Source organism: Arthrobacter sp. NPDC056886 (assembly GCF_042788715.1).
In the GTDB taxonomy this organism is placed as follows: domain Bacteria; phylum Actinomycetota; class Actinomycetes; order Actinomycetales; family Micrococcaceae; genus Arthrobacter.
In genome coordinates, this window is record NZ_JBHUBT010000003.1 from 111781 (window position 1) to 167511 (window position 55731).

The following is a 55731-nucleotide window of genomic DNA, read 5'->3' on the forward strand; positions in this document are numbered from 1 at the left end:
TGTCATCGTCCGTACCAAGAAGGAACGCCGCCGTGCGGATGGTTCCTACATCAAGTTTGACGAGAACGCAGCCGTCATCCTGAAGAACGACGGTGACCCCCGCGGTACCCGTATCTTCGGACCGGTTGGTCGTGAACTTCGTGACAAGAAGTTCATGAAGATCGTTTCTCTGGCTCCGGAGGTGCTCTAGTCCATGGCTAAGATCAAAAAGGGTGACCTCGTTCAGGTCATCACTGGCGCCAAGGCTGAGCGCGGCGGCGACAAAGGCAAGCAGGGCAAGGTTCTGCGCGTATTCCCGGAGACCAACCGCGTGTTGGTTGAAGGCATTAACCGCGTAACCAAGCACACCAAGGTCGGTCAGTCGCAGCGCGGCACCAAGACCGGTGGCATTGAGGTCGTCGAGGCTTCGATCCACATCTCCAACGTGGCTCTGGTTGACCCGTCCACCAAGAAGCCCACCCGCGTCGGTTTCCGCACCGAGACCGTTGAGCGCGATGGCGTGAAGCGTGAAGTGCGCGTCCGCGTGGCCAAGAGCTCAGGGAAGGACATCTAATGACTGAGACTCTCGAGACTCCGGCAAGCAAGATCGTTCCTCGTCTGAAGACCAAGTACGCCGATTCCATCAAGAACTCGCTGACTGAGGAATTCAAGTACCAGAACGTCAACCAGGTTCCCCGCCTGGTCAAGGTCGTTGTGAACATGGGTGTTGGAGATGCCGCCAAGGACTCCAAGCTGATCGACGGCGCTGTCCGCGATCTGACCCTGATCACCGGCCAGAAGCCGCAGGTAACCAAGGCCCGCAAGTCGATCGCACAGTTCAAGCTGCGCGAAGGCATGCCGATCGGTGCACACGCAACTCTGCGTGGGGACCGCATGTGGGAATTCCTGGACCGTCTGGTCACGCTGGCTCTGCCGCGTATCCGTGACTTCCGTGGCCTCAGCGGCAAGCAGTTCGATGGCAACGGCAACTACACCTTCGGTCTGACCGAGCAGGTTATGTTCCACGAGATCGACCAGGATTCCATCGACCGCGTTCGCGGCATGGACATCACCGTCGTGACCACTGCCAAGACCGACGACGAAGGCCGCGCGCTGCTCAAGGCGCTTGGCTTCCCGTTCAAGACCGAAGACTAATCTAGCTACGTAAAAGGTCCGACCGCGCCGGTTCCGAACTCTGTTCGGGACAAACGGCACGGCGGAAACCGTTATGAGGAAGGGCAAGAGCCCACATGACAATGACAGATCCCGTCGCAGACATGCTTACGCGTCTGCGCAACGCTAACTCGGCATACCACGATTCCGTGTCCATGCCGTACAGCAAGCTCAAGGCACGCGTTGCCGACATCCTGAAGGCTGAAGGTTACATCGCCTCCTGGAAAGAAGAAGACGCTGAGGTTGGCAAGAAGCTGACCCTCGAGCTCAAGTTCGGTCCGAACCGCGAGCGTTCAATCGCTGGCGTTCGTCGTATTTCCAAGCCGGGACTGCGCGTTTACGCAAAGTCCACCAACCTGCCGCACGTGCTCGGTGGCCTGGGTGTCGCAATCCTGTCCACCTCTTCCGGCCTCTTGACTGACAAGCAGGCCGGCAAGAAGGGCGTGGGCGGCGAAGTCCTCGCTTACGTCTGGTAACGGGAAAGGAAGAGAATAATGTCACGTATTGGACGTCTCCCCATCACCGTTCCTGCCGGCGTTGAGGTCAAGGTTGACGGCTCTGTCGTCAGCGTCAAGGGTTCCAAAGGCGAGCTGAGCCACACTGTGGCCAGCCCGATCGAGGTTTCCCTGGAAGATGGCACCCTGACTGTCGCCCGCCCGAACGACGAGCGCGCCTCACGTTCGCTGCACGGCCTGACCCGCACCCTGATCGCCAACATGATCCAGGGTGTCACCGCAGGCTACGAGAAGAAGCTTGAGATTGTCGGTACCGGTTACCGCGTCCAGGCCAAGGGTTCTGACCTGGAGTTCGCTCTGGGCTACAGCCACCCGGTTAACGTCTCGGCACCGAACGGCATCACCTTTGCAGTTGAGACCCCGACCAAGCTCTCTGTTTCAGGTATCTCCAAGCAGCAGGTCGGCGAGGTTGCTGCCAACATTCGCAAGCTGCGGAAGCCGGACCCCTACAAGGGCAAGGGCATCCGTTACGCAGGCGAAGTCATCCGCCGCAAGGTCGGAAAGGCTGGTAAGTAACCATGGCGATCGCAATTAACAAGAAGCGTACGAACAAGAGCAAGTCTGCCCAGCGCAGCCGCCGCCAGCTTCGTATCCGCAAGCGCATCTCCGGTACGGCTGTACGCCCGCGTCTGGTCGTCAACCGTTCCGCACGTCACGTATTCGTCCAGGTTGTCGATGACACCAAGGGCCTGACCGTGGCAAGCGCCTCCACACTGGAAGCCGACCTTCGTGCATTCGACGGTGACAAGACCGCCAAGGCCAAGCGCGTTGGCGAACTGGTCGCCGAGCGTGCCAAGGCTGCCGGTATCGAAGCAGTTGTCTTCGACCGCGGTGGTAACAAGTACCACGGCCGGATCGCCGCCGTCGCTGACGGCGCACGTGAAGGTGGGCTGGCACTGTGACCGAAAATAACGAAAAGGACATTCAGGTGACTGAAGCTGTAGCTGCTCCGGCAACTGAGACCGCTGCGCCTGCTACCACTGACGACCGCCGTGGTGGCGCCCGTCGTGGCGAGCGTGGCGACCGCGGCCAGGGCCGTGGCGACCGTGGCGGCCGTGGTGGCCGTGACGGCGGCCGCGAGGCCGAGAAGAGCCAGTTCGTAGAGCGCGTTGTAACCATCAACCGCGTTTCCAAGGTCGTCAAGGGTGGTCGTCGCTTCAGCTTCACCGCCCTCGTCGTCGTCGGTGACGGCAACGGTATGGTCGGCGTCGGCTACGGCAAGGCCAAGGAAGTTCCCGCCGCCATCGCGAAGGGCGTTGAAGAGGCCAAGAAGTCCTTCTTCCGCGTTCCCCGCATCGGCAACACCATCCCGCACCGCGTTCAGGGTGAGGCCGCCGCAGGCGTCGTCATGCTGCGTCCGGCTTCCGCCGGTACCGGTGTTATCGCCGGTGGCCCGGTCCGTGCAGTACTGGAGTGCGTGGGCATCCACGACATCCTCTCCAAGTCGCTCGGTTCCTCCAACGCCATCAACATCGTTCATGCGACCGTTGATGCCCTGAAGCGCCTCGAAGAGCCGGCAGCAGTGGCAGCACGCCGCGGCCTCCCGCTCGACGAGATCGCTCCGCCGGCAATGGTGAAGGCTCTCCTGAACCAGAAGGCAGGTGTCTGAGTCATGGCTAAGAACGTGCTCGTCTCCGATGCAAAGTTGGAGATCACTCAGATCAAGTCCGCCATTGGCGGCAAGCAGAACCAGCGCGACACCCTGCGGTCCCTCGGCCTGAAGCGGATCGGACACACCGTTGTCCGCACCGCTGACGCCGTGACCGTCGGGATGCTCAACACGGTTCCGCACCTGGTAAAGGTAGAGGAGGCGAAGTAAATGGCAGAGAAGAACACCGCCGAAAAGGCACAGGGCGCCGCTGAGAAGCAGAACGCACTGAAGGTTCACCACCTGCGTCCCGCCCCGGGTGCCAAGACCGCCAAGACCCGTGTTGGTCGTGGTGAAGGTTCCAAGGGTAAGACCGCCGGTCGCGGTACCAAGGGTACGAAGGCCCGCTACCAGATCAAGGCTGGCTTTGCCGGCGGCCAGCTGCCGCTGCACATGCGCCTGCCGAAGCTGCGCGGCTTCAAGAACCCGTTCCGGGTTGAGTACCAGGTTGTAAACCTGGACAAGCTCAACGAGCTGTTCCCGGAAGGTGGCGCAGTCACCGTGGAGAACCTGGTCGAAAAGGGTGCCGTTCGCAAGAACCAGCCCGTCAAGGTGCTGGGCACCGGCGACATCACCGTCAAGGTTGACGTCACCGTCCACGCATTCTCGGCCAGCGCCGCTGACAAGATTGCCGCAGCAGGCGGAAGCACCACCGCCCTCTAACGAGGCGGCGGGGCAGTTGCCCGTTGTTGAAAACTCCCGGTACCAGGGGCTCAGGCCCCCGGTGCCGGGAGTTTTTTTCAATTTCCGGGCCCCGCCGATTGTTCGCCGGACGCCTCCACCCGTTAGACTCGGTTGTTGGGTTTATTTGACCTGTCTCACACGACTTTACTTATTACTCAGGAGGACGCTTGCTTAGCGCATTCGGCCGGGCCTTTCGCACGCCTGATCTGCGACGCAAGTTGTTGTTCACGCTGGGAATCATCACAATCTTCCGCTTGGGTGCCTTCATCCCCTCGCCTGGTGTGAGCTACCAGAATGTCCAGCAATGCTTGCAGAACGGTCAGACCACGGGCGGGATCTACCAGCTCGTCAACCTGTTCAGCGGCGGTGCATTGCTGCAGGTGTCCATTTTTGCCCTGGGCATCATGCCCTACATCACCGCCAGCATCATCGTCCAGCTGCTCCGGGTGGTCATTCCCCGGTTCCAGCAGCTGTATGAGGAGGGCGCATCGGGGCAGTCAAAGCTGACCCAGTACACCCGGTACCTCACCATCGCGCTCGGCCTGCTCAACGCCACGACACTGGTGTCGCTGGCGCGGTCCGGCCAGCTGCTGCCGAACTGCCAGCTGCCCATCATCCCGGACAGCTCCATCGTCACCACGGTCCTGATCATCATCACGCTCACGGCCGGCACCGGCCTGATCATGTGGATGGGCGAGCTCGTGACGGAGAAGGGCGTCGGCAACGGCATGTCCCTGCTCATCTTCACGTCCATCGCGGCAGGCTTCCCGGGCTCGCTCGGTGCGATCTGGAAGGCACAGGGCCCCGGCACCTTCTTCCTGGTCCTGGTTATCGGCCTGCTCACCGTGGCCCTCGTGGTCTTCGTGGAACAGTCCCAGCGCCGGATCCCGGTGCAGTACGCCAAGCGCATGATCGGCCGCCGCACCGTCGGCGGTACCAGCACCTACATCCCCATCAAGGTGAACATGGCCGGCGTCGTGCCCGTCATCTTTGCCTCGTCCATGCTGTACCTGCCGGGGCTGATCTCGCAGTTCAACCAGCCCAAGGCCGGCGAGCCGATGCAGCCCTGGGTTGAGTGGATCAACAACAACCTGACCAAGGGCGATCACCCGATCTACATGGCACTGTATTTCGCCATGATTGTGTTTTTCACCTACTTCTATGTTGCGATTACTTTCAACCCTGAAGAGGTCTCGGACAACATGAAGAAGTACGGCGGCTTCATTCCGGGCATCCGCGCCGGCAAGCCGACCGCGGATTATCTTCAGTACGTCCTATCCCGGATCACCCTGGCCGGAGCCATTTACCTCGGCTTCGTGGCACTGATCCCGCTGGTTGCACTTGTCCTGATCAACGCGAACCAGAACTTCCCGTTCGGCGGCACCTCGATCCTGATCATGGTGGGCGTCGGTCTGGAGACCGTGAAGCAGATTGATGCGCAACTACAGCAACGTCACTACGAAGGGCTTTTGCGATGACGAGAATGTTGATTATCGGACCTCCCGGCTCCGGCAAGGGAACGCAGGCGGAACGCATTTCGGAACGCCTCGGCGTCGTTGCGATCTCCACCGGAGACATCTTCCGCGCCAACGTCAAGGGTGAGACTCCGCTCGGCGTCGAAGCCAAGAAGTACATGGACGCCGGCGACTTCGTCCCGGACAGCGTCACCAACAAGATGGTGCGCGACCGTCTCAGCGAGGACGACGTCGAGGCAGGCTTCCTGCTGGACGGCTACCCCCGCACCACCGCACAGGTGGACTACCTCGATGAGATCCTGGCCGGCGCCGACCAGAAGCTCGACGTCGTGCTCCAGCTCACCGCGGACGACGAGGAACTGGTTACCCGCCTCTTGGGCCGTGCCAAGGAAACTGGCCGCAGCGACGACAACGAAGGCGTTATCCGTCACCGGCTGGACCTCTACCACGAGCAGACCGAACCTGTCGTGGCCAAGTATGCCGAGCGCGGCATCCTGACCCAGGTGGACGGCATCGGCCGCATCGACGAAGTTACCGAGCGCGTCATGGAAGCGATCAAGTCGGCCCAGGCCGCCTGATCCGCATCCGCTGACGCAGCACAGAAGGGCGCGTTCCGTACCATCGTGTACAGGACGCGTCCTTCGCTGTTGGACGGGCCGCAGGCAGTCCGTTCCGGGCTGCTGTGCCGGTGCGGGAGAATAGAGCTTGAAGACTTGGGTTGATGACCCATGGTGGAGCCCCGAGTGAAGCGCCACCGGACCGCGAGAGAAAACACTGAGGTACAGATGGCATTCGGCCAGGCACGCATTGAATACAAGACCAACGCCCAGATGCGCACGATGCATGAGGCCGGGCTTGTCCTGAGCCGGGCCCTGGATGCGGCGGTGGCCGCCGCGGCCCCGGGTGTCACCACGGCCCGGCTGGACGAGGTCTTCGCCGCCGTGCTCCAGGACGCCGGCGCCAAATCCAACTTCCTCGGCTACCACGGGTTCCCGGCCACGATCTGCACCTCGGTGAATGAGGAAGTGGTTCACGGCATCCCCGGCAGCCGCGTGCTGCAGGACGGCGACATCATCTCGATCGACGGCGGCGCGATCGTGGACGGATGGCACTCCGATTCGGCGCGGACCGTGATTGTCGGCACCGCCGATCCCGAGGACGTGCGCCTGTCCGAGGTCACCGAGGGAGCCATGTGGCGGGGCATCGCGGCCCTGGCCACCGGAAAATTCGTGGGCGATATCGGCAACGCGGTGGACGACTACGTTTCCTCTGTGCCCGGCAAGCCGCTGGGCATCCTGGAGGACTACGTGGGCCACGGCATCGGCTCCGAGATGCACATGGCGCCGGACGTGCTGAACTACCGAACCGGCCACCGCGGGCCGAAGATCCGCCCGGGGCTGTGCCTTGCCATCGAGCCCATGCTGGTCCGCGGCAGCATCGACACCGCCGTCCTCGACGACGACTGGACCGTCGTCACCACGGACGGCAAGCGCTCCTGCCAGTGGGAGCACTCTGTCGCCGTGCACGAGAAGGGGATCTGGGTCCTCTCGGCACCGGACGGGGGAGCGGCGAAACTGGCGCCGCTCGGCGTCGTGCCCGTCCCGATCCCCTGACGCGCAAGTTTTCCGGCGACACGCAAAATCCCTGGCGACACCCGAATACGGGTAGCGCCAGGGATTTTGCGCGTCGCAGGGCAGTTGGCGCCGCTGCAGGCGGGGGTTTACGCCGGGGCGCACAATAGAGCCATGGGAGCAACGGGAGCGATCACCGACGTCGCCGGGATCCGGATAGGCCATGTCCAGAAGTCCGACGGCGGCTGGCTGAGCGGGGTCACAGTGATTCTGCCGCCGCCGGGAACAGCGGGCTCGGTGGACGTCCGCGGCGGCGGGCCCGCGACGCACGAGACGGACTCGCTGGATCCCACCACGCTGTCCCAGACCGTGGACGCCGTGGTCCTCACTGGGGGCAGCGCGTTCGGCCTCGCAGCCGCGGGCGGAGCCATGCGCTGGTGCGAGGAGAACGGCCGCGGCTTCCCCGTCCCCGGCGGGCTTGTTCCGATCGTGCCTGCGGCCGCGATCTTCGACCTGGGCCGCGGCGGCGATTTCTCCGCCCGCCCGGGCGAGGCGATGGGCTACGCGGCTACGGCCGCCGCGGCAGAGCAGCCCGAAGGGCACGACGTCGAACGCGGCAACGTGGGCGCCGGCACGGGAGCGGCAATCGGTCGGGGCGCCTACAAGGGGGGAGTGGGCACCGCCTCCATCACCCTGGAGAACGGGGTGACCGTCGGCGCCATTGCAGTCGTCAACGCGCTGGGGCTGCCTTTTGACACGTCGCGGCAGAGGGTTTCGGCTGTTGGGGCGGAACCTGCGCCGGAAGGTCCACGCGTGCCGGTGGCCGCGCCGACGGACCCGCCGCCGCTGAACACCACACTCGTCGTCGTCGCCACCGATGCGGTCCTGGACACGGCAGACTGCAAGCGGACGGCCTCGGCCGCCCACGCCGGGCTGGCCCGGGCACTGGCGCCCAGCCACACGCTCGCTGACGGGGACACCGTGTTCGCCCTGGCGACGGGCGCCGTCGCACTTGACCGCAGCACCCCGGCGGCCCGGCAGGTAAGCCTCATTACATTGCAGAGCGCGGCCGCCGACGTCGTCCGGCTTGCCATCCTTGACGGGATCTCGCGGGCGGAGGCAGTGACGACGGCGGCCGGGACGTTAGGTGCGTACGGACGCTGAGTGCGCTACGATGGCTGGATTTAACTCCGGATTTAACAATCGGACCGCAATGGCGTAGTGTTGTCTGTTGGTTGTCTGCCCCGTTGTGCCCTTTTGTGGTCGGGTGGCGTCAACCAACCAATCAAAAACGTCCGCGGTCATGACCGGTGCAAACCGGGAGGCTGCGGCAACAACAGTTAGCGGAGGGTATGGCCAAGAAGGACGGGGTCATTGAGATCGAGGGCGTTGTGACCGAGGCGCTGCCCAACGCGATGTTTCGCGTTGAGCTCACCAACAAGCACATCGTTCTGGCACACATCTCTGGAAAGATGCGCCAGCACTACATCAGGATCCTCCCCGAGGACCGCGTAGTGGTGGAGCTGAGCCCTTACGACCTGACACGTGGTCGTATCGTCTACCGCTACAAGTAAACACTGGGCGGCCAGGGCAACAGCCGAGGGCCGGTCCAGCTGACACACGCAAAGGAACGCCATGAAGGTCAAGCCGAGCGTCAAGCAGATCTGCGAAAAGTGCAAAGTGATCCGCCGTAATGGCCGGGTCATGGTGATCTGCGAGAACCCGCGCCACAAGCAGCGCCAGGGCTAATTTCCCTCACGGGAAATCCTGGGTTGCTAACCCACGCAAGTAAATAAAGGCAGCACAAGCTGAACTGGGACGTATTGGGCCCGGACAGCTAACCCCCGGTCGGAGGCTGGGGCCGCACTGAAAGTGCGGGTGTACTGCCTACGACCTCCGGTTTATACAAGGAGTACTGCCAATATGGCTCGTCTCGCTGGCGTAGACATTCCCCGCGAAAAGCGGTTGGAAATTGCGCTTACTTACATCTACGGCGTGGGCAAGACCCGTGCACACGAAACCCTGGCTGCTACCGGCATCAGCGCTGACGTTCGGGTCAAGGACCTGACCGACGCGCAGCTGGTTGAGCTGCGTGACTACATCGAAGGCAACTACAAGGTTGAGGGTGACCTTCGCCGCGAAGTGGCCGCTGATATCCGCCGCAAGGTTGAAATCGGCAGCTACGAAGGTATTCGCCACCGCAAGGGCCTGCCAGTGCGCGGTCAGCGTACGAAGACGAACGCCCGTACCCGCAAGGGTCCGAAGCGCACCGTCGCAGGCAAGAAGAAGGCCCGTTAAACCCCATTTGCCCCCTAAAATCGCTGGCGCGATTTCAAGGAACCCGGCAAATGTGGGCACAAGCGTAGGCTTTCCCCCAATAACTTTCTGTAGGAGAAAAAATGCCCCCGAAGACTCGTGGCGCGGTTCGCAAGCCGCGTAAGAAGGACAAGAAGAATATCGCGCTGGGCCAGGCGCACATCAAGAGCACCTTTAACAACACCATCGTGTCCATCACGGACCCGAACGGTGCTGTCATCTCCTGGGCTTCGTCCGGTGAGGTTGGCTTCAAGGGCTCGCGTAAGTCCACCCCGTTCGCTGCCCAGATGGCCGCCGAAGCCGCCGCAAAGCGTGCACAGGAGCACGGCATGCGCAAGGTTGACGTGTTCGTCAAGGGACCGGGTTCCGGACGCGAAACCGCCATCCGCTCGCTGCAGGCCGCTGGCCTCGAGGTTGGCTCCATCCAGGACGTTACCCCCAGCGCCCACAACGGCTGCCGTCCGCCGAAGCGCCGCCGCGTCTAAGGCTTTCCAGCGCCCAGGAGCTTGCCCGGACCCTCACCGGTCCGGGCAGGCCCGGCCGCGTTAAGTCTCCAGACCGATCTTTCCACCACCTGTGTTGCGTCATATAGCGGATGCTCGCCGAAAGGAAACCTAAGTGCTCATTGCACAGCGCCCCACCCTCTCCGAAGAGGTCGTCTCCGAAAACCGCTCACGGTTCATCATCGAACCGCTGGAGCCGGGCTTCGGTTACACTCTCGGAAACTCCCTCCGCCGTACCCTGCTCTCCTCCATCCCCGGTGCCTCTGTAACGAGCATCCGGATCGATGGCGTGCTGCACGAGTTCACCACGGTTCCGGGTGTCAAGGAAGATGTCACCGAGATCATCCTGAACATCAAGAACCTGTCGGTTTCCTCCGAGCACGACGAGCCGGTTGTTGCTTACCTGCGCAAGCAGGGCCCGGGAGTCGTCACCGCCGCGGACATCGCTCCGCCGGCCGGCGTCGAATTCCACAACCCGGATCTGCACATCGCCACGCTGAACTCGAAGGGCAAGTTCGAACTCGAACTGACCATCGAGCGCGGTCGCGGCTACGTTTCGGCAGCTCAGAACAAGTCCGGCGACTCCGAGATCGGCCGCATCCCGGTCGACTCGATCTACTCGCCGGTCCTGAAGGTTACTTTCCGCGTGGAAGCTACCCGTGTTGAGCAGCGCACTGACTTCGACAAGCTCATTGTCGACGTCGAGACCAAGCAGGCAATCGCCCCGCGCGACGCCGTCGCTTCGGCAGGTACCACCCTGGTGGAACTGTTCGGTCTGGCCCGCGAGCTGAACACCGCAGCTGAAGGTATCGAGATCGGCCCTTCGCCGACGGACGCTGCCCTGGCAGCCGACATGGCTCTGCCGATCGAGGATCTGGACCTGACGGTCCGTTCCTACAACTGCCTCAAGCGTGAGGGCATCCACACCGTGGGTGAACTCGTTGCCCGCTCCGAGGCTGACCTCATGGACATCCGCAACTTCGGCGCGAAGTCCATCGATGAGGTCAAGGCCAAGCTGGTCGAACTGGGCCTGTCCCTCAAGGACTCCCCTCCCGGTTTCGATCTCGCAGCACGTGCCGCAGCCATCGAAGAGGACGACGCCGCGTTCAGCGACGACGAGCTCTAACCAACAGATCTTGGCCGGCCGGCTGGATGCACCCTGGTGTGCGCAGCCCAACGGCTTCCAATGAGGAGAAACTATTATGCCTACCCCCGCTAAGGGTCCGCGCCTCGGAGGCGGAGCGGCTCACGAGCGTCTTATGCTCGCGAACCTGTCCGCCGCACTTTTCGAGCACAAGCGGATCACCACCACGGTGACTAAGGCCAAGCGCCTGAAGCCGTACGCCGAGCGCCTGGTGACTTTCGCCAAGCGTGGCGACCTCGCTTCCCGCCGTCGTGTACTCGGCCTGATCAGCAACAAGGGCATCGTCCACGAGCTGTTCACCGACATTGCACAGGCAGTGGAGAACCGCGATGGCGGCTACACCCGCATCACCAAGATCGGCAACCGCAAGGGCGACAACGCTCCCATGGCTGTCATCGAACTGGTTCTCGAGCCGGTTTCCGCGAAGCAGGCCGTGGTAGCCGAGGCTACCTCCGCCGCCAAGCGCGATGCAGACAAGAAGGACGCCGAGAAGGCCGAGGCAGCTCCGGTTGCCGAGACCGAAGAAGCTCCCGAGGCTGAGGTCGCTGAGACTGAAGCTGCAGCAACCGAAGAGGCTCCGGCCGCTGAGGAAGCAGCCGTTGAGTCCGAGAAGGACGCGAAGTAATTCGCTAAATCTTTCTTATAGACTTAAGTCTATGAACGAGCTCAAACCCGCTGCCCCCGTCTTGGGGGGCGGCGGGTTTTTGCGTATCCGGATGGATGTGGCGTACGACGGCGGCCCGTTCAGCGGGTGGGCGGTGCAGCCGGGCCTGCGCACGGTGCAGGGCGTCCTGGAAGAGGCCCTCGCGCTGCTGATCCGCCGCCCCATCCGCGTCACTGTGGCCGGCCGCACCGACGCCGGCGTGCACGCCCGCGGCCAGGTGGTCCACCTGGACCTCAGCGAGGCGGAGTGGCTGGGCCTGAACCGGGGTGCTGAATTGGATCCCGCCGTTGCCCTGCTCCGCCGTATCCGCGGCGCCTTGAGCCGGGGCCTGGGCGAGCTCAGCGGGGCGATCGAGGTGCACAGGGTGAGCATTGCCCCCGTGGGCTTCGACGCCCGGTTCTCCGCCCTCTGGCGCCGCTACTCCTACAGGATCGCCGACGGCCCCGCGCTGTGGGACCCGCTGGGACGTGCCTCCACCCTGTGGCACAAGGACCCGCTTGATGTCGGGCTCCTCAACGAGGGCGCCGCACCGCTGCTCGGGCTGCAGGATTTCCGCTCGTACTGCAAGCCCCGCGAAGGCGCCACGACCATCCGCGAACTGCAGCGCTTCGAATTCGCCCGCGGCGCCGACGGCGTCATTGTCGCCACCGTGCAGGCCGACGCGTTCTGCCACAACATGGTCCGCTCCCTGGTGGGCTCGGCGCTGTACGTGGGGGAGGGCATCGAGGCGCCGGGCTGGCTCTACGAGCGGCTCCTCGCCCGGCAGCGGGATGCCAAGTCCGTGCTGGCTGCCCCGCATCCGCTGGTGCTCGAGGAAGTGGCCTACCCGACGGACAGCGGCATGCAGGCCCGCGCCGAACTGACCAGGGCCCTGCGCGCGTAGAATGTGCGGCGAGATCGCCGGACAGCGGCCAGTTCGCCGGAAATTTCCGGCGATCTGGCCGCTTTCCGGCGACCTCGGGCCGTCCCCTAGAACGCGGCCGGGGGACCGTCGGCGGGAAACTCGAGAGTAAACGTGCTTCCGTGCCCCGGACGGGTGCGGCAGGAGATGGAGCCGCCGTGCCGTTCCACGATGGCTTTGGTGATGGACAGGCCCAGTCCGGCCCCCGGAATGGAACCGTCTCGGACGGCCGGGCTGCGGAAGAAGCGGGTGAAGACCCGTCCGGCGTCGGCAGCGGTCATGCCCATGCCGGTGTCAGCGACTTGGAGACGCACCAGGCCGTCGACAGTGCTGGCAGAGATCCGCACCGACCCGCCGTCGGGTGAGTACTTGATCGCGTTGGAGACGAGGTTGTCCAGGGCCTGGCTGATCCGGAGCGGATCCACGTTGGCCCAGAGCGGGGCCGGGACGTCCATCGCCAAACAGACGCGGTGTGCCTGTGCCTGGGCCTGGGCGGAGCCGAGGCTGGCCTCCACGAGACCGGCGAGGTCGGTGCGGCGGGGATGGACGTGGACCGCGGCGCTGGCGGACATCAGGAGGTCCGACACCAGGGCCAGGAGCCGCTCCGCGTTGCGTTGCGCCACTTCGACACGGCGTGTCACCGGACTGTCCAGGCCCTCCGTGTCGGCGAGCACCAGGTCCAGGTTGCCGATGATGGATGTCAGCGGCGTGCGGAATTCGTGGGAGACGGTGGAGACCACCTCGTCCTTCGCGGCGAGGGCATCCACCAGGCCGGTGACCTCGTTGAAGACCACCACCGCCCCGCGGAAGTCACCGGCGTCGTCCTTCAGGGGCCGGGCTCCCGTCGAGAGGACGCGGCTGGCCGACCCGTCGCCGAAGCAGACAAGGTAGTCGGCAAAGGACTCGCCGGCCAGCGCGCGGCGGATGGGACGGCGCTCCAGGGGCAGCGGCGTGTTTCTGTCCTGGCCGGTCAGCAGCAGCAGGCCTTCTTCCACCGGCAGCTCCGCCGACTCTGGCGACTCCGCCGACTCCGCAGAGCGGTGGGAGGTGGCCGCGGATGCCTCCAGATGGCTCTGCCAGCTGTTGGTCAGCAGCCGTCGGCCGGCGGCGTCGACTGCCACGATCCCGACGTCGACGGTGTCAAGAATGGTATTCAGGAGCTGTTCGCGTTCCCTGCTGGCCGCGAGCAGGACTTCAAGCTCGGCTTCCTTGGACTGGATCCGCCACTGCTCGTGCCGCAAGCGAGCCCGCGCGAAACGCATGGCCAGGGAGACTGCCAGCATCATCAGCGGCACCAGCACGGCTTCGACCGTGCTCGCTGCCAGCGGTGCAGCTCGGTCCGCGAAGAGCCAGGGCAGGGCGGCCAGTAGTGGTACCGAGAAGCTCAGGGAAACGCTCGCGGCGGCGGACAGCCGGGACGCCGAAATCCACACCACCGGAAGGACCGAGAGCACACCGGGATCCGGCAGGCCGGCGGATGTGCCGTCCCGGAGCAGACCGATCGCGACCAGGTCCAGGACGGGGATGGCGAGTGGCGCCAACGGACCAAAGCGTTGCCAGGGGATCAGGACGCAGGCCGCAAGGAGCGCGGCCTGCAGGGCAAGTGCGTACCGGCACCAGGTGCTGTCCGGAAGGCTGGGCCACGCTGCAGGCGCAGCGAGTACCACTCCAGCCATCACCACGGCCAGCGGCAACTGGCACACGAGGACCCGCGCGCGCGGCCCCAGAGCCTTGCCGTATCGATCCGCACCGCGGATCAGCCGCTGTTTAAGCAAAGACGCCCCGTCCCCTTCCCGATGCTCCAGTTTTACACCTTGTGTCACGTAAATTTGACACAAAACGAAGTTTTGCTATTTGTATTACCGAACAGCCGGTAATTTGCCGCGTAGGGTGGGTATTCTGGCAATGCCGGTGGGGGCCGGCCAGAAGGTTGCTGCCGGCGCATCCGCGAACGGCGGCGCAGCGTGACACATGAGGGGGGCCATGACCGACCTGGGAGTCGCCGTCGTAGTAGAAGACGACGAAGATGTCCGGAACCTTGTCGAAGCCGTTTTGAGCCAGGCAGGCTTCGAAGTTCATTCGGCGGCCGGTGGGCGTGAAGGGGTCGACGTCGTCAGGGCGCGGGAGGCGAGCGTGGTCACCTTGGATGTCGGACTGCCCGACATCGACGGTTTCGAGGTGCTGCGCCGGATCCGGCAGTTCAGTGACGCCTACGTGGTCATGCTGACGGCGCGGACCGACGAACTTGACACGCTGACCGCGTTTCACACCGGGGCCGATGACTTCCTGGCGAAGCCTTTCCGGCCCCGCGAGTTGCGCGCCCGCGTCGGTGCCATGATGCGACGGCCCCGGCAGGACGTCCGGACCGCACAGGAATCCGGTGCTGAGGCCGCCGCCGCGCCGGCACCCTCGCAGAGTCCGGTGCTGCACCACAACGGCCTGGACCTGAACCCCGAGACCCGTTCCGTGAGCGTCGACGGGGTCGCGATCAGCCTGACCCGCAGCGAGTTCGACCTGCTGCAAGCCCTCCTCAAGGGCGCCGGCGCCGTGCGGTCCAAGACCGAACTGGTGCGGGTGGTCCGGGGTGATTACTACCGGGCGGACGCCTACATCAGCGAATCCGACGAACGCGCCGTCGAGGTCCATATCGGCAACCTGCGCAGGAAACTCGGCGAGGACCCGGTGCAACCGCGCTGGCTGCAGACCGTCCGCGGCGTGGGCTACCGGCTTTCCCCGGCGCGGTAGCCTCCTGGGCCGGTCAGCATCCGGCGTCCGGTAGCCGGCGCCCGGATCGTGCGTTGGGGGCAGCGGTACCGGCGGCCCTAGCTGTCCCACAGCACGTAGCTGAACTGGAGCTCGTCAACAGTTTCCCCGCCGCGCTCGGCAACAACGCGCAGGAGCGCCAGGGCGTGGCCTATATCGCCGGCCCTGAGGGCGCTCTCCAGCTCGCCCGCGAGCTGGGCCAGGCGCAGGCCGCCGACCATGGCCGAGGACGTCTTCAGGCTCAGCACTGCGTCCATCGAGCCGGCGAGATCCCCGCGCTCGAGGGCTGATGCCAGGGTTCGGTAGCGCTGGTCCCACATCTTGGTGTAATCCCTCGCAAATCCCTTCGCCACGGCCGGGCTGTCGAGCTGGTCACCAAGATCCTGGAGCGCGGCCGGATCCACCAGCGGGGGTGCCGCCGGGACGGTTGCCGGCGCACTGGACGCCGTGAAGGCAGGCACCGGCAGTCCGGGAGAGTTTGTGGGAGCGAGGGCAATGCTCGCGTCTCCGTCGTCGGGGCAAGCGCTTGGAAGGGACATGTGAACACGCTACTTGCTGAGAGGGGCGATGCCTTGCAGCCCGGTCTATCCTGCGGAAACCCTGAGGCTTTCCGAGGGGGAACCAGTCACGGGCGCTATTGCGGGCTACGGACCCGGCCGGGACAGCGGCTGCTACTGGCCGCTGAATGTATCAATCGCGTTGATGACGGCCGGCCCCAGGATGGCGATGAACAGCACAGGGAAGATGAAGAACAGCAAGGGGAACAAGATGGTGACGGGCAGCTTCATGGCCTTCTCCTCAGCCCGTTGCCGGCGCTTGACCCGCATGACCTTCGCCTGGATTCGGAGCACGCGGCTAATGGCGATGCCATAGGTGTCCGCCTGGACCACCGCCTGGACGAAGCTGCGCAGCTCGGGGATGTTCGTCCGTTCCGCCAGCGCCACGTAGGACTCGCGCCGGCTGCGCCCGACCTGCATATCCTGCAGGGTCCGGATCAGTTCCTCCGCCAGCGGGCCCTTGCCGTTCTCGCCCGCCCGGGCCATGGCGCCTTCGAAGCCCAGGCCCGCTTCCACCGAGATGAGCATCTGGTCCAGCGTATTGGCCAGTTCCAGCTGCATGATCTTCTGGCGCTCCTGCCCTTTGCTGTAGAGCAGGAGGTCGGGGATGAAGTAGCCCAGCAGGAGCACGAAGATTCCCACGAGCTTGAGAATCGGCGTCGAACTGTTGGCGCTGATCCAGAAGCCTAGGAGGGCACCGAGGAGACCAAGGAGCGGCTTGGCCGCGAGCACACGCCCCAGCGGCAGGGACGCGGGACGCCCGGCGAGGGACAGCAGCCTGTCCAGCTTGCGGACGTAGGCCGCGGGCGTCAGCCGGTAGCCGACCCGGTCCAGCAGGCCACTGCGCTCGCGCCGGGTGAGTTCCGCAGGGTCCGCGCCCAGGGCGAGGATCTCCCGGACGGCGCGCTGTGATCCGCGGTCCACCGAGAGCAGGGACCACGCGAGATAGCCGAGCGGCAGAGCCACCAGCAACATGGCAATAAGTACGGGAGGTGCCATGGCCGCCTCAGAACTTCAGATCGATGATCTTGCGCATCCACAGACCGCCAATGGTCATGAGGATGACGGAAGCGGCGATCATGCCCCAGCCCAGCGGATGTGTGAACATGGCGTTCATGTAGCCGGGATTGACCAGCATCAGCATGAGCACAATCCCGATCGGCATGGCCATGAGGACGTAGGCGGAGAACTTGCCCTCGGCAGCAAGGGACTTGATATGCCCCTTGATCTCGCTGCGCTCGCGGATGGTCTCGTTGACCTGGTCCAGGACTTCGGCCAGGTTCCCGCCTACCTCGCGGTTGATCTGGATGGCCTGGGCCACCCAGACGAAGTCCTCGTTCCTCATCCGGTCCGCGGTGTCGGTAAGTGAGGCCAGGAGGTCCCGGCCAAGGCTGGTCTCGGTGACCACACGGCGCATCTCCTCCGACGTCGGGCTTTGCGATTCGGACGCGGCGGCGTCAATGGTGCGCAGGATGCTGTGCCCCGCCCGGAGGCCGCCCGAGAGCAGCTGCAGGGTGTCGCCGAGCTGCTGGTCGAACTTGTTGCGGCGCTTGCCGGCCAGGAAGCCGATCACGAGATGTCCCACGACCGGTGCCAGGAGCACCAGCAGGACCGCCAGCAACGGCCCCGCGACGACGAATCCGGCCACCCCTGCCGCAACAGCGCCGGCCAGCAGCAGAACGAAGAAGTCGGCCTGGCCCAGGCGCAGGCCGGCCTGCTCAAGCGACTCACGGTTGAAGAGCCGGACTTTGCGGCCGGAGAAGAATCCATCCACCAGGTGGACGGCCGAGCCGGCGAATCGCGTCAGCTGCGAGTCTGGCTGGCCCTGGACAGGCCTGCGCCGGTCCAGCGGGACACTCGCCCCGCCCGGGGCGAGCAGCACGAACCCCAGGACCACCACTGCGCTGAACAGCAGGCCGACGCCGATGGGAAGGAGAGTCATTGGCAGATCACGCCCTTCCGGCCGGCGTCAGCGGCGCGGCAAACACACCGGGGGAGACATAGATGCCCAGGTCCTCGAAACGGTCGATAAAGCGCGGTCGGATGCCGGTGGGGACCGGTCTGCCGAGGAAGCGGCCGTGGGTGTCGACGCCGGCGGAGTAGTCGAACACGAAGGCGTCCTGGAGTGTGACGATGTCTCCCTCCATGCCTTGGACCTCGGTCACGTGGGTGATCCGCCGGGTGCCGTCCCGCAGGCGGGAGATCTGGATAATCAAGTTGACGGCCGAGGCGATCTGTTCCCGGATGGCGCGCAACGGGAGGTCCATGCCGGCCATGAGCACCAGCGTCTCCAGGCGGGCCACGGCATCCCGGGGCGAGTTGGAGTGGACGGTGGAGAGCGAACCGTCGTGGCCGGTGTTCATGGCCTGGAGCATGTCCAGGGATTCTCCGCCGCGGACCTCGCCCACCACAATCCGGTCCGGCCGCATGCGCAGGGAGTTCCGCAGCAGTTCACGGATGGTGACTTCGCCCTTGCCCTCGGTATTGGAGGGCCGGCTTTCCAGCCGCACCACGTGTTCCTGCTGGATCTGGAGCTCGACGGCGTCCTCGATCGTCACGATCCGTTCGTCGTTGGGCAGGAAGGAGGAAAGGACGTTGAGCAGCGTCGTTTTGCCCGTGCCGGTGCCGCCGGAGACGATGATGTTGAGCTTGGCCTTGACGCAGGCGTTCAGCAGTTCCGCCATTTCCGGCGTCAGCGTGCCGAACTCGATGAGGTTCCGGACGGTCAGCGGCACCTTGCTGAATTTTCGGATGGTCAGCGAGGAACCGCCGACGGCGAGGGGCGGGATGACGGCGTTGACGCGGGAACCGTCCTCGAGCCGCGCATCCACCAGGGGTGAGGATTCGTCGATGCGCCGGCCCACTTTGGAAACGATGCGCTCAATCACCTTGCGGAGGTGGTCCTCGGAACTGAAGCGCGACTCCGTCAGGGTCAGTTTGCCGTTGCGTTCCACGTAGATCTGGTCCATCCGGTTGACCATGATTTCCGTGACGGCGGGATCGTCGAGGAGGCGCTGCAATGGACCGTAGCCCAGGACGTCGTCGGCCACATCGCGGACCAGCCGCGAGCGTTCTTCGGCGGACAGGGGGACCTGTTCGGCGTCGATGATGCGGGTCAGCTCCTCCCGCGCCGAGGTGCGGAGGTCCTCTTCCTTGGTTGCCGAATCGTTGAAGCGGGTTCCCATTCGTTCGAACAAGGCCGTGGCGGCCCGCTGCTTGAGGGCCGCGAAGGCATCGACGGGCTGCTGGCCCCGGGCGCGGGATTCCTTGTGCTCAGGGAAGCCCGGCACCGGTGGGTGGCTGCTTTTCTGGAGCACGACGGCGGCCGGCGGTGCCGACGTCGCGTCGCTTCCTCGCAGCGGGGACGCGGTCGGCGGGGACGTGGTTGGCGGGGCAGCGGCCGGCGGGGTCGCGGCCGGTGCGACGGCGGGTGCGCCGGCGGGAGCTCCCTCGGCGGAGCGGAGCCGCTCGGAAAGCTTCACTTAGACCACCACCCGGCGGTGGAGTTTCTTCTGGGCGGTGGCGCGCCAGGCGGGATCGAACCGGTTGACGAGCTGGCGCAGTCCCTTGATGGCCGGGTCCTTGCGTCCGTCCTGAAGCACGGGGATGCCGCGGTTGGTGGAGAACGCGACTGCCTTGGACCGGGGGATGCTGACGTCCACGGGCGCTCCGATGGTGGCTTCGACGTCCTGGACGCTCAGCCCGGACTTGGAGTCGGCCATGTTCAGGACCACGTGGCGGGTCTCGGGCAGCAGATCGAGCCGCCGGAGGATTTCGAGGCCGGAGCGCAGCCCGCGGATGCTCGGCACGTCCATGGCGGTCACCCAGACGGCATCGGTGCATTGTTCGAGCGCGGCGAGCCCGACCTCCGGGAGCCCGGGCGCGGTGTCAACCACGACGTACTGGAACTGTTCGGACAATTGCTCTAGCAGCCGGGTGACCTGCTGCGGTGTGATGTCGTCCGCCTCCTCGGGCGTCCTGGGGGCGCAGAGGGCGTAGATGCTGCCGGGGTGGACCGTGAGGAAGGCCTTGAGCACCAGGGAATCCTGGCTGGCCGAGGACGAGACGGCGTCGGTCACGGTGTGCTCCGGGTTCAGGTACAGGCCCGAGGCGACGTCCCCGAACTGCAGGTCCAGATCCACGATTACCACGCCCATCGGCGCGACCTTGCCGAGTCCGATCGCGATATTGGTGGCAATCGTGGTTTTGCCAACTCCGCCCTTGGGGGAGAAGACGCCGATCACCAATCCCTTGGCGCTGTCCGGCTGGCTGGCTGCCGTGGTCCGGTTGCGGGTGGCGAACGACTGGCAGGCCCGCTCCAGCAGCACCCGTATCTGGGCGGGGTCCGCCGCGGGGCTGAGGATGTCGCGGATGCCGGCCCGCATGGCCAGCAGGATGAAGTTCGGATCTGCCTCGCCGACCAGGATGACGCTGAGCTCGGGAAGCTGGACGTCGAACACCGTCGCCAGGCGCAGGGCGTCCTCCACCGGCACGTCCGGTCCCAGGATCAGGACCTCCGGCCGTTCCTGGTTGAGGCTGGCGAAGAGCTCGGCAGGGTTCGCGGGGTTGGCGATCGCGAAGGTCTGCAGAGTGCCCGGGAGACCGCCGGCCAGCGCCTGGCGGACACGGGCATCAAAGTCGGTGTTGGGGGTGATGAGTACAAAACGGCTCACTTGTAGACCTCCGGTTTCGTCATGATTCCAGGCCGGCCGCTGTCCTTGGCATCGAGCGGTTCCTTGCTCAGCCAGATGCTGGCGTATTCCGATGCGTAGACGATTTTCGTGGCATCCACATCGTTCACCGCGACGGTCAGCATCAGCAGGCCGGTGGGGAGCGAGGTATCTTCGGGCGGTGCGGTGGCGCCATCTGCTGAGGGCTGGGCAGGAGCGGTAGCGGCGGGAGCGCGCTGTACCGCGGTAACCAGGACCTTGTGGATGGTCAGCTGCGTGGTTTCCTTCTCCGGCTTGGCTTCGAGGCCACCGCCTTTCAGCGATATAAAAATACCGATGTGGTCACCCGCCACGATCCGGCCACCAACAACGCGCTGCGGCTCGAGCTGGAAAGAGACCTCCTGCAACCCCTTTGGCACGTCAATCATTCCGCTGGTTTTGAGCGCCTCCGGTTCGACCAACCGCTCGGCCACGAGCTGTTCTCCAGGTAGAAGGTCGACCGCGGTGACTTTGCCGGCCAGCCCGTCCAGATTCTGGAGCGCCGACTTCGTGACCGCCTTGCCGGGAAGCTCCTCGCTGGTAACGAAAGCTTTCAGAGCCGCTACTGAGGTGCCGGCGGGTACCGCTTTGTTGACCACCAGGACGGTCACGGGTTCGAGGCCTTGAACCGCTCGGCTGTCGGCTCCTTGCGCGTAGCTGACTACAAGGATGGCTCCGACGACGGCCAGCACCAGGGCCGCGACTCCTGCCAATAAGCGTGACTTCACTATTAGGGCACTCCAATGGTTAGGCGGACTATTGAGGTCCCGTAGTCCGGTGCCCCGCCGAGTTCGAAGGCGTCGGACAGCGAGACGTAGCGGACGAAATAGCCCCTGATGGTCTTGTTCTTGAGCGTCCCGCTCAATGACCAGCTGAAATTGGAAAACCGGTAGCCAGTGACATGGAAGGCGGCAAATCCCTTCACGTAGTACTTGCCGCTGGAGCCGTTACCGGTGGCCACGTCGTATAGCGGGAAAAGGACTGTTTGGTCATTCATCTTGCTCATGTCCGCAGCCGTGCACTCCTGTGGTGCGCTCGCGCCCGTGTTGCTGGTGAACCATGCGCCAGCACTGTTCGCCTGTCCGGCGGTCAGGGTGACTCCGCACTTTGCATCGCTATCCGTAATCCAGCCGAAGCCACCCGGGATCTCGCCACAGCCGCCGGAATCCATGTCCAGGACCTGTTCGGCGCCAGCCAGCGAACCGGGTATCAGGTTGAGTTTGCATTGGGCAATGGCAAGGGGCAGAAGGATCGTGCCCGTGGACGGCGTCCCCCACTGCACACGGGACGTGGCTGTTACTTCGGCGCTTGAAAAACCCATGGCGCGGGCGAAAAAAAGGGAAACCCTATTGGGCGTCTTACCTGCTTCCTGGGCCCCCACCGTTACTTTCACGGTGCGGGCGGCCTTGTCCAGGACGAGGGCTGCGATGTTGCTCGCGCCGTCGGGGGCGTTGCCGTTGGCGAGAGTTCGGGCGAGTGGGGAAGTGGTGGAGCAGTCGGCGTCGCTGATGTTCTTGGCGCACTTCTGGGCGATCATGAGGGCCGCTGCATCCGAGCCGTTCTGATCCTGGGTCCGCTCTGCATAAAGCATGCCGACGTCCACCGCCAGCGCGGCGAACCCCAACAGGGCGACCATGAGGATCGCGACCAGGATGCTGATGGCGCCGCGCTCGCCGTTTGGCGTTGACATTTCTAGCCGCCGCACAGCATGACTCCTTTGCCTTCCATGGTGAACGGGCCTGCGATGCCGGTCATGGTGGAGAGCGAATATGTGATCTTGAGGGTCACTTGAGTTCCGGTGGCGCAGGTTGCGGGGGTGATGGTGATGTTAGTGTCGGTCAGCGCCGGTTTCAGCGCGGGGGCTGAATTCTTTGCCGCCGTCCGCGCGGCGCTGGGGTTGTTCACGATGGCCATCACCCGCACGCCCTCGCGGGCTGCGCTGGATAGCGTGATCTGGGCGTTGTAGGCCCGGCCGAATTCTGTGATGCCTAGCAGCAGCATCACCAGGACCGGGGCGAGGAGCGCGAATTCCACCGCGACGGAGCCCCGTTCCGATGTTTTGGACATGGGGGACCGCCTTCCTGTGCCTATTTGGTCTGGAGATGACTGTGTGGTGGCGGCTCAGAGCCGCCACCACACTTTCCGATACCGGTTGGGATGTGTCCGGCCAGGGGCCGGCGTTGGGCTACGGCGTTACCGCCGGAGCGCAGGCTCCGGTCGTGCTGTTGCTCAACTGGCACTGCACTTTAGTGAAGGTGTCCTTCAAAGTACCGCCAAGAAGCGTCACGGCGACGATGATCACGACGGCGATGAGGGAGACCATGATGCCGTATTCGACGGCGGTGGCGCCGCGCTGGTCGCGGCGAAGGCGGGCTGCGAAGCTGGAGAGGATGGAACGCATTGGTGACTCCTGAGCGAGTTGGGAGGCTGGCCCTGCACCAGCACTGAGAGGAACTTAGCAACCACCGACACGCCGATGATTCGCCTTTGACGCATCCTGTGCTAAGGCTTCCCAAACTGCACGATTCCTGTACATTCCCTGCGCCCATACTGCGCTGGGCCATGCCGAAGGGGCCCCTTGGCTTTGGTCCAAGGGGGTCCGGTGCCGGGGCTGTCAGCCGGGGATCCGAATGAGGCGGGAGTTGGAGCTGATTGTGTTGACGGCCGAGACGAAGATCGGACCGAGTTCGCTTCCGCTTGCTGCGCAAAAGAAGAAGTCCCCATCAGAGTTCTCGGCTGACCGGAGCGACGCAGTCGAGCAGTCATTGTTGGACGTACTGGGGTTGCCGTGCGAGTCCGGCGACGCCGAGCCGGCCAGGACGTTCCGGACAAACTCTCCGCCGGTGCCACACTGCGCGGTGGTTGCGTCTCCGAAGGCAACCGTTACGATCAGCAGGCCCTCAGCCTTGGCATTGGCTGCAACCGCCTTCAGGTTGCTGCAGGCCACCGCCGCGTTGGTAGTCCCTATGTCATTTGCAGTGTTCAACGAGTTGTCCGAGGCAGCAACGTTTTGCTCGTTGGGTTGACCGTCCGTTTCTAGGATGATGGCTTTCCGCGCCGGGGTGGAGCGCGCGGGAAGGCTCCCCAGGTTGTTGGGCGTCAGGCCGAGTACGTAACGCGCCGCGGCCTTCAGGGGTGCCGCCAAGTACGTTCCTCCGCTGGAGGCGGAGAGGCAGTTCAGGCCCTTGATGAGTGTGCTGCCCGTGTTCAGTGGTGGTGATCCGCCGGGAAGGGCAGGATTCTGGGTGTAGTCGTTGGAGAAGGGGACGGGCATCCAAGGACCAGTGGTGTCCGTGGAGGGCGTCGTAATACAGCTGCCAGGAGATGTCTTGCTTCGGTGGATTGTGCCCAACGCCACGTATTGCAGATCCCGGGTCATGGTCTGCAGGGTGCTCTTGATGCCTGCGACCATCAGGTTTCGATTGGCGTCGCTCATGCTGCCGGTCCGATCCGCCACCAGGGCGATATCCATGGGATTCGGGATCTGCGAGCCGCAGGAGCCTTTGCAGGCATCGGCGGCCAGCGAGCCGGTGTTGCCGCTATTGATGCCGATCACGGGCGCGAAGTTGAATGCGACGTCCTTGTCGTCGGTCACTGTGATCGAATTGCAGGAGTTGCTTCCCCCAGGGATGCAGGGGATGGCGCAGATGGTCTCGCTGCACCTGGCGCCGGCAATCGTTCCGGGATTGCAGACGCTCGGGATCTGACTGCTGACCACAGTCCGGCCGGCTCCTGTTGAAGCGACCACGCACCAGAACGTGACCGTGGGTGCCGCTGCGGGGTCGTTGGCCCGGGCAAATGACATCGCGGCATTCCGGGCAGCCACCGGATCACCAGGAAGGGACGCCGCACCAGCCAGGGCGGCGGCGTCCATCGCGTTGCTCAGGTGCTGGCGCTCATAGACCAACCTGCCGACGTCGAGGGCCATCGCGAGGGCTCCAAAGAGCACGGGAATCATGAGAGCGAAGATGACGGCCGCCGCTCCACGCTCCCGGTATGCCTTGCGGCGTGTGTCCTCCGCCTTAGCTTGCTCGCGACGCAGCCGCTTCAGGAACGGTCCTGGTGTCAAGGCGTGCATGACCCTCCGGTCCAACGCTGTGCACCCGAGGCCACAGCCGCCGGGGTTTCCATTTTCATAACGGCTTTGGCCTCGAAGACACCGCCGAGTACCCAGGAAAAGAAACCGGTCAGGGAAGACTGGGGGTAGCGCAGGCAAACGACCATAAGACCGGGTTCCCCTGCGGACGTGTCTACGGCGAATCGAACCTGGAGTTGGCTACTGTCCAGCGAACCCGCCGCACGGTTGGCGGACGCTATGACGTCACCTTGCGTCACGCCTTGTCTCGCGCTTTCGCGGGCCGCTCCTTGGAGGTTGACACTTTGACCGAAGGCCATCCCAAAGTCGATCACGCCCAGGAGCATGGACAGGAGCAAGGGCAAAATCAAGGCAAATTCAACTGCCGTTGCACCGCGCTGCCGGCCATCCCGAACCCGTCGATATCCTGTTCTGGACCTAAGCATCTGTTGCTCCGTTCAATCTGAGGGTGATTCTGTACGGCGTGCCGGGTTGGATGCATTCGTCAACGGCCCGAAAATGTGGCGATGGCATTAATGACGGCGGGGCCAAGGATGACGATAAACAGCGGCGGAAAAATAAAGAGAAGCAGCGGAAAAACCACGGCCACTGGAAGCTTCATTGCCTTTTCCTCTGCCCGAAGACGTCGCCGAATTCGCATCTGATCCGCCTGGGGTTTCAACACCCGCGCCACGGAAAGCCCCTGCACATCAGCCTGGATGATTGCGCTTACGAAGCTCTTCAACTCCGGAACCGAGGACCGGGCGGCCATGGCCTTGTAGGCGTCACGGCGCGTACTGCCGGCCTGGATGTCCTGCAGTGTCCGCACCATCTCTTCCGCGACGGGACCTGAACCGTTGGCCCCGACCCGGGCCATGGCGACCTCGAACCCCAGGCCTGCCTCGACCGAGATCAGCAGCTGGTCAAGGACATTGGGCAGATCCAGCCGCAATCTCGCCTGGCGCTTCGTACCGCTGTTGTAAACGAGCAGATCGGGAACGACGTAGCAGGCCGCAATGAAGAATACGGACAGAACGACTCCCTGCGGGCTTCTAGCTCCACCAAATAGAAGGGCCAAGAGTGCCCCGCCAAGAGCAGCCAGGGGTTTCAGAGTCAGGAGGCGGTCCAGCGGCATTGAGGCCGGCCGTCCCGCCTTCCCGAGCATCCGGTCCAAGCGGGACACGTAGGCCGTCGGAGTCAGCTTGCGGGCCAGAATGACCAGCCGGTGTGGACCGAGCTCTGAACCACCGGGCTGCGGGTTCGACGCGGCGGCGAGCCTCGATCGGATCAAGTGGCCGGAAGCCCTGTCGAAGCCAATCAATGACCAGGCAAAGTAGGTCAAAGGAAGGATGATACTTGCGATCAACAGCCAGACTGTGGTGGTCATGTGTTCAGCTCCTTAGAATGCGATCTTGACCATGCGGCTGATCCAGAAGGACCCGATGGCCATCATGACCACGCTGGCTGCAATGAGGATCCAGCCCAGCACAGTCGAGATGAGGACCGACATGTATCCCGGATTGACGAGATTGATGAACACGGCGACGAAGAACGGCAACGCAATCAGGATGTATGCCGAGAACTTTCCTTCCGCCGCCAATGCACGTACCTGGCCCTTGATCTGAGCCCGTTCGCGCACGGTGTCTGCAACGTGGTCGAGGACCCCGGCCAAGTCGCCGCCGACCTCACGGTTGATCTCAATCGCCTGGCTGAGCCACTGGAAGTCCTCGCACTGCAACTTCAGGCCTACCTCGGCCATGGACTCTGAAAGCGAACGGCCGACCCTGTCCTCGTTGACGACCCTGGCGAGTTCCTCACCCATCGGAGCCGACATCTCGACGCTGGCGCTGCGCATGCTCTGGGCGATGCTGTGGCCGGCACGCAGGCTGCCGGAGAGGGACATGAGCATGTCGCTCAGCTGGCCCTCGAAGGCGGCGCGGCGGCGGCCGGTTCTGAAAGAGATAAGCGCCTTGGCGGCCACCGGACAGATGCCGGCGAACACGAAGGCTAGAAGCCAGCCCTGAAGCACGAATCCCGCCAGCCCCAGAACGAAGGCGGCAACCAAGATCAGGACGGCGACTTCGGAGGGCTGGAGCTTCAGGCCCGCCCCGCCGAGTGCATCGCGGCCGAAAGGGCCGCTGCTTTTGTGCCCGACGCGGCGCTCCACGGCCGCGACCGTGACGCCGCTCAGCTTCGAAATCATCGAGGAGGCGGACTCCGCCGGCGGCCTTCTCCGCTCGACGTGGATGTCGGTGTATCGGGGCCGGAATGCGCCAAAAAGGGCGAGGGCCACGGCGAACAGAATGAGCACAGCACCTGTAAGCAGAACAGAATCATGCGTCACAGGGCTCACCGTCCCGACTTGTGGGGAGCGGGGAAGAAGATTTCGCTGGGGACGCTGATTCCAAGGTCGGCAAACCGTTCGACGAAGCGCGGGCGGACACCCGTGGGAATGGGCTTGCCGACAAATCGACCGTCCTGATCAACGCCGGCCGCGTAATCGAAGACGAAAGCGTCCTGCAACGTCACGACTTCGCCCTCCATGCCCAGGACTTCGGTGATGTGGGTGACCCGGCGTGTCCCGTCCTTCAGCCTGCTCAACTGCACGATCAGATGGACTGCGCTGGCGATTTGTTCGCGGATGGCCCGCAGCGGAAGATCCATCCCAGCCATGAGAACCAGGGTCTCCATGCGGGCTATTGCGTCCCGGGGCGAGTTTGAGTGCACGGTGGAGATGGAACCGTCATGGCCGGTATTCATGGCCTGGAGCATGTCCAGGGCTTCTCCGCCACGGACTTCGCCAACCACGATCCTGTCCGGCCGCATGCGCAGGGAATTCCGCACGAGTTCGCGGATCCCAATCGCACCCCGGCCCTCGACGTTTTCCGGCCTGCTTTCCAAACGGACCACATGCTCCTGCTGCAGTTGCAGCTCCACAGCGTCTTCAATGGTGACGATGCGTTCGTCGTCTGGGATGAACGAGGAGAGAACGTTGAGCAGCGTGGTTTTTCCCGTGCCGGTTCCGCCGGAAACGATGATATTCAGACGTGCCTGGACACATGCGTGGAGCAACTGTGCCATGGCCGGTGAAATAGAGTCGAACCTGATCAGGTCCTCGACGGTCAGTGGTACGGCGGAGAACTTTCGAATCGTCAATGATGGACCGTCGACCGCGAGGGGCGGGATCACCGCGTTGACGCGCGAACCGTCTTGCAGCCGGGCATCAACCAGCGGCGAGGACTCGTCGATTCGACGCCCGACCCGCGAAACAATCCTCTCGATGACCCGGCGCAGGTGGGCGTCCGAAGTGAACGTTGTCCCGGTCAAGTGCAGCCGGCCGCCGCGTTCCACGTAGATGCGTTCAGAACCGTTGACCATGATTTCGGAGACCAATGGGTCGTCCAGAAGTCGCTGGAGCGGCCCGAGACCCAGGATTTCGTCAACGATTTCGCGGACCAAACGCCGCCTTTCCTCGGGCGTCAGGGGAACCTGTTCGTCATCGATAAAGGAACCAAGTGCCTCGCGCACCATCCGCCGCACGTCGTCTTCGTCGAGGCCGCTGTCCGTGATCCGGCTGCCAAGGCGGGCTGTCAGCTCTTCGGCCGCGCGCTTCTTGATCCCGGCCAGGGCGTCTGAGGGGGCGGTTTGGGCTGCTTTGGCCAGCGTGCCCAAGAGGTGATTGCCCGCTGGTTCAGCGGTGGGGAGAACTGCAACCGTGGCGGTCCCGGGCGGGTTGACAGCCTCCGCCGGGCTTGCCGGGGCCATCCGGACAGCTTCAAGTCGATCAACGAGACTCATGGCTTTTCGCCCCTTCGGTTCAGGTTCTTGTTGGCGGGGGTCGACTGATTCGGACCGAGAAGCGCTATCAGGTTTTTTAGCCCTTTCAAGGCAGGATCCCGGCGGTTTTCCTGGAGCAGTGGTACGCCGGCGTTGGTTGAAAACGGCAATGTGCGGGACCACGGCAGGATGATGTCGACCGGCAGGCCAACGGTGGCTTCAACGTCCTGGACGGTTAGGCCACTGCGCTTGTCTGCGAAGTTGAGGACAATCGTGTTGGACGGGGGCATGAGGTCAAGTTGCCGCAGCACCTCCAGCCCGTGGTTGAGGCCACGGATGCTGGGAATGTCCATCCCGCAAACCCAGACGCCATGGGTAGCCAGTTCCAGGACAGCCAGGACCTCTTCCCCAAGACCCGGCGACGTATCCAAAATGACATAAGGGAATTCCAGCGAGAGCTGGTTGATCAGAGTGATCACATGCGCGGGTTTGATGAGGTCAGCTTCCGCCGGCCGCCGTGGCGCACACATGGCATAGGCCCCCGACGGATGCCGGCTAAGGAAGGCCTTCAGCACCATGGCATCATTCGACGCTGCGCCGGTCACTGCGTCATTGATGGTGTATTGAGGCTCGAGACCAAGCCCCGAGGCTACGTCGCCGAATTGAAGGTCGAGATCGACAATAACCGCCCCCATAGGTGCCAGCTTGGCCAGTCCAACGGCCAAGTTGGTGGCAACGGTGGTCTTCCCTACCCCTCCCTTCGGGGACATCACGGATATCACCCGCCCGCGGGCGCGTTTCTGGCCTGCCTCCTCGGAGGCAATCTGCCTGCGGCTCTTGGACGTCTCGGCAGCGTGCTCCAACGCTGCCCGCATCCGCCCGGCCTCAATGTCCGGCGGCAGGACATCGCGGATGCCGGACCGCATGGCGGCGAGCGTGAGCTCTGGTGCCGCCACTGCTACCAGCACGAGCACAATGTCGGGGAACGCGTGCTCGAGGCCGGCCGCCATGACGAGCATCTGTTCTGTCCTGATGTCGGGGCCAAAAACCATCACATCGACGGGCCCGCCCAGGTTTCGGGCCAGCAGCTGGCCCGGACTGCAGCCCGCGGCTTCGGATGCGAGGACCTGAACCTCGTGCGTTTCCCCGAGGGCCGTGGCGAGCTGGCGCTCGAACTCCGCTGACGAGGTCAGGACCAAGAAGCGGCTCATTGGAAGATCCCGCTGGTAGTGACGGCCGTGCGGACGCTCGCCGGGGTTTTCACTGACTGCTTGGTCAACCAGATATTGCCGACGCGGGCACTGAGAATGATTTTGGCCGAGTCAGTAGAATTGCGGGCGAGGGTCACAAATGAGGAGCCGCCGGGAACCGCGGACGTTCCATCCTCAGTGTTTCCGCTGCTCGGGGGCGCCTGCTGGACGGCAGTCACCAGGACCTTGTCGAAGACCAGTTGTGTGCTGGCTTGCTGCGGCGACGCCGGGTCTGTTTGCGTGACGTACAGTCCCACTAGATCTCCTGCACGGAGGGTACCGCCGACAACGCTTTCCGGCGGCAGGAGGATGGTGACTTCCTGCATTCCGGCAGGAACTTCAACGGCTCCCGGAGTGGTCTGTTGTGACGGGTCGACCAGGCGGCTCGCGAGCACCTGCTCCCCAGGTTCCAGGGCAACGGACGTGACCTGCCCGCTGGAACCGTCGAGCGATGTCAGGGCGCCGTCGGCTTTTGCCGAACCCGGGATGGACCGGACCCGGACATGGGATGCCAAGTCTTCCACTTTTGTTCCGGCCGGAACCGGCGTATCGACGACAACAACGTCAGCAGGATCGAGCGATTCCTGTGCGCGGCGGTCGGCATTTGACACATAGTTGACCAGCATTAAAGTGCCGGCGATCGCCAGCACGAGCGCAGCTAGCCCTGCGAATAGACGCGATTTCATGATTGCTTCCTCACCTTTTCGTACAGCTCAACAATGCGTGGACGCAGGTTGTGGCGACAGGTTGGATGTAGAGATCCCAGGCCGGGAACGACTCTGCCGGCTGCCCCCCGAATGGCGGACAGCCGGCAGGGCAGCGGGCGGTGAGGCGGCTATCGGACTAGGTTGAGCTGCGTCGTGACGCCTTGGAAGACGGTTCGGAGGCTGGTGCCGAAGAGAGCGACCGCGCCGATAATAACGACCGCGATCAGGGCGACCATAATTCCGTATTCGACGGCGGTGGCGCCCTTTTCCTCGTCCGAGAGGCGGTTCTTGATTCCGGAGACAAAAGTGAGCATTGAGACCATGAGACCAGTCATTTTAATTTCCTTTTCCAGAGTTTGCGAATAGTGAACGAATTTCCAGCAAATCCCCTTTGCTTATTCGCTGGAGCTTCGTTGGAACAACATTTGCACGGCCGCAAACGGCACGGCAATGAAGTTCGATACTCGACTTTTGGAAGGAAATTGGGGGCCACCACCTGCCCGCAAATGAGAGGTGTACTCAGTTTCCAAGTAGGGGTAGGGCCGGATTACTTGGTTTGCTAAGCCGTCTTACTTAATTCGCGGCCTAGGTAAAGGCGGAGGCTACCTAGGGCAGCAGCAGGATGACGGCCAGGCCGGCCGCAAGCATCGAGGGCCCATGAGGGACTTCCTTTGGCTTGTTTCCGGGGTTTTTCAGGACCAAGAGCACGGAGGCGAGGCCGCCTGCGACGAACCCCAGGGCCCCGCCATAGAACAAGTGGGACCAGCCTAGGTAGCCCAAGTACAGGCCAAGTGGTGCCGCGAGCTTCACATCACCCATTCCGAGGCCGTTTCGGCTGGTCAGGGCCAGAAAGAGGTACAAAACGAACAATATTAAGGCGCCCGCCACTCCGCGTAGCAGGCTACCTGCCTCGCCGGACACACCCGAGGCGGCCCCGAGAAGCACAATTCCGGCCCCCAATAGAGGCAGGACCATCCGGTTGGGCAGAAGGTGGTGCTGCAGGTCGATCCGCGCCAGCTGGACGCCGGCCACTGCCAGAAGGATGTATGCGGGGAGCTCGGGAGAAGGCCCGAAGCGCCAGGCCAACAGGGCGGACAGTGAGGAGGCGGCCGCCGCCGTCGTAATTCTCATGCGTACTGTCAGGGGTCTGCCAAGGCGGGGGAGCGTGCGACGAATGAGGACTTCGGCCAAAAGACAAAGGCATGCGCCCGTTAGGGCGACGCCGGCTATGAAGAGGATCCCGGTGAACGATCCGGCCGGCTGTGCAAGCAGCATGGAGATGGAGCCGGCGGCGGCGGGATCGGACACGGTTCCTCCAGGGATGCGACGGGCCGGCACGGGGCCGTCTGCGCAACAAAGAGCAGACAGGATGCATCCGGACACCCCATTTTGACCCAAGAGGCCGCTGTCGGCTATTCTTGGTAGTCGTTGTGCGTGTCCTATCTCGATGGTGCGTGCCCGCTTGAGAATCCGGTTGCAGGATAGCTACTCAACGTGCACATTCGAGACCTAAGGATGACTGGTTACATAGAGCCCTCACCTCTGTTCCGGTAGCGCATAGATAGTAGGTGCACCGTAAGAGTGACGCCTAAAACAAGAACGCCAGAACAAGAACGAGGCAAACACCGTGCGTACGTACACCCCGAAGCCCGGCGATATCAACCGCCAGTGGCACGTCATTGACGCCACCGACGTTGTCCTTGGTCGTCTTGCCAGCCAGACCGCAATCCTGCTGCGCGGCAAGCACAAGGCCACCTTTGCGTCCCACATGGACATGGGCGACTTCGTCATCATCATCAACGCTGAAAAGGTTGCCCTCACCGGCGCCAAGCTGGAGCAGAAGCGCGCATACCGCCACTCCGGCTACCCGGGCGGCCTGACCTCCGTCAACTACGCGGAGCTGCTTGAGTCCAACCCGGTTCGCGCCGTGGAGAAGGCCATCAAGGGCATGCTTCCGAAGAACTCCCTCGCTGCGCAGCAGCTGGGCAAGCTGAAGGTGTACCGCGGTGCAGAGCACCCCCACGCCGCCCAGCAGCCCAAGACTTTCGAAATCACCCAGGTCGCCCAGTAGTCCTGGCCACCAAACAACTTATCTATACAAGGAGAATCGTGGCTCAGAACGAAGAGACCACCGAGGCCGTTGTGGCTGAGGAAAACCTGACCAGCTACACCTCGGAGAGCGGTCCTGCAGAAGCAGAAGCGCCCAAGAAGGAACGCCCGGCACTGACCGTTGCCGGCGCTGCAGTTGGCCGTCGCAAGGAAGCTGTTGCACGCGTTCGCATCGTGCCCGGCACCGGCAAGTGGACCATCAACGGCCGCGAGCTGGCGAACTACTTCCCGAACAAGCTGCACCAGCAGGACGTCAACGAGCCCTTCAAGATCCTCGATCTTGACGGCGCCTACGACGTCATCGCCCGCATCCACGGTGGCGGCATCTCCGGCCAGGCCGGTGCCCTGCGCCTCGGCATCGCCCGTTCACTGAACGAGATCGACGCCGAGAACAACCGCGCCACCCTGAAGAAGGCCGGTTACCTGCGCCGTGACGCCCGCGTCATCGAGCGTAAGAAGGCCGGTCTCAAGAAGGCCCGTAAGGCTCAGCAGTACTCGAAGCGCTAATCCCGCTTCCAAGCGCTTCTGGCGCTTGCACGAAAGCCCGTTCCGCCATTCGGCGGGGCGGGCTTTCGCCGTTAAAGCAGGACTTGCCCGGGCCATCGACTAAGCTTGGGTCGATGTCTAGATTATTTGGAACCGATGGAGTCCGGGGTTTGGCGAACGGGCTGCTGACCGCAGAGCTCGCGTTGCAGCTGGCTCAGGCCGCCGCCGTCGTACTTGGCCATGACCGCAACACGACCGGGAAGCGGCCGATCGCCGTGGTTGCACGCGACCCCCGGGCCAGTGGCGAGTTCATCGCGGCCGCCGTGGAAGCTGGCCTCTCAAGCTCGGGAATCGACGTCTACGACGCCGGCGTGCTCCCCACCCCGGCTGCCGCCTACCTCGTGGCAGACCTCGACGCCGACTTCGGCGTCATGATCTCCGCCTCCCACAACCCCGCGCCGGACAACGGCATCAAGTTCTTCGCCCGCGGCGGCCAGAAGCTGCCCGACGACGTCGAGGACGCCATCGAAGTACAGCTCGGCAAGGAGCCCTTCCGGCCCGTCGGCGCTGAGGTGGGCCGGATCCAGCGCTTCTCCGACGCCGAGGACCGCTATATCGTTCACCTGCTCGGCACGCTTCCGCACCGACTCGACGGGCTGAAGGTCGTACTGGACTGCGCCCACGGGGCAGCCAGCGGCTGTTCCCCGCAGGTGTTCAAGGACGCCGGCGCCAACGTGATCGTCATTGGCGCCGAGCCGGACGGACTCAATATTAACGAAGGGGTCGGCTCCACCCACCTTGGCCCGCTCAAGCGCGCAGTTTTGGACCACGGGGCGGACCTCGGTATCGCCCACGACGGCGACGCCGACCGTTGCCTTGCCGTGGACCACGAAGGCAACGAGGTCGATGGTGACCAGATCATGGCCATCCTGGCCGTCGCCCTCAAGGCCTCCGGAAAGCTCAAGGACGATGTCCTTGTGGCCACCGTCATGAGCAACCTCGGCCTGAAGCTCGCCCTGCGCGAGGCCGGGATCAGCCTGCGTGAAACCGGCGTGGGGGATCGCTACGTCCTGGAGGAAATGCGCAGCGGCGGCTTCAACCTTGGCGGCGAGCAGTCCGGGCACGTCATTTTTGCCGACCACGCCACCACCGGCGATGGCGTGCTGACCGGCCTGCAGATTGCCGCCCAGGTGGCCCTCACCGGGCGCCCGCTCAAGGAGCTGGCCACGGTGATGACCAAGCTGCCGCAGGTCCTCATCAACGTCAAGGGCGTGGACCGTACCCGGGTGAAAGGCGACGAAGCGGTGGCTGCGGCCGTGTCGATCGCCGAATCCGAACTCGGCGACACTGGACGTGTCCTCTTGCGTCCCTCCGGCACCGAACCGGTGGTGCGCGTGATGGTCGAGGCCGCAGACCACGAAACCGCCTCCGGCGTCGCGGAGCGGCTGGCCCAGGTTGTTCGGACCGAATTGGCCCTAGAGCTCGTCCCGGAATAGCCAGCCGCCCCAGTTCCGCCGGCCGGCCGCTGTGGCCCTTACCGGTAGGCGGGGGCGGCCTCCAGGCCGAAGTACTGTTCCAGCGTGGCGATCCCGCGGGCGGACATGTCCGTGGCCGCCTGGGTGCCGATGAAGCGCAGATGCCATGGCTCGTAGAAATAGCCGGTGATTGGGTGCAGCATCCACGGGTAGCGGACCACGAAGCCGAAGCGGTGGGCGTTCGCCTTGGCCCAGATCGCCGCCGGCCGGTCTTTGAACTGTGGGGTAAAGGCGTCTGCGCCGCTGCCGTCGCCGATGTCGAACGCCCAGCCCGTCTGGTGTTCGGAGTAGCCGGGCCGGGCGGAAGCGGTGTCGGCCTCGGCCCGTCCCCGGGAATTGACGTAACTTCCGTAGGTTGCCGTCTGCGTGGCGAACGAGCGGTAACCGCTGGCCAGCGTCATGATGACGCCCTCCGCTGCCGCCGCCGCGAACATCTTCTCCGCCGCTGCCGCCGTCGAGCTGTTCAGAAGCGCCGCCTCTCCCGAGGTAGCCAGTCGCACGGCCGGCCGGACCAGATCAGGGGGCACAAAGTTGGCAGGGGAGAGTGGCCGGTGCTTGTTGACGATTACCCACGGGCTGGTGGGGTCCGTGAGTGAATGCTGCGGCCCCGGTGCCGCGGCCGAAGGGGGGCGTGTCGCGGCCGACGGAGGGACAGTAGACGGAGGGACAGCCGACGACGTCGCGGGCGTCGGAGTCGCCGACGGGGTGCTTGCCGGCGAGTCCGACGGCGCGGCAACGGCGGTCGGCGTCGCACTGCCCCCGCCCGTGCCTGGGCCCGGAGAGGACCCCGGCGTGCCTGACGGCGTGGCGGACTGGTCCGGGGTGCAGGCGGACAGCGCCGCGAGCCCGGTGCCCGCCAGCAGGAGGCGGCTGAAGGCCCGGCGGCTCGGCGAATCCGGGCCGGCCGGCTGCCGCCCCAACGCCCGGTCCGCGTCGTCGTAGCACATCTGTGCTAGACCTTCCTCAGCAGCATCCGGCGGATGGAGTGGTCGGCGTCCTTGGTCAGGACCAGTTGGGCGCGGCCCCGGGTCGGGAGGACGTTTTCCTCGAGGTTGGGCTCGTTGATGCGCTTCCAGATCTCGCGCGCGGTCTCTTCGGCCTCGGCATCGGAGAGGGTTGCGTAGCGGTGGAAGTACGATTCCGGCTGGGCAAAGGCCGTGGTCCGCAGTTTGCGGAACCGGTCCACGTACCACTCCTCGATGTACGAGGTTTTCGCGTCGACGTAGATCGAAAAGTCGAAGAAGTCACTCAGGGCCAGGCCCTGCCGGCCATCCTGCCGCGGCCGGGCCGGCGCCAGAACGTTCAGTCCCTCGACAATCAGCACGTCCGGCCGCCGGACCACCACTTCCTTGCCGGGGACGATGTCGTAAGTGACGTGGGAATACCACGGTGCACGGACTTCCTCGGCGCCGCCTTTGATCTCGCTCACGAAACGCAGCAGGGCGCGGCGGTCGTACGACTCCGGAAAACCCTTGCGCTCGAGCAGTTGCCGGCGCTTGAGCTCGGCGAGCGGGTATAGGAATCCATCCGTAGTGATGAGCTCCACGTTGGGGGTGCCCGGCCAGCGGCGGAGCATTTCCCGCAGGACGCGGGCGATGGTGGACTTGCCCACGGCCACCGAACCGGCCACGCCGATCACGAACGGCGTGCGCTGGGTGGTTTCGCCCAGGAACGTTGTGGTGGCCGAGTGGAGTTGACCCGCGGCTTCCACATAAAGGTGCAGGAGCCGGGACAGCGGCAGATAGACCTCGCGCACTTCCTTGATGTCGAGGGGGTCCCCGAGGCCGCGGAGGCGGAACACATCCTCTTCATTGAGGGGCTGCTCCATCTGGGCAGCGAGCCGGGACCAGGTCTGCCGGTCCAGCTCCACGAACGGCGAGACACCTTCCCCGTTCGCTTCATTGCGTTGCAAAGTCACCCTAGAGATTCTGCCCTCCACAGCGCCGAGAGCGAAATGGACGGGCCGGTGAGAGCCGGGGCAGGCCCGCCGCAGCCCCACGCCGGGGCGTTCACGCGCCGCTGTCCCACGTCCTCCCTCCCGGAAACCCGCTAGGCTTATGACCATGTGTGGAATCGTTGGATATGTGGGCCACTCAGATGGCCGGGTAAATGCTGGACACAACGCCTTGGACGTTGTCCTTGAAGGACTGCGGCGCCTGGAGTACCGAGGCTACGACTCCGCGGGTATTGCGGTGGTTGCCGACGGCACCATTTCTTCCCGGAAGAAGTCGGGCAAACTGAGCAACCTCATCACCGAGCTGGACACCCGCCCGCTGCCGGAATCCCTCACGGGAATCGGCCACACGCGCTGGGCCACGCACGGCGGCCCGACGGACCAGAACGCGCACCCGCACCTGTCCGACGGCGGCAAGCTGGCCCTGATCCACAACGGCATCATCGAGAACTTCGCCGAGCTCAAGCTGGAACTCGTGGGCAAGGGCGTCACCTTCGAGTCCGAGACCGACACTGAAGTAGCGGCTGCCCTGCTCGGGGACATCTACCGGAACCAGCTGGGCGGCGACGTCGCCAACGGCGGCCTCACCGTGGCCATGCAGCTTGCCTGCCAGCGGCTCGAAGGAGCGTTCACGCTCCTCGCCGTTCATGCCGACCAGCCTGACGTGGTGGTCGCGGCCCGCCGGAACTCCCCGCTCGTCGTCGGCCTCGGTGACGGCGAGAACTTCCTCGGCTCCGACGTCTCCGGCTTTATCGACTACACCCGGCGGGCCGTGGAACTCGGCCAGGACCAGATCGTCACGATCACGGCTGACTCCGTGGAAATCACGGACTTCTACGGCGCCCCCGCCGAGGGCAAGGAATACAAGGTCGACTGGGACCCTGCCTCCGCGGAGAAGGGCGGCTTCCCGTCCTTCATGGAAAAGGAAATCCACGACCAGCCGGACGCCGTGCTGCAGACCCTGCTGGGCCGCTCCGACATCCACGGCAAGCTGACGCTTGATGAGCTCCGTGTTGATCCGCAGGTGCTCAAGAACGTCGACAAGATCATCGTCCTGGCGTGCGGCACCTCCGCCTATGCCGGCCAGGTCGCGAAATACGCCATTGAGCACTGGTGCCGGATCCCCACCGAGGTCGAACTCTCACACGAATTCCGCTACCGGGATCCGATCGTTGACGAGAACACGCTGATTGTCTCCATCTCCCAGTCCGGCGAGACCATGGACACCCTCATGGCGGTCCGCTACGCCAAGGAACAGGGCGCCAAGACGGTCTCCATCTGCAACACCAACGGGTCCACCATCCCGCGGGAGTCGGACGCCGTGCTCTACACGCACGCCGGACCCGAGATTGCCGTGGCCTCGACCAAGGCGTTCCTGGCCCAGATCACGGCCGCCTACCTGCTGGGCCTTTATTTGGCACAGCTGCGCGGCAACAAGTTCCAGGGCGAGATCAAGGACATCCTGGCCGACCTGGGCAAGATTCCGGCCAAGATCCAGCGCATCCTCGACAACGAGGACCAGATCAAGGAACTCGGCCGGTCCATGGCCGAGGCCAAGTCCGTGCTGTTCCTGGGCCGCCACGTGGGCTTCCCGGTGGCGATGGAAGGTGCGCTGAAGCTCAAGGAGCTCGCGTACATCCACGCCGAGGGCTTCGCCGCCGGCGAGCTCAAGCACGGCCCGATCGCCCTCATCGAGGAAGGCCAGCCCGTCTTCGTGGTGGTCCCGTCCCCGCGCGGCCGCGACTCGCTGCACGCCAAGGTGGTCTCCAACATCCAGGAAGTCCGCGCCCGCGGCGCCCGGACGATCGTGATCGCGGAGGAAGGGGACGAGGCCGTCAAGGCCTACGCCGAGCACGTCTTCTACATCCCGGAAACTCCCACGCTCCTGGCTCCGCTGCTCGCAACGGTTCCGCTGCAGATCTTCGCCCTCGCACTCGCCTCGGCCAAGGGGTATGACGTGGATCAGCCACGCAACCTGGCCAAGAGCGTGACCGTAGAATAACGCCATGATTGTTGGCATAGGCGTAGACGTCGTAGACATTGAGCGGTTCGGGCGCCAGCTCGAGCGCACCCCCGGCCTGCGCGACAGGCTGTTCGTCCCCGCCGAGCGGGAACTGAACACACGCTCCCTCGCCGCGCGGTTTGCGGCCAAGGAGGCTGTGGCCAAGGTGCTGGGGGCGCCGGCCGGCATGAACTGGCAGGACTGCTGGATCGGGCTGGACCAGAACGGTCCCACCCTCCAGGTCAAAGGCACCGTGCTGGCTGTGGCGGAGTCGAAGGGCGTCAAGCGCTGGCACTTGTCCATGAGCCACGACGGCGGGATCGCCACCGCGACAGTTGTCGCCGAAGGCTGAGAGAGCCGTCCAGGCCGAACCGGCCTGAGCGCCAGGCATTCCCCAGCGACCGCGAATGGACTGCAACCATGATCAGCGCCTACACCGGAACCCAGGTACGAGAAGCCGAGAAGCCATTTCTCGACGACACCTTGGGCTCCGGTGCGGGCGCTGTTCTCATGCAGCGGGCCGCCTATGGCCTCGCCAACACCATCATCGGCGTCCTGCGCGGGCGCGGGCAGCGGCTGTACGGCTCCAGTGTGGCCGTGCTGGCGGGCAAGGGCAATAACGGCGGAGACGGGTTATTCGCCGCCGCGCTGCTGGCCCGCCGCGGCATCCGGACGACGGCGGTGCTCACCGCCGGCGCGGCCCACGACGCCGGGCTGGCGGCCTTCCACAAAGCTGGCGGGCGTGCCGTGGCCCTTACAGGGGACAACGTGGCCGAACTCGCCGCGATGGCCGGCGGCGCCGACGTCGTAATCGACGCAATCCTCGGGACCGGAGCCCGGGGCGGGCTGCGGGGCCCGGCCGCCGAGCTGGTCGCGGCACTCGAGCGCACCCGCGCGGGCTCCCGTTCCCCCTTGGTGGTGGCCTGCGACATCCCCAGCGGTGTCGACGCGGACACGGGGGAGGCACACGCGCCGGTGCTGGCCGCTGACATGACGGTGACGTTTGGTGCCACTAAGGCAGGCCTGCTGGCTGACCCCGGCGCCGACTTCGCGGGCCGCGTGCAGCTCATTCCGATCGGAATCGAAGGAGCGCTGCCCTGGCCGGCCCTGCGTCGGCTTGAGGCGGGGGACCTTTCCGTCCTCCTGCCACGCCCCGAGCGGCGGGCGCACAAATACTCCAGGGGAGTGCTCGGCGTGGTCGCAGGCTCCGACGCCTATCCCGGCGCCGCGGTGCTGGCCTGCAAGGGCGCCCTGGCCGCCGGCGTTGGCATGGTCCGTTACCTTGGGCCGCCGGACGTTGCCGACCTGGTCCGCCATGCCTGCCCCGAGGTGGTGTGCGGCGACGGCGCCGTGGCCGATACGCACGTTCAGGCCTGGCTCGTTGGTTCCGGACTGGATGACTCTGATGAGCAGCAGTTGCAGCGCGCCCGCGACGCCGCAGACTCGGGGCTGCCGACGATCGCCGACGCCGGCGCATTGCCCGCCCTCCCTGACGTGCTGGCCCCGCAAGTGATCCTGACACCCCACGCCGGCGAACTGTCAGCGTTGCTTCAACGCCTCGGGGCTGGATTGGACCGCTCCGAGGTAGAGGCATCCACGCTCAGCGCCGTGCGGCAGGCTGCGGGTCTGACCGAAGCCACCGTGCTGCTGAAGGGCGCCACGACCCTCGTGGCCTCCCCGTACCAGGACTTCTTCAGCCAGGCCGAAGGCACGCCCTGGATCGCCACGGCAGGCAGCGGTGACGTCCTGGCAGGAGTGATCGGTGCACTGCTGGCCCAGTTGGGTTCCGACGTCGGGCGCTTCGGAACCCATGGCATCGATCCCGACGCCCGATGGGCGGCGATCGCGGCGATGGCGGCCAGCGTCCATGGCCGCGCCGGAGTCCGGGCTTCCCGCGGCGGGCCGGTGACAGCAACGGGCATCGCCCATGCTGTTCCGGAGGTGATGCGGGACCTGTAATAAACGGACGCCCTCAGAGCGCCTGAACAAATGCTAACCCTACTTACCAGTAGTCTGTCTAGAGAATAATTCGTCACGCACGAGGAGTACATATGGAAGTCTGGCCCGGAACGGCTTACCCACTGGGAGCCACTTTTGACGGCACTGGAACCAACTTTGCCCTGTTCAGCGAGCGCGCCGAGCGGGTGGAACTGTGCCTCCTGGCTGACGACCTGACCGAAACCCGGATCGAACTGACCGAGGTGGACGGCTACGTCTGGCACTGCTACCTGCCGCAAGTCCAGCCCGGACAGAAGTACGGCTACCGCGTCCACGGAGAGTACGAGCCGGACAACGGCAACCGGTTCAACGCCAACAAGCTGCTGATGGACCCGTATGCCAAGGCCATCCAAGGCCAGATCGACTGGGACCCGGCGCTCTTTTCCTATAACTTCGGGGATCCCACGTCCCGCAATGACACGGACTCGGCCCCGCACACCATGCACGGCGTGGTCATCAACCCGTTCTTTGACTGGGACGGCGACCGGCAACTGCGCATCCCGTACCACGAGTCCGTCATCTATGAAGCCCACGTCAAGGGCCTGACCGAGCTGCACCCGGAGGTCCCGGAGGAGCAGCGAGGCACCTACGCGGGCGTAGCGCATCCCGCCGTCGTGGAGCACCTCAAGAAGCTCGGCGTGACCGCGGTGGAACTGATGCCCGTGCACCAGTTCGTCAACGACGGCACCCTCGTGGAGAAGGGCCTCAACAACTACTGGGGCTACAACACCATCGGCTTCTTCGCCCCGCAGAACACCTACAGCTCCTCCGGCGACGTGGGACACCAGGTCCAGGAATTCAAGGCCATGGTCCGGGACCTGCACAAGGCCGGCATGGAAGTGATCCTGGACGTGGTCTACAACCACACGGCCGAGGGTAACCACCTGGGCCCCACCCTGTCCTTCAAGGGCATCGACAACGCCGCCTACTACCGGCTGGTGGACGATGACCTGAAGCATTACATGGACTACACCGGCACCGGCAACTCACTGAACGTCCGGCACCCGCACTCGCTCCAGCTGCTCATGGATTCCCTGCGCTACTGGGTCACGGAAATGCACGTGGACGGGTTCCGCTTCGACCTCGCCTCCACCCTGGCCCGGGAGTTTTACGACGTCGACAAGCTCTCCACCTTCTTCGAACTGATCCAGCAAGATCCGATCGTCTCCCAGGTCAAGCTGATTGCCGAGCCGTGGGACGTGGGCCCCGGCGGCTACCAGGTGGGCAACTTCCCGCCGCAGTGGACCGAGTGGAATGGCAAATACCGCGACACCGTCCGCGACTTCTGGCGCGGCGAACCGTCCACGCTCGGCGAATTCGCCTCGCGCCTGACCGGTTCGGCCGACCTCTACGAGAGCTCTGCCCGGCGGCCGGTGGCGTCCATCAACTTCGTCACCGCCCACGACGGCTTCACCTTGCGCGACCTCGTGTCCTACAACGAGAAGCACAACGACGCCAACGGTGAGGGCAACAACGACGGCGAATCGCACAACCGCTCCTGGAACTGCGGCGCGGAAGGCGAAACCGAGGACGACGCCGTGCTGACGCTGCGCGCCCGCCAGCAGCGGAACTTCATTGCGACCCTGCTGCTCTCGCAGGGCGTTCCCATGCTCCTGCACGGCGACGAACTGGGCCGCACCCAGCAGGGCAACAACAACACGTACTGCCAGGACTCCGAACTCAGCTGGGTGCACTGGGATGCCATGGACCAGCCGCTCGTGGAGTTCACCGCCGTGGTCAACAAGATCCGCCGCGACCACCCCACCTTCCGGCGCAGCCGCTTCTTCGACGGCCGCCCGGTACGCCGCGGCGAGGGCGAGAAGCTGCCGGATATCGTCTGGCTCAATACCGACGGCAAGGAAATGCTGCCGGAGGACTGGGACAGCGGGTTCGGCCGGACCATCGGTGTGTACTACAACGGACACGGCATCCAGGAACAGGATTCGCGCGGACGCCGTATCACCGACGACAGTTTCCTGCTGGCGTTCAACGCCCACGATGACAACGTCGACTTCATGCTCCCGGCAGAGGAATACACACCGTTCTGGGACCTCCTCGTGGACACAGCCGACACGGCGGACACCGGCGAGCCGCTCAAGGCCGGGAGCGTCCTGACGCTGGCGGCGAAGTCCCTCGTGGTGCTGCGCGCCTACTCGGGCCCGGAGGTGGAGGTGGACTACTCCGCCGCTGCATCCCTGGCCGCCCGGTCCGAGGCCCCCGAGGCTGCCGCGGCGCCGGCTGAGCAAGTTGCCGAGGTCACCGAGGTTCCTGCCGCTACCGCCGCTCCTGCCGACGAAGCTCCTTCGGCTCCTGCCGAGGAAGCTCCCGCCGCTCCTGCCGAGGAGGCTCCTGCGGCTCCCGCCGAGGAAGCTCCTGCGGAGGCAGCAGAGGAGGCTCCCGCTGAGCCTGCCGCTCCCGCAGAGGAAGCGCCGGCGAAGCGCGCCCCGGGCAAACGCGCCTCCACCAAGGCCGCCAAGAAGCCGCGGTCCAAGAAGGGCCCGGCCTCATGAGGACGCCGGTCTCGACGTACCGGCTGCAGATCCGTCCCGGCTTTACACTGCAGGACGCCGCGCAGACCGTGCCGTACCTGAAGTCGCTGGGCGTGGACTGGATCTATCTTTCGCCGATCCTCACGGCGGAGCGGGGTTCGGACCACGGTTACGACGTCACCGATCCCTCTGCCATTGATCCGGACCGCGGCGGCGCTGAAGGCCTGCTGGCGGCGTCGACGGCCGCGCGGGAAGCCGGCATGGGCGTGCTGGTCGATATCGTGCCCAACCATGTCGGCGTCGCCACGCCGGCCCAGAACCCGTGGTGGTGGTCCCTCCTGAAGGAGGGGCAGCAGTCCCGCTACGCGCAGGCGTTCGACGTCGACTGGGACTTTGGCGGCGGCCGCGTGCGGATCCCCGTGCTGGGCGCGGACTCGGACGTTGACGCGCTCGAAATCCGTGACGGGGAACTGCGCTACTACGACCACCGCTTTCCGCTGGCTGAGGGCAGTTACACAGAGGGCGACGACCCCCGCGCGGTCCACGACCGGCAGCACTACGAGCTGATCGGCTGGCGCCGGGCGGACACGGACCTGAACTACCGGCGGTTCTTTGCCGTCAACAGCCTGGCCGGGATCCGGGTGGAGCTTCCCGAGGTCTTCGATGAAGCCCACGCGGAGGTTATGCGGTGGTTCCGGGAAGGGCTCGTGGACGGGCTGCGGATCGACCACCCGGACGGCCTCGCCGATCCGGAGGGATACCTGCGCCGGCTGCGCGACGTCACCGGCGGCAGTTACCTGCTGATCGAGAAGATCCTGGAACCGGGCGAGAGCCTGCCGGCCGGCTTCGAGTGCGAGGGCACCACCGGCTACGACGCCCTCGCGGACGTGGACCGGGTATTCATCGACGCCGCCGGCCAGGGCCCGCTGGACGCGCTCGACGCCGAACTGCGCGGCGGTGCTGCCGACTACGACGACATGATCCGCGGCACCAAGCGACGGATCACGGACGGAATCCTGCACTCGGAAATACTCCGGCTGGCACGGCTGGTCCCGGCCGCGGCAGGGCTGGCCCAGGAGGCCGCGGCGGACGCGCTGTCCGAGATCATTGCCGCGTTCCCGGTCTACCGCAGCTACCTTCCGGAGGGGGCAGACGTCCTCAAGGAAGCCTGCGAACTCGCGGTCCGCCGCCGCCCGGAACTCGAAGGCGCCGTCGGCGTGCTCCTGCCGCTCCTGCTCGACAAGGACGCCGAACTGGGCATCCGCTTCCAGCAGACCTCCGGGATGGTCATGGCCAAGGGCGTGGAAGACACCGCGTTCTTCCGTTACACCCGGCTGGGCACCCTGACGGAAGTCGGCGCCGACCCCACCGAGTTTGCGGTGGCGCCGGAGGAATTCCACACCCGAATGGCCCGCCGGCAGGCGGGGCAGCCGTTGTCCATGACGACCCTCAGCACCCACGACACCAAACGCAGCGAGGACACCCGCGCCCGCATTTCGGTCCTCGCGGAGCTCGCGCCGGAATGGCAGGCCTCCCTGCAGCGGCTGCAGAAGCTGGCTCCTCTGCCGGACGGGCCGCTGGCCAACCTGCTGTGGCAGGCCATCGCCGGCGCCTGGCCCGCGGACCGCGACCGGCTGCAGTCCTACGCGCAAAAAGCCGCCCGGGAAGCCGGGAACTCGACCAACTGGATCGATCCGGACAAGGCTTTCGAGGCGAAACTGTCAGCCGCCGTCGACGCCGCCTTCGACACCCCGGAGGTGACGGCGGAGCTGGAGTCCCTCGTGGCCCTGCTGGAGCCGTACGGGGCCGCCAACTCCCTCGGCGCCAAGCTCGTGCAGCTCACCATGCCCGGGGTGCCGGACGTGTACCAGGGCACCGAGTTCTGGGACCGCTCGCTGACCGATCCGGACAACCGGCGGCCGTTCGACTTCGGCGCCCGCCGGCGCGCCCTCGCCGCGCTCGACGCCGGTGAGCGTCCGGCGTCGTTCCTGGACGAGGCGGCGAAACTCCTCGTCACCTCGCGGGCCCTGCGCCTGCGCCGGGACCGGCCGGAGCTGTTCACCGGGTACACCCCGGTCACGGCCGCGGGCACCGCCGCCGCGCACCTGCTTGCCTTTGACCGCGGAACACCCTCAGCCCCGGGCGCGCTGACGCTCGCCACCCGGCTGCCCCGCGGCCTGGAGCAGCACGGCGGATGGCAGGACACGACCATCGAGCTCGCCGCGGCCATGGCTGATGAACTGACCGGTTCCACGCACGGTCCGGGCACCGTAGCCGTGCGGGAGATCCTGCGGGACTACCCGGTGGCCCTCCTGGTGCCCACCGCCTAAGCAGAACCTGTAGTACGAAGGAGTACCGACATTTGGGGAACGGAAGAATGCCATGACTTTGCCTGCACACGGAAGCGAACGATTCGATCTCTGGGCACCCGAAGCGCAGGCGGTCACGCTCCTCGCTGACGGCCGGAAGTATGACATGGCCCGCCATGGCGGGGAGGCCCGCGGCTGGTGGACCGCCTCCGGGGCGCCCGCCGCCGGGGAAGTGGACTACGGCTATCTGGTGGACGGGGACGAGACCCCGCTGCCGGACCCGCGGTCCCGCCGCCAGCCCGAAGGCGTCCACGCGCTTTCCCGCACGTTCGACGCCGGAAACCACCAGTGGGGCGACGGCCAGTGGACGGGACGGGAGCTCAAGGGCGCCGTCATCTACGAACTCCACGTGGGCACCTTCACACCGGAGGGAACACTGGACGCCGCGGCGGGGAAGCTGCAGTACCTGGCGGAGCTGGGCATCGACTTCGTGGAGCTGTTGCCGGTCAACGGGTTCAACGGCACGCACAACTGGGGCTACGACGGCGTCCTCTGGTACGCCGTGCACGAGGGCTACGGCGGACCCGCCGCCTACCAACGCTTCGTGGACGCCGCCCACGCCGCCGGCCTCGGCGTCATCCAGGACGTGGTCTACAACCACCTCGGACCCAGCGGCAACTACCTTCCACGGTTCGGGCCCTACCTGAAGTCGGGGGAGGGCAACACGTGGGGCGACTCGGTCAACCTGGACGGCCCGGAGTCGGACGAGGTGCGCCGCTACATCCTGGACAACGCCGCGATGTGGCTGCGGGACTACCACGTGGACGGGCTGCGGCTGGACGCGGTGCACGCCTTCAAGGATGAGCGCGCCGTGCATCTGCTGGAAGACTTCGGCGCCCTCGCGGACGAAATCTCGGCCGAGACCGGACGCCCGGCTACGATGATCGCGGAATCGGACCTGAACAACCCGCGCCTGCTCTACCCGCGGGATGCCAACGGCTACGGGCTGGCCGGGCAGTGGAGCGATGACTTCCACCACGCCGTCCACGTCAACGTCAGCGGCGAGACCACCGGCTACTATGCTGACTTTGACTCGCTGGGGGCGCTGGCCAAGGTCCTGGAGTGCGGGTTCTTCCACGACGGAAGCTACTCCAGCTTCCGGGCCCGCCACCACGGCCGGCCCATAGACCCGGCCCGGGTCCACCCGGCAGCGCTGGTGGTGTGCAGCCAGAACCACGACCAGATCGGCAACCGGGCCACCGGGGACAGGCTGTCCCAGACCCTGGGCTACGGGCAGCTCGCGCTCGCCGCCGTCGCCACCCTGACCTCGCCGTTCACGCCCATGCTGTTCATGGGCGAGGAATACGGGGCCACCACCCCGTGGCAGTTCTTCACCTCCCACCCGGAGCCCGAGCTGGGTAAGGCGACGGCCGAGGGCCGGATCAGGGAGTTCGAGCGCATGGGTTGGGACCCTGCCGTCGTGCCCGATCCGCAGGATCCGGAGACCTTCACCCGGTCCAAGCTGGACTGGGCCGAGGCCTCCGGAGGGGACCACGCCCGCCTCCTGGAGCTGTACCGGGCGCTGATCGCACTGCGCCGCACCACGCCGGACCTGACGGAACCAGGCTTCGAGGACACCGTCGTCGACGTCAGCGAGGACCAGGGCTGGCTGCTGCTGCGCCGCGGCGGTACCGAGGTGGCGATGAACTTTTCTGCCGAGGCGCGGCGGCTCCCGGTCCGCGGGGCCACTCTCGCGCTGGCCACGGACGACGCCGTCAGGCTGGACTCATCTTCCGGGGCAGGGCAGGCTCCCGGCGCGGACGCGCCCGCCGGAGAGCCGGCTGGCCGGCTCGAGCTCCCCGGTCACAGCGCCGCCATTCTCACCAACTAAGGCAGGATATGACGTATGACATATTTGGCAACTGATACCCGCTACGACTCCATGCCCTACCGCCGTGTGGGGCGCAGCGGCCTGAAACTCCCGGCCATCTCGCTGGGCCTGTGGCATAACTTCGGCGACGACAAGCCGTTCGAGATCCAGCGCGCCATCCTGCGCCGCGCCTTCGATCTGGGCGTCACCCACTTCGACCTCGCCAACAACTACGGCCCGCCCTACGGCAGCGCCGAGACCAACTTTGGCCGTCACTTCAAGGACGACTTCGCCCCGTACCGCGACGAACTGATTATCTCCACCAAAGCCGGCTACGACATGTGGCCCGGGCCCTACGGCAACTTTGGCTCGCGCAAGTACCTGCTGGCCAGCCTGGACCAGTCGCTGGGCCGGATGGGCCTGGACTACGTGGACATCTTCTACAGCCACCGCCCGGACCCCGAGACGCCAATGGAGGAGACCATGGGCGCCCTGGACCAGGCCGTGCGCTCCGGCAAGGCGCTCTACGCCGGCATCTCCTCCTACACGCCGGAACAGACCCTCGAGGCGGCCCGGATCCTGAAGGAACTCGGCACGCCGCTGCTGATCCACCAGCCCAGCTACTCCATGCTCAACCGCTGGACGGAAAACGGCAGCCCCAATCTCTTCGAGGCACTCGAACAGGTGGGCGCCGGGTCGATCGCGTTCTCGCCGCTGGCGCAGGGCATGCTCACCGACCGCTATCTCAAGGGCATCCCGGCCGACTCCCGCGCCGCCCAGGACAAGTCCCTGGACCAAGGCATGATCACCGAGGACAAGCTGGACCGCATACGCGGGCTGAACCGGATCGCCGAAAGCCGCGGGCAGTCCCTCGCGCAGATGGCCATTGCCTGGATCCTGCGCGATCAGGGCAAGGGCTCGTCCGTCACATCCGCACTGGTCGGCGCCTCCAGCGTCCGGCAGCTCGAAGACACCCTGTCTGCGATCAACAACCTGGGGTTCACGGCCGATGAGGTCGACGCGATCGATGAGTTCGCCGTCGAGTCCGACATCAACCTGTGGGCCCAGAAGTAGCCGGTAGGCGTACGTAGCCCGCGCTTAACACACGCGCCGGGGCCGCCGGGAACAACCGCGGCTCCGGCAGTGTTGACTAGACTACTAAGGGCGCCTTACGGCGCCGTGTCCGCCTGCCGCCCGCACATCTCATGCAGTACAAAAGAGTGCGGCCGCGCCGGTCACCCTTGTTCTCAAAAGGAGTTCCGTGTCTTCACATCCGATTCGTGTTGCAATCGTCGGCGTAGGTAACTGCGCCACTTCGCTGGTCCAGGGCGTCCAGTACTACAAGGACGCCGACCCCAAGGCCACGATTCCGGGCCTGATGCACGTGGAGTTTGGCCAGTACCACGTCGGCGACGTCGAGTTCGTTGCCGCGTTCGACGTCGACGGCAAGAAGGTGGGGCAGGACCTGTCCGCCGCCATCCTGGCCAGCGAAAACAACACCATCAAGATCGCCGACGTCCCGCCCACCGGTGTCACCGTCCAGCGCGGCCACACCCTGGACGGCCTCGGCAAGTACTACCTCGAGACCATCGAGCAGTCCCCGGAGGAGCCGGTGGACGTCGTCCAGGCCCTCAAGGACGCCAAGGTTGACGTCATGGTCTGCTACCTGCCGGTCGGCTCCCAGCTGGCCGCCGAGTTCTACGCCCAGTGCGCGATCGATGCCGGCGTGGCGTTCGTCAACGCCCTGCCGGTGTTCCTGGCCGGCACCAAGGAGTGGGCGGACAAGTTCACCGCCGCGGGCGTGCCGATCGTGGGCGATGACATCAAGAGCCAGATCGGTGCCACCATTACGCACCGCGTCATGGCCAAGCTGTTCGAGGACCGCGGCGTCACCCTGGACCGCACGTACCAGCTGAACGTCGGCGGCAACATGGACTTCAAGAACATGCTCGAGCGCGACCGCCTGGAGTCCAAGAAGATCTCCAAGACCCAGGCCGTCACGTCCAACGTCGAGGCTGAGCTCGCGGCCAAGGATGTCCACATCGGCCCGTCGGACTACGTCCAGTGGCTCGATGACCGCAAATGGGCCTTCGTCCGCCTCGAAGGGCGCAACTTCGGCGACGCCCCGGTGTCCCTGGAATACAAGCTCGAAGTCTGGGACTCGCCCAACTCCGCCGGCGTGATCATCGACGCCATCCGCGCCGCCAAGATCGGCCTGGACCGCGGCATCGGCGGCCCGCTGGTCTCGGCGTCGAGCTACTTCATGAAGTCCCCGCCGGAGCAGTTCAACGACGACCTCGCCCGTGAAAAGGTCGAGGCCTTCATCCGCGGCGACCTGGAGCGCTAACCGCCTTCTCCTTCCCCGGTTGCCCTATCACTTACGGCTCCTAAACCTCTGGTTTGGCCGCTGTAAGTGATAGGGCAACCGGCGTTTAACGGGGGCGGAGGGCGGACCGGACTCTTTGGGCCGCGCCGCGGAAGTCATCCGCCAGATCGTCGGCGTTGAATTTGAAATAGCGCCAGCCGGCCGCGTTGAAGGATTCGTCCCGGCGGTTGTCCCGGGACTGCTGCTCGCGGGTCAGGTGGTGGCCGCCGTCGTACTGGATGGCCACCCGCTGCCGGCGGTAGCCGAGATCCGCGGCGGGGGAGTAGGGGTCTGCGGGCACAATCCGGAGCTGCAACTCCGGCTCCGGCAGCCCGGCCGCGGTAAGCGCCAGGCGCAGGAATGTCTCGGGGGCCGAGTCGGCACCGGGCCGGATGAGTTCCGTCGCCGCACGCGCCTTCACGATGCCCTTGAGCTTGGGATGGCGCTTCAACATTGTGTTCAGCGCGGGAAGTGTGGCCCAGGGCTCCGTGCGGTTCTCCAGTTCAGGGCGTGGCTGCCGCACGAGTTGGTCGCCCACCGCCACGAGATCGTCCAGCGGCAGGATGCGGGCAAGGTCCAGCCAAGTCCGGGCGGGTGTCGACATCCGGATGCCGTCCAGGACCATGACCTCGTCGTCGAACGCAAGGACGGTATGCCCAACCACGCCCTCGCGCCGGACCGGCGGCAGCGCCCTGCGCTTGCTCAGATGCAGTTCGCGGCAGCCGCGGTACCAGGACGGGAGCCACAGCCCCAGCAGCACGGCGGCCGTGAGGTGCGAAATCCACGCGCCCGGCGTCGCGGCCGACAGCGCACGGGCCAGGCTGCGGATTTCAAACTCCCAGCCCGCGGGCACATGGATCAGCCGGCCCGCCGAGGTGAGGTCCGAGGAACGGAGCCGGGCGCCGCCCAGGCTCGCGGCCCGCGCCTCATAAACCGTGAAGGGGGCCGTGGAAAAATGGGCCGGCAAGGGTGCTGGTGGGCGCATGCGGACCATTCTTGTCCGAACTCTCGGCCTCCGCTCCGGTTATCCACAGGGCCCTGGTTGCCCTATCACTCTGAGCGGTCAAAGGACCGGAATGGCAACCCAGAGTGATAGCGCAACGGGAGTTAGAAGAGGCCGACCGGGTTGCCGGCGTCGTCCACGTCCATCCGCATTGCTGCCGGAACCTTGGGCAGGCCGGGCATGGTCATGACCGCGCCGGTGAGGGCCACGATAAAGCCTGCGCCGGTCTTGGGGATGAGGTCCCGGACGTGGATGGTGAAGCCCTTGGGGGCGCCGAGCCGGGTGGCGTCGTCGCTGAAGGAGTACTGGGTCTTGGCCATGCACACGGGCATCCCGGACCAGCCGTTCTTCTCGATCTCCGCCAGCCGTTTAATCGCGGGCACCGAGAAGTCCACGCCATCGGCGCCGTAGACCTCCTGCACGATGGTCCGGATCTTGTCCTCGACGGACATGTCCAGCGCGTACAGGTGCCGGAAGCTGTGAGGGGCGTCGATCGCGGCCGCCACTTTCGCCGCGAGCTCGTCTCCGCCGTCGCCGCCACCGCCGCGGCCCCAGACATCGGCCACCGCAGCCTGGACACCCTCCACGGCGCACCACTGAAGCAGCCAGTCCAGCTCCTCGGCGGTGTCGGTGGCGAATTTGTTGATCGCGACCACCGGGATGATGCCGAACTTCTCGACGTTGCGGATGTGGCGCTGGAGATTGGCGACGCCGGCGGCCAGCGCCCCCACGTTGGGCTCCGTGAGCCTGTCTTTCGGCACGCCGCCGTGCATCTTGAGCGCCCGGACGGTGGCGACGAGGACGACGGCGGACGGGGCGACGTCGGCCATCCGCGACTTGATGTCCATGTACTTTTCGGCACCCAGGTCCGCGCCGAAACCGGCCTCGGTGACCACGATATCCGCAAGGGTGCGTGCCGTCTGTGTGGCGATGAGGGAGTTGCAGCCGTGGGCGATGTTGGCGAAGGGCCCGCCGTGCACCAGCGCCGGGGTGCCGGCGATGGTCTGCACGAGGTTGGGCTTGATGGCGTCTTTGAGCAGCATGGTCAGGGCGCCCTGGACACCGAGGTCGGCCACGGTGACGGGCTGCCGGTCGTAGGTGTAGCCGAACGTGATCCGGCCCAGCCGTTCGCGCAGATCGTTCAGGTCCGTGGCGAGGCAGAACACCGCCATGATCTCCGAGGCCACAGTGATGTCGAAGCCGTCCTGCCGCGGCGTGCCCTGGGCCGGCCCGCCCAGGCCGATCACGACCTCCCGCAGGGACCGGTCGTTCATGTCCAGGACCCGCTTGAACGTCATCCGGCGCGGATCGATGTTGAGCTCGTTGCCCTGGAAGATGTGGTTGTCCACGAGGGCCATGAGGGCGTTGTTCGCCGAGGTGATGGCGTGGAAGTCGCCGGTGAAGTGCAGGTTGATCTGGTCCATCGGCAGCACCTGGGAGTAGCCGCCGCCGGTGGCGCCGCCCTTCATGCCCAGGATGGGGCCCAGCGAGGGTTCCCGCAGCGCGATCATCACGCTGTGCCCGGCGCGGGCCAGGGAGTCCGCGAGCCCCACCGTGGTGGTGGACTTGCCCTCGCCCGCGGGGGTGGGCGACATCGCGGAGACCAGCACCACCTTGCCGGGGGCCCGCGTGGGGGCGCCCGCCGGAACGGTCAGCTTCGCCGGATCGATTTTGGCCTTGTAGGGTCCGTAGAGTTCCAGCGCGTCCGGGGTAATGCCGGCGGCCGCCGCAATCTCCCCGATCGGCTTCATGACTGCCCGCTGGGCAATCTCCAGGTCGCTCGGTACGTTGTTCCCGGCAGTGGTGGTCTCAGACATCGTTGTCCTTCGGCTCGTGGCGTCGGCGGGTTGGTCCCGGTCCGGTGTTGCCGGGCGGGGTTGGACAGTGGCTGGGCAGCGCCGGTTCAGGGTGTGTGGCCCATCGGGATGGTCAGGCTTCCAAAATATTGGCTCACTGCGGTGTGATAGCTCTCCAGCGTGATCGCGGCGGTGCGCTGCCAGCCGAAATCCTGGGCGTGGATCGCCGCGGCGCGTCCCATGTCGGTGCGGGTTTGGGTGTCGTCGAAGAGCTCTTCGAGCGCGTCTGCCCAGTCGCTGGCCTTGTGGCCCTCGATCAGCATCCCGGTCCGGCCGTCCTGGACGGCGCGGGAGAGGCCGCCCACTTTCGTGGCGAGGACGGGCGTCCCGCAGGCCTGCGCCTCCAGGGCCACCAGGCCGAAGGACTCGCTGTAGGACGGCATCACCACGACGTCGGCCGACCGGTACCAGCCAGCCAGCTCCGGGGCGTTTACCGGCGGGTGGTGGGTGGCGACGTCGTCCATTCCGGCGGCGCTGATCAGCGTCTTGAGGTTGAAGTCCTTGGCGCCGCTAACCGCCCCCAGGATGGTCAGCTGCAGGTCGATGTCCGGGCGCCGGGACCGCAGGAGCGCGGCGGCCTTGATCAGGATCTGCGGGCCCTTGAGCCGCTGGATCCGGCCGGCGAACAGCAGATGAAACTTGCCGGGAGCGATGCCGTGCTGCGCCCGGGCGCGGTTTCTGAAGGCCGGTGTGAAGACCGCCAGATCCACGCCCGGCGGCGCGACGTCGATGCGGTCAATGTCGGCGTTGTAGTGCGAGACCAGCTCGGCCGCTTCGGTGCCGGTATTGGCGATCAGCCGGGTGGCGCCGTCGACAATCCGGTGCTCGCCGTCCTCGCGCCGCCGCGGTTCGGGCTGCTCGCCGGACTCGAGGAGCTGGTTCTTGACCTTGGCCATCGTGTGCATGGTGTGGACGAGGGGCAGCCGCCACAGCTCCGCGAGCTCCAGCCCGGCCACCCCGGACACCCAGTAGTGGGAATGGATGATGTCATACCGGCCGTGCGGCTGGAGATGGCGGATCCGGTCGATCTCGGCGACCATGCTGTGCAGCAGCCCCGGGAGCTCCTCCTTGGGCAGCTTCCGTGGCGGTCCGGCGAGGACGTTGTGCACGCACACGCCCGGGGACGGGTGTTCGACGGCGGGCTGCGTGGCCGAGGTGGACCGGGTGAAGATCTCGACTTCCACGCCGGTCTCGGCCAGGGCCGCGGCCAGCGCCCGGACGTACACGTTCATCCCGCCGGCGTCGCCGGAGCCGGGCTGCTCCATGGGCGAGGTGTGCAGGGAAAGGAAAGCGACGCGGCGGATCAGCGACACGGTTCCCCTTCCTCTGCTCAATTTTCTTCTGCAAAATGCGTTTCGATAAAACATTACTCCTGAAGTGCCGGCCGGTTCACGGGCACGTTCCCGGGCCGCGGCACGGGTCCGATTGCGCATCTCGGCGCAGGTCCGTTCCCAGACCGGGACGTACTGCTAACGTGGCCGCTGTGAGCGCAACGACAGAACCTGATACTGCAGCCGGCTGGACAATCCGGGAGGCCCGCCCGGAGGACTGGCCCGGCATCTGGGCGATCCTGGAACCGGTCATCCGGGCCGGCGAGACCTTTACGTGGGACCGGGACACCGCCGAGGACGAGGCCCGCGGGCGCTGGTTCAAGCAGGCGCCGGGCCAGACGTTCGTCGCCGTCGCAAATGGCCCCGTTGATAGTGCCGGTGACCGTGCTGACGGTGCCGGTGACCCGGCTGCCGGTGCCGTCCTTGGCACCGGGGAGCTGCACCCCAACCAGGGCGGCGGCGGCAGCCACGTGGCCAACGCGGGCTACATGGTCCATCCCGCCCAGGCGGGCCGCGGACTGGCCCGGGCGCTCTGCGCTTATTCGCTCGAGGCCGCGCGCGACGCCGGCTTCCGGGCCATGCAGTTCAACGCCGTGGTGGCGAGCAACGTCCGGGCCGTTGCCGCCTGGAAATCGATGGGCTTCGAGGTGCTCGCGACCATTCCCGAGGCGTTCAACCACCCGGAACTGGGCTACGTGGGCCTGCACGTGATGTACCGAAAGCTGTAGGCGTTCTGGCCAGCTGCCGGGGCGGGTCGTTACGGCGAGGCCGCTACTGGGAGCCGTAACTGGCCGCGGTCCACTGCTGGGGGTCGTTACTACCCGCCGTGCCAGAGACGGACCAGGTCCGGGATCGCGGCTTCATAGCGGGCCAGCAGTTTGCCGGCAAGGACCTCCGAATCCACGAGCGGATGCCTGGCGAACGCGGCCAGGGCTGCCTCCCGCCGGCCGGTTGTCGCCGCCTCCACGACGAGCCGTTCGACGTCCTTGACGCGCCGCATCAGCTCCAGTTGTGCCGGTCCCGGACGGTCCTGCGGGACCGGCACAGCGCCGTCGGGCGTCACCCTGCACGGAACTTCGACGACGGCGTCGGCCGGCAGTCCCGGCACCGCCGGCACCGCCTGCGCTGCTGAGCGGGCGGCGCCCGCTTCCGGTTCTGTGGACCCCGCGGGCCCTGTGGACTCCGCGGCGTCGACCGTGTTGCGGGTGTTGAGGATCAGGTCAGCGGCGCCGCCTCCGGCGAGGGCGCGCATGGCCGCCAGGGCCACCCGCTCGTAGCCGCCGCCGGCGAGGTCGGTCTCGTCACGGCGTTCGCCCGAGGTGCGGGCTTCGGCGAGGTAGCCTTCCTCGCGTGAGAGGCGGGCGGCGTCCCAAAGCGCAAAAGCCTCCGGCCCGGCGGCGGCCAGCTGGGGATAGAGCTCGGCCTGTTGCCGGGCGATCGATTCGCCCCGGGTCTGTTCAGCTGCGCGCATGCCGGACACCGCTCGGGCGGTGTCGTAATAGTAGAAGAGGTATTCGTTCGGCAGGCCGCCAAGGCCGGCCAGCAACCCGGGCGGGAACAGCCGGCCCTCCTCGAACCCCGACAGCGCCGCGGGGTTGGCGAGCAGTTCCGGGAGGGCGTCCCGGCCTGCGGACTCCAGCCGGTACAGCCAGCCGAGGTGGTTCAGGCCGTAGTAGCCCACGCCGTCGAGCGTGCCCTCCGGCAGCGCGACGCCGGCAGCCCGCGCCGCGCGGTGCACCAGGCCGCTGGCGGAGTCGCAAATCCCGATCACCCTGGGCCCGAGCACCGGGACCAGGGCCTCGGTGACCATGCCGGCGGGGTTGGTGAAGTTGAGCAGCCACGCCGCGGGGCAGCGGCTCCGCATTTCCTCCGCGAGCCGCAGCATCGGCGGAATGGACCGCAGCGCGTAGGAGATGCCGCCGGCGCCGGTGGTTTCCTGGCCCAGGAGTCCTAGGTCCAAGGCGATCCGCTCGTCGGCGGTCCGGCCGGCCGTACCGCCGGGCCGGATGGCGG

General features: G+C 65.6%; 59 protein-coding genes (2 of these 59 cut by a window edge). 34 read left to right on the forward strand and 25 right to left on the reverse strand.

Annotated elements, in window-relative coordinates; genetic code table 11:
- From rplN to ACFRJ8_RS06375, 20 genes are all read left to right on the forward strand, one after another.
- Window positions 1–190: the 3' portion of a 50S ribosomal protein L14 gene (gene rplN, locus ACFRJ8_RS06280; protein WP_003803789.1), read on the forward strand. The gene continues 179 nt to the left of window position 1, outside the view; only the last 190 of its 369 coding nucleotides appear in the window; its start codon lies off the left edge, out of view; the stop codon is at window positions 188–190.
- A gap of 3 nt (window positions 191–193) precedes the next feature.
- Window positions 194–553, forward strand: coding sequence for a 50S ribosomal protein L24 (rplX, locus tag ACFRJ8_RS06285; protein WP_024366125.1), 360 nt, complete (start codon window positions 194–196; stop codon window positions 551–553).
- Complete coding sequence (gene rplE / locus ACFRJ8_RS06290) at window positions 553–1134, forward strand: 50S ribosomal protein L5 (RefSeq protein WP_091563108.1); 582 nt, start codon at window positions 553–555, stop codon at window positions 1132–1134. The genes rplX and rplE overlap by 1 nt, the downstream gene beginning before the upstream one ends.
- 95 nt (window positions 1135–1229) lie before the next feature.
- The gene (gene rpsH / locus ACFRJ8_RS06295) at window positions 1230–1628 is read left to right on the forward strand and encodes a 30S ribosomal protein S8 (RefSeq protein WP_056425243.1); all 399 of its coding nucleotides are present in this window, start codon (window positions 1230–1232) and stop codon (window positions 1626–1628) included.
- An 18-nt stretch (window positions 1629–1646) separates the two neighbouring features.
- On the forward strand, window positions 1647–2183 hold the full coding sequence (rplF, locus tag ACFRJ8_RS06300) for a 50S ribosomal protein L6 (protein WP_011692797.1): 537 nt from the start codon (window positions 1647–1649) through the stop codon (window positions 2181–2183).
- A 2-nt stretch (window positions 2184–2185) separates the two neighbouring features.
- Window positions 2186–2569 carry a 50S ribosomal protein L18 gene (rplR, locus tag ACFRJ8_RS06305; protein WP_018773674.1) on the forward strand — a complete coding sequence of 128 codons (384 nt, stop codon included), beginning with the start codon at window positions 2186–2188 and terminating at the stop codon, window positions 2567–2569.
- A gap of 26 nt (window positions 2570–2595) precedes the next feature.
- Entirely contained in the window at window positions 2596–3276 is a 681-nt protein-coding gene (gene rpsE / locus ACFRJ8_RS06310; RefSeq protein ID WP_377985280.1) for a 30S ribosomal protein S5, read from the forward strand.
- A 3-nt stretch (window positions 3277–3279) separates the two neighbouring features.
- Complete coding sequence (gene rpmD, locus ACFRJ8_RS06315) at window positions 3280–3486, forward strand: 50S ribosomal protein L30 (RefSeq protein ID WP_018773676.1); 207 nt, start codon at window positions 3280–3282, stop codon at window positions 3484–3486.
- Complete coding sequence (rplO, locus tag ACFRJ8_RS06320; RefSeq protein ID WP_018773677.1) at window positions 3487–3978, forward strand: 50S ribosomal protein L15; 492 nt, start codon at window positions 3487–3489, stop codon at window positions 3976–3978.
- Window positions 3979–4166: 188 nt separating this feature from the next.
- The gene (gene secY, locus ACFRJ8_RS06325) at window positions 4167–5477 is read left to right on the forward strand and encodes a preprotein translocase subunit SecY (RefSeq protein ID WP_277526272.1); all 1311 of its coding nucleotides are present in this window, start codon (window positions 4167–4169) and stop codon (window positions 5475–5477) included.
- A gap of 5 nt (window positions 5478–5482) precedes the next feature.
- On the forward strand, window positions 5483–6052 hold the full coding sequence (locus tag ACFRJ8_RS06330) for an adenylate kinase (RefSeq protein WP_377985281.1): 570 nt from the start codon (window positions 5483–5485) through the stop codon (window positions 6050–6052).
- Between the two features lie 207 nt (window positions 6053–6259).
- Complete coding sequence (map, locus tag ACFRJ8_RS06335; RefSeq protein ID WP_377985584.1) at window positions 6260–7087, forward strand: type I methionyl aminopeptidase; 828 nt, start codon at window positions 6260–6262, stop codon at window positions 7085–7087.
- Between the two features lie 132 nt (window positions 7088–7219).
- Window positions 7220–8209: a P1 family peptidase gene (locus tag ACFRJ8_RS06340; protein ID WP_377985282.1), complete on the forward strand. Its 990-nt coding sequence runs from the start codon at window positions 7220–7222 to the stop codon at window positions 8207–8209.
- 188 nt (window positions 8210–8397) lie between these two features.
- Window positions 8398–8619, forward strand: a complete 222-nt coding sequence (gene infA / locus ACFRJ8_RS06345) for a translation initiation factor IF-1 (RefSeq protein ID WP_009358723.1) — start codon at window positions 8398–8400, stop codon at window positions 8617–8619.
- A 61-nt stretch (window positions 8620–8680) separates the two neighbouring features.
- Complete coding sequence (gene rpmJ, locus ACFRJ8_RS06350; protein ID WP_009358722.1) at window positions 8681–8794, forward strand: 50S ribosomal protein L36; 114 nt, start codon at window positions 8681–8683, stop codon at window positions 8792–8794.
- A gap of 174 nt (window positions 8795–8968) precedes the next feature.
- Complete coding sequence (gene rpsM / locus ACFRJ8_RS06355) at window positions 8969–9343, forward strand: 30S ribosomal protein S13 (RefSeq protein WP_028275004.1); 375 nt, start codon at window positions 8969–8971, stop codon at window positions 9341–9343.
- A gap of 101 nt (window positions 9344–9444) precedes the next feature.
- Window positions 9445–9846, forward strand: coding sequence for a 30S ribosomal protein S11 (gene rpsK, locus ACFRJ8_RS06360; RefSeq protein ID WP_018773682.1), 402 nt, complete (start codon window positions 9445–9447; stop codon window positions 9844–9846).
- 133 nt (window positions 9847–9979) lie between these two features.
- Entirely contained in the window at window positions 9980–10990 is a 1011-nt protein-coding gene (locus tag ACFRJ8_RS06365) for a DNA-directed RNA polymerase subunit alpha (protein ID WP_018773683.1), read from the forward strand.
- A gap of 76 nt (window positions 10991–11066) precedes the next feature.
- Window positions 11067–11633 (forward strand): 50S ribosomal protein L17, encoded by a 567-nt coding sequence (gene rplQ, locus ACFRJ8_RS06370; RefSeq protein ID WP_377985283.1) that lies wholly within the window; start codon window positions 11067–11069, stop codon window positions 11631–11633.
- 31 nt (window positions 11634–11664) lie between these two features.
- Complete coding sequence (locus ACFRJ8_RS06375; RefSeq protein ID WP_377985284.1) at window positions 11665–12555, forward strand: tRNA pseudouridine synthase A; 891 nt, start codon at window positions 11665–11667, stop codon at window positions 12553–12555.
- 86 nt (window positions 12556–12641) lie between these two features.
- Here the strand turns inward: ACFRJ8_RS06375 and ACFRJ8_RS06380 are convergent, their stop codons facing one another.
- On the reverse strand, window positions 12642–14348 hold the full coding sequence (locus tag ACFRJ8_RS06380; protein WP_377985285.1) for a sensor histidine kinase: 1707 nt from the start codon (window positions 14346–14348) through the stop codon (window positions 12642–12644).
- A 208-nt stretch (window positions 14349–14556) separates the two neighbouring features.
- On the opposite strand from ACFRJ8_RS06380, the gene ACFRJ8_RS06385 reads away from it, so the two are divergent.
- Complete coding sequence (locus ACFRJ8_RS06385) at window positions 14557–15318, forward strand: response regulator transcription factor (RefSeq protein ID WP_377985286.1); 762 nt, start codon at window positions 14557–14559, stop codon at window positions 15316–15318.
- Window positions 15319–15395: 77 nt separating this feature from the next.
- Here the strand turns inward: ACFRJ8_RS06385 and ACFRJ8_RS06390 are convergent, their stop codons facing one another.
- From ACFRJ8_RS06390 to ACFRJ8_RS06475, 18 genes are all read right to left on the reverse strand, one after another.
- A complete protein-coding gene (locus ACFRJ8_RS06390) occupies window positions 15396–15875 on the reverse strand; it encodes an Hpt domain-containing protein (protein ID WP_377985287.1) in 480 nt (159 codons plus the stop codon).
- A 132-nt stretch (window positions 15876–16007) separates the two neighbouring features.
- Window positions 16008–16892: a type II secretion system F family protein gene (locus ACFRJ8_RS06395; protein WP_377985288.1), complete on the reverse strand. Its 885-nt coding sequence runs from the start codon at window positions 16890–16892 to the stop codon at window positions 16008–16010.
- Between the two features lie 7 nt (window positions 16893–16899).
- Window positions 16900–17835 carry a type II secretion system F family protein gene (locus tag ACFRJ8_RS06400; RefSeq protein ID WP_377985289.1) on the reverse strand — a complete coding sequence of 312 codons (936 nt, stop codon included), beginning with the start codon at window positions 17833–17835 and terminating at the stop codon, window positions 16900–16902.
- Between the two features lie 7 nt (window positions 17836–17842).
- Window positions 17843–19375 (reverse strand): CpaF family protein, encoded by a 1533-nt coding sequence (locus tag ACFRJ8_RS06405; protein WP_377985290.1) that lies wholly within the window; start codon window positions 19373–19375, stop codon window positions 17843–17845.
- Entirely contained in the window at window positions 19376–20566 is a 1191-nt protein-coding gene (locus tag ACFRJ8_RS06410) for a CpaE family protein (protein WP_377985291.1), read from the reverse strand.
- On the reverse strand, window positions 20563–21294 hold the full coding sequence (locus ACFRJ8_RS06415; protein WP_377985292.1) for a Flp pilus assembly protein CpaB: 732 nt from the start codon (window positions 21292–21294) through the stop codon (window positions 20563–20565). Before ACFRJ8_RS06415 ends, ACFRJ8_RS06410 begins: the two co-directional genes overlap by 4 nt.
- Before the next feature lie 38 nt (window positions 21295–21332).
- A complete protein-coding gene (locus ACFRJ8_RS06420) occupies window positions 21333–22292 on the reverse strand; it encodes a pilus assembly protein TadG-related protein (protein WP_377985293.1) in 960 nt (319 codons plus the stop codon).
- 2 nt (window positions 22293–22294) lie between these two features.
- Entirely contained in the window at window positions 22295–22669 is a 375-nt protein-coding gene (locus ACFRJ8_RS06425) for a TadE/TadG family type IV pilus assembly protein (protein ID WP_377985294.1), read from the reverse strand.
- A gap of 118 nt (window positions 22670–22787) precedes the next feature.
- The gene (locus ACFRJ8_RS06430) at window positions 22788–23003 is read right to left on the reverse strand and encodes a Flp family type IVb pilin (RefSeq protein WP_377985295.1); all 216 of its coding nucleotides are present in this window, start codon (window positions 23001–23003) and stop codon (window positions 22788–22790) included.
- A gap of 213 nt (window positions 23004–23216) precedes the next feature.
- The gene (locus tag ACFRJ8_RS06435; protein WP_377985296.1) at window positions 23217–24680 is read right to left on the reverse strand and encodes a pilus assembly protein TadG-related protein; all 1464 of its coding nucleotides are present in this window, start codon (window positions 24678–24680) and stop codon (window positions 23217–23219) included.
- Window positions 24668–25123: a TadE/TadG family type IV pilus assembly protein gene (locus ACFRJ8_RS06440; protein WP_377985297.1), complete on the reverse strand. Its 456-nt coding sequence runs from the start codon at window positions 25121–25123 to the stop codon at window positions 24668–24670. The genes ACFRJ8_RS06435 and ACFRJ8_RS06440 overlap by 13 nt, the downstream gene beginning before the upstream one ends.
- 59 nt (window positions 25124–25182) lie before the next feature.
- Window positions 25183–26064, reverse strand: coding sequence for a type II secretion system F family protein (locus ACFRJ8_RS06445; RefSeq protein WP_377985298.1), 882 nt, complete (start codon window positions 26062–26064; stop codon window positions 25183–25185).
- Between the two features lie 12 nt (window positions 26065–26076).
- On the reverse strand, window positions 26077–26988 hold the full coding sequence (locus ACFRJ8_RS06450) for a type II secretion system F family protein (protein ID WP_377985299.1): 912 nt from the start codon (window positions 26986–26988) through the stop codon (window positions 26077–26079).
- A gap of 38 nt (window positions 26989–27026) precedes the next feature.
- The gene (locus ACFRJ8_RS06455; RefSeq protein ID WP_377985300.1) at window positions 27027–28475 is read right to left on the reverse strand and encodes a CpaF family protein; all 1449 of its coding nucleotides are present in this window, start codon (window positions 28473–28475) and stop codon (window positions 27027–27029) included.
- A complete protein-coding gene (locus ACFRJ8_RS06460; RefSeq protein WP_377985301.1) occupies window positions 28472–29665 on the reverse strand; it encodes a CpaE family protein in 1194 nt (397 codons plus the stop codon). Before ACFRJ8_RS06460 ends, ACFRJ8_RS06455 begins: the two co-directional genes overlap by 4 nt.
- Window positions 29662–30390 carry a Flp pilus assembly protein CpaB gene (cpaB, locus tag ACFRJ8_RS06465; protein ID WP_377985302.1) on the reverse strand — a complete coding sequence of 243 codons (729 nt, stop codon included), beginning with the start codon at window positions 30388–30390 and terminating at the stop codon, window positions 29662–29664. The genes ACFRJ8_RS06460 and cpaB overlap by 4 nt, the downstream gene beginning before the upstream one ends.
- Window positions 30391–30539: 149 nt before the next feature.
- Window positions 30540–30746 carry a Flp family type IVb pilin gene (locus ACFRJ8_RS06470; protein WP_377985303.1) on the reverse strand — a complete coding sequence of 69 codons (207 nt, stop codon included), beginning with the start codon at window positions 30744–30746 and terminating at the stop codon, window positions 30540–30542.
- Between the two features lie 271 nt (window positions 30747–31017).
- Complete coding sequence (locus tag ACFRJ8_RS06475; protein WP_377985304.1) at window positions 31018–31719, reverse strand: prepilin peptidase; 702 nt, start codon at window positions 31717–31719, stop codon at window positions 31018–31020.
- 319 nt (window positions 31720–32038) lie between these two features.
- Between ACFRJ8_RS06475 and rplM the strand changes: the two genes are divergently transcribed.
- The 3 genes from rplM to glmM all read left to right on the forward strand — a co-directional run bounded on the left by rplM (window position 32039) and on the right by glmM (window position 34502).
- Complete coding sequence (gene rplM, locus ACFRJ8_RS06480) at window positions 32039–32482, forward strand: 50S ribosomal protein L13 (protein WP_015937805.1); 444 nt, start codon at window positions 32039–32041, stop codon at window positions 32480–32482.
- A 38-nt stretch (window positions 32483–32520) separates the two neighbouring features.
- On the forward strand, window positions 32521–33027 hold the full coding sequence (gene rpsI, locus ACFRJ8_RS06485) for a 30S ribosomal protein S9 (protein WP_377985305.1): 507 nt from the start codon (window positions 32521–32523) through the stop codon (window positions 33025–33027).
- A gap of 113 nt (window positions 33028–33140) precedes the next feature.
- Window positions 33141–34502, forward strand: a complete 1362-nt coding sequence (gene glmM / locus ACFRJ8_RS06490) for a phosphoglucosamine mutase (protein WP_377985306.1) — start codon at window positions 33141–33143, stop codon at window positions 34500–34502.
- A 38-nt stretch (window positions 34503–34540) separates the two neighbouring features.
- Here glmM and ACFRJ8_RS06495 read toward each other — a convergent pair whose 3' ends face one another.
- Window positions 34541–35041 carry a D-alanyl-D-alanine carboxypeptidase family protein gene (locus ACFRJ8_RS06495; protein WP_377985307.1) on the reverse strand — a complete coding sequence of 167 codons (501 nt, stop codon included), beginning with the start codon at window positions 35039–35041 and terminating at the stop codon, window positions 34541–34543.
- Between the two features lie 88 nt (window positions 35042–35129).
- On the opposite strand from ACFRJ8_RS06495, the gene ACFRJ8_RS06500 reads away from it, so the two are divergent.
- Window positions 35130–35483 carry a hypothetical protein gene (locus ACFRJ8_RS06500; protein WP_377985308.1) on the forward strand — a complete coding sequence of 118 codons (354 nt, stop codon included), beginning with the start codon at window positions 35130–35132 and terminating at the stop codon, window positions 35481–35483.
- Between the two features lie 10 nt (window positions 35484–35493).
- Here the strand turns inward: ACFRJ8_RS06500 and coaA are convergent, their stop codons facing one another.
- On the reverse strand, window positions 35494–36459 hold the full coding sequence (coaA, locus tag ACFRJ8_RS06505) for a type I pantothenate kinase (RefSeq protein WP_377985309.1): 966 nt from the start codon (window positions 36457–36459) through the stop codon (window positions 35494–35496).
- Window positions 36460–36604: 145 nt separating this feature from the next.
- On the opposite strand from coaA, the gene glmS reads away from it, so the two are divergent.
- The 8 genes from glmS (at window position 36605) to ACFRJ8_RS06545 (ending at window position 49510) form a co-directional block, all read left to right on the forward strand.
- Window positions 36605–38497: a glutamine--fructose-6-phosphate transaminase (isomerizing) gene (glmS, locus tag ACFRJ8_RS06510; RefSeq protein WP_377985310.1), complete on the forward strand. Its 1893-nt coding sequence runs from the start codon at window positions 36605–36607 to the stop codon at window positions 38495–38497.
- Between the two features lie 4 nt (window positions 38498–38501).
- The gene (locus ACFRJ8_RS06515; RefSeq protein WP_377985311.1) at window positions 38502–38849 is read left to right on the forward strand and encodes a holo-ACP synthase; all 348 of its coding nucleotides are present in this window, start codon (window positions 38502–38504) and stop codon (window positions 38847–38849) included.
- Between the two features lie 68 nt (window positions 38850–38917).
- Window positions 38918–40456, forward strand: a complete 1539-nt coding sequence (locus ACFRJ8_RS06520; RefSeq protein ID WP_377985312.1) for an NAD(P)H-hydrate epimerase — start codon at window positions 38918–38920, stop codon at window positions 40454–40456.
- A 92-nt stretch (window positions 40457–40548) separates the two neighbouring features.
- The gene (glgX, locus tag ACFRJ8_RS06525; protein ID WP_377985313.1) at window positions 40549–43005 is read left to right on the forward strand and encodes a glycogen debranching protein GlgX; all 2457 of its coding nucleotides are present in this window, start codon (window positions 40549–40551) and stop codon (window positions 43003–43005) included.
- Entirely contained in the window at window positions 43002–45314 is a 2313-nt protein-coding gene (treY, locus tag ACFRJ8_RS06530; protein WP_377985314.1) for a malto-oligosyltrehalose synthase, read from the forward strand. Before glgX ends, treY begins: the two co-directional genes overlap by 4 nt.
- Before the next feature lie 52 nt (window positions 45315–45366).
- On the forward strand, window positions 45367–47184 hold the full coding sequence (treZ, locus tag ACFRJ8_RS06535; protein ID WP_377985315.1) for a malto-oligosyltrehalose trehalohydrolase: 1818 nt from the start codon (window positions 45367–45369) through the stop codon (window positions 47182–47184).
- Between the two features lie 15 nt (window positions 47185–47199).
- Complete coding sequence (mgrA, locus tag ACFRJ8_RS06540; RefSeq protein WP_377985316.1) at window positions 47200–48237, forward strand: L-glyceraldehyde 3-phosphate reductase; 1038 nt, start codon at window positions 47200–47202, stop codon at window positions 48235–48237.
- A 187-nt stretch (window positions 48238–48424) separates the two neighbouring features.
- Window positions 48425–49510 carry an inositol-3-phosphate synthase gene (locus ACFRJ8_RS06545; RefSeq protein ID WP_377985317.1) on the forward strand — a complete coding sequence of 362 codons (1086 nt, stop codon included), beginning with the start codon at window positions 48425–48427 and terminating at the stop codon, window positions 49508–49510.
- Between the two features lie 85 nt (window positions 49511–49595).
- Here the strand turns inward: ACFRJ8_RS06545 and ACFRJ8_RS06550 are convergent, their stop codons facing one another.
- The 3 genes from ACFRJ8_RS06550 to mshA form a co-directional block, all read right to left on the reverse strand.
- A complete protein-coding gene (locus tag ACFRJ8_RS06550; protein ID WP_377985318.1) occupies window positions 49596–50513 on the reverse strand; it encodes a DUF559 domain-containing protein in 918 nt (305 codons plus the stop codon).
- A 122-nt stretch (window positions 50514–50635) separates the two neighbouring features.
- Window positions 50636–52348 (reverse strand): formate--tetrahydrofolate ligase, encoded by a 1713-nt coding sequence (locus ACFRJ8_RS06555; protein ID WP_377985319.1) that lies wholly within the window; start codon window positions 52346–52348, stop codon window positions 50636–50638.
- An 86-nt stretch (window positions 52349–52434) separates the two neighbouring features.
- Window positions 52435–53700: a D-inositol-3-phosphate glycosyltransferase gene (mshA, locus tag ACFRJ8_RS06560; protein ID WP_377985320.1), complete on the reverse strand. Its 1266-nt coding sequence runs from the start codon at window positions 53698–53700 to the stop codon at window positions 52435–52437.
- A gap of 170 nt (window positions 53701–53870) precedes the next feature.
- Between mshA and ACFRJ8_RS06565 the strand changes: the two genes are divergently transcribed.
- Complete coding sequence (locus ACFRJ8_RS06565) at window positions 53871–54446, forward strand: GNAT family N-acetyltransferase (protein ID WP_377985321.1); 576 nt, start codon at window positions 53871–53873, stop codon at window positions 54444–54446.
- 89 nt (window positions 54447–54535) lie between these two features.
- Here ACFRJ8_RS06565 and ACFRJ8_RS06570 read toward each other — a convergent pair whose 3' ends face one another.
- On the reverse strand, window positions 54536–55731 hold the 3' portion of the coding sequence (locus tag ACFRJ8_RS06570) for a 6-phospho-beta-glucosidase (protein WP_377985322.1). It continues 244 nt past the right edge of the window; only the last 1196 of its 1440 coding nucleotides appear in the window; the start codon falls outside the window, past its right edge; it ends in the stop codon at window positions 54536–54538.

What these genes read in the sequence shown, in the direction of transcription:
- rpsH (WP_056425243.1), top strand. Translation starts at nt 1,230, where the DNA reads ATGACAATGACAGATCCCGTCGCAGACATGCTTACGCGTCTGCGCAAC.
- rpmD (WP_018773676.1), top strand. Translation starts at nt 3,280, where the DNA reads ATGGCTAAGAACGTGCTCGTCTCCGATGCAAAGTTGGAGATCACTCAG.
- rpsM (WP_028275004.1), top strand. Translation starts at nt 8,969, where the DNA reads ATGGCTCGTCTCGCTGGCGTAGACATTCCCCGCGAAAAGCGGTTGGAA.
- treZ (WP_377985315.1), top strand. Translation starts at nt 45,367, where the DNA reads ATGACTTTGCCTGCACACGGAAGCGAACGATTCGATCTCTGGGCACCC.
- ACFRJ8_RS06440 (WP_377985297.1), bottom strand. Translation starts at nt 25,123, where the DNA reads ATGCTTAGGTCCAGAACAGGATATCGACGGGTTCGGGATGGCCGGCAG.
- ACFRJ8_RS06555 (WP_377985319.1), bottom strand. Translation starts at nt 52,348, where the DNA reads ATGTCTGAGACCACCACTGCCGGGAACAACGTACCGAGCGACCTGGAG.
- rpmJ (WP_009358722.1), top strand. Translation starts at nt 8,681, where the DNA reads ATGAAGGTCAAGCCGAGCGTCAAGCAGATCTGCGAAAAGTGCAAAGTG.
- ACFRJ8_RS06520 (WP_377985312.1), top strand. Translation starts at nt 38,918, where the DNA reads ATGATCAGCGCCTACACCGGAACCCAGGTACGAGAAGCCGAGAAGCCA.
- rplQ (WP_377985283.1), top strand. Translation starts at nt 11,067, where the DNA reads ATGCCTACCCCCGCTAAGGGTCCGCGCCTCGGAGGCGGAGCGGCTCAC.
- glgX (WP_377985313.1), top strand. Translation starts at nt 40,549, where the DNA reads ATGGAAGTCTGGCCCGGAACGGCTTACCCACTGGGAGCCACTTTTGAC.
- rpsK (WP_018773682.1), top strand. Translation starts at nt 9,445, where the DNA reads ATGCCCCCGAAGACTCGTGGCGCGGTTCGCAAGCCGCGTAAGAAGGAC.
- ACFRJ8_RS06395 (WP_377985288.1), bottom strand. Translation starts at nt 16,892, where the DNA reads ATGGCACCTCCCGTACTTATTGCCATGTTGCTGGTGGCTCTGCCGCTC.
- ACFRJ8_RS06375 (WP_377985284.1), top strand. Translation starts at nt 11,665, where the DNA reads ATGAACGAGCTCAAACCCGCTGCCCCCGTCTTGGGGGGCGGCGGGTTT.
- ACFRJ8_RS06460 (WP_377985301.1), bottom strand. Translation starts at nt 29,665, where the DNA reads ATGAGCCGCTTCTTGGTCCTGACCTCGTCAGCGGAGTTCGAGCGCCAG.
- ACFRJ8_RS06445 (WP_377985298.1), bottom strand. Translation starts at nt 26,064, where the DNA reads ATGACCACCACAGTCTGGCTGTTGATCGCAAGTATCATCCTTCCTTTG.
- ACFRJ8_RS06435 (WP_377985296.1), bottom strand. Translation starts at nt 24,680, where the DNA reads ATGCACGCCTTGACACCAGGACCGTTCCTGAAGCGGCTGCGTCGCGAG.
- ACFRJ8_RS06390 (WP_377985287.1), bottom strand. Translation starts at nt 15,875, where the DNA reads ATGTCCCTTCCAAGCGCTTGCCCCGACGACGGAGACGCGAGCATTGCC.
- ACFRJ8_RS06430 (WP_377985295.1), bottom strand. Translation starts at nt 23,003, where the DNA reads ATGCGTTCCATCCTCTCCAGCTTCGCAGCCCGCCTTCGCCGCGACCAG.
- glmS (WP_377985310.1), top strand. Translation starts at nt 36,605, where the DNA reads ATGTGTGGAATCGTTGGATATGTGGGCCACTCAGATGGCCGGGTAAAT.
- rplF (WP_011692797.1), top strand. Translation starts at nt 1,647, where the DNA reads ATGTCACGTATTGGACGTCTCCCCATCACCGTTCCTGCCGGCGTTGAG.
- rplE (WP_091563108.1), top strand. Translation starts at nt 553, where the DNA reads ATGACTGAGACTCTCGAGACTCCGGCAAGCAAGATCGTTCCTCGTCTG.
- rplX (WP_024366125.1), top strand. Translation starts at nt 194, where the DNA reads ATGGCTAAGATCAAAAAGGGTGACCTCGTTCAGGTCATCACTGGCGCC.
- ACFRJ8_RS06400 (WP_377985289.1), bottom strand. Translation starts at nt 17,835, where the DNA reads ATGACTCTCCTTCCCATCGGCGTCGGCCTGCTGTTCAGCGCAGTGGTG.
- ACFRJ8_RS06470 (WP_377985303.1), bottom strand. Translation starts at nt 30,746, where the DNA reads ATGACTGGTCTCATGGTCTCAATGCTCACTTTTGTCTCCGGAATCAAG.
- ACFRJ8_RS06340 (WP_377985282.1), top strand. Translation starts at nt 7,220, where the DNA reads ATGGGAGCAACGGGAGCGATCACCGACGTCGCCGGGATCCGGATAGGC.
- map (WP_377985584.1), top strand. Translation starts at nt 6,260, where the DNA reads ATGGCATTCGGCCAGGCACGCATTGAATACAAGACCAACGCCCAGATG.
- ACFRJ8_RS06425 (WP_377985294.1), bottom strand. Translation starts at nt 22,669, where the DNA reads ATGTCCAAAACATCGGAACGGGGCTCCGTCGCGGTGGAATTCGCGCTC.
- ACFRJ8_RS06385 (WP_377985286.1), top strand. Translation starts at nt 14,557, where the DNA reads ATGACCGACCTGGGAGTCGCCGTCGTAGTAGAAGACGACGAAGATGTC.
- glmM (WP_377985306.1), top strand. Translation starts at nt 33,141, where the DNA reads ATGTCTAGATTATTTGGAACCGATGGAGTCCGGGGTTTGGCGAACGGG.
- cpaB (WP_377985302.1), bottom strand. Translation starts at nt 30,390, where the DNA reads ATGAAATCGCGTCTATTCGCAGGGCTAGCTGCGCTCGTGCTGGCGATC.
- ACFRJ8_RS06550 (WP_377985318.1), bottom strand. Translation starts at nt 50,513, where the DNA reads ATGCGCCCACCAGCACCCTTGCCGGCCCATTTTTCCACGGCCCCCTTC.
- treY (WP_377985314.1), top strand. Translation starts at nt 43,002, where the DNA reads ATGAGGACGCCGGTCTCGACGTACCGGCTGCAGATCCGTCCCGGCTTT.
- ACFRJ8_RS06330 (WP_377985281.1), top strand. Translation starts at nt 5,483, where the DNA reads ATGTTGATTATCGGACCTCCCGGCTCCGGCAAGGGAACGCAGGCGGAA.
- ACFRJ8_RS06420 (WP_377985293.1), bottom strand. Translation starts at nt 22,292, where the DNA reads ATGTCAACGCCAAACGGCGAGCGCGGCGCCATCAGCATCCTGGTCGCG.
- ACFRJ8_RS06515 (WP_377985311.1), top strand. Translation starts at nt 38,502, where the DNA reads ATGATTGTTGGCATAGGCGTAGACGTCGTAGACATTGAGCGGTTCGGG.
- ACFRJ8_RS06455 (WP_377985300.1), bottom strand. Translation starts at nt 28,475, where the DNA reads ATGAGTCTCGTTGATCGACTTGAAGCTGTCCGGATGGCCCCGGCAAGC.
- infA (WP_009358723.1), top strand. Translation starts at nt 8,398, where the DNA reads ATGGCCAAGAAGGACGGGGTCATTGAGATCGAGGGCGTTGTGACCGAG.
- rplO (WP_018773677.1), top strand. Translation starts at nt 3,487, where the DNA reads ATGGCAGAGAAGAACACCGCCGAAAAGGCACAGGGCGCCGCTGAGAAG.
- mgrA (WP_377985316.1), top strand. Translation starts at nt 47,200, where the DNA reads ATGACATATTTGGCAACTGATACCCGCTACGACTCCATGCCCTACCGC.
- rplR (WP_018773674.1), top strand. Translation starts at nt 2,186, where the DNA reads ATGGCGATCGCAATTAACAAGAAGCGTACGAACAAGAGCAAGTCTGCC.